This is a genomic window from Shinella pollutisoli (genome assembly GCF_024609765.1).
Taxonomy (GTDB): Bacteria; Pseudomonadota; Alphaproteobacteria; order Rhizobiales; family Rhizobiaceae; genus Shinella; species Shinella pollutisoli.
The window spans coordinates 56,559-111,941 of record NZ_JANFDG010000018.1; the positions used below are offsets into that span (position 1 = coordinate 56,559).

At 66.2% G+C, this 55,383-nt stretch carries 60 protein-coding genes (2 of these 60 running past the window's edge); 8 read left to right on the forward strand and 52 right to left on the reverse strand.

All coding sequences use genetic code 11. The features are described from left to right. The 4 genes from bglA to NNZ72_RS15550 form a co-directional block, all read right to left on the reverse strand. Positions 1-1,564: the 5' portion of a beta-galactosidase BglA gene (bglA, locus tag NNZ72_RS15535; protein ID WP_257316282.1), read on the reverse strand. 89 nt of this gene lie to the left of the window's left edge; only the first 1,564 of its 1,653 coding nucleotides appear in the window; its start codon is at positions 1,562-1,564; its stop codon lies beyond the left edge, outside the window. 29 nt (positions 1,565-1,593) lie between these two features. Then, entirely contained in the window at positions 1,594-2,739 is a 1,146-nt protein-coding gene (locus tag NNZ72_RS15540) for a carbohydrate ABC transporter permease (protein ID WP_257316283.1), read from the reverse strand. A gap of 1 nt (position 2,740) precedes the next feature. Further along, complete coding sequence (locus NNZ72_RS15545; RefSeq protein WP_257316284.1) at positions 2,741-3,751, reverse strand: carbohydrate ABC transporter permease; 1,011 nt, start codon at positions 3,749-3,751, stop codon at positions 2,741-2,743. A gap of 155 nt (positions 3,752-3,906) precedes the next feature. Then, positions 3,907-5,247: an ABC transporter substrate-binding protein gene (locus NNZ72_RS15550; protein ID WP_306766330.1), complete on the reverse strand. Its 1,341-nt coding sequence runs from the start codon at positions 5,245-5,247 to the stop codon at positions 3,907-3,909. A gap of 309 nt (positions 5,248-5,556) precedes the next feature. Between NNZ72_RS15550 and NNZ72_RS15555 the strand changes: the two genes are divergently transcribed. Further along, positions 5,557-6,591, forward strand: coding sequence for a LacI family DNA-binding transcriptional regulator (locus NNZ72_RS15555; RefSeq protein ID WP_257316286.1), 1,035 nt, complete (start codon positions 5,557-5,559; stop codon positions 6,589-6,591). A gap of 40 nt (positions 6,592-6,631) precedes the next feature. On the opposite strand, the gene folD is transcribed toward NNZ72_RS15555, so the two are convergent. Next, positions 6,632-7,519, reverse strand: coding sequence for a bifunctional methylenetetrahydrofolate dehydrogenase/methenyltetrahydrofolate cyclohydrolase FolD (gene folD, locus NNZ72_RS15560; RefSeq protein WP_257316288.1), 888 nt, complete (start codon positions 7,517-7,519; stop codon positions 6,632-6,634). Between the two features lie 526 nt (positions 7,520-8,045). Here folD and NNZ72_RS15565 point away from each other — a divergent pair. Then, the gene (locus NNZ72_RS15565) at positions 8,046-8,867 is read left to right on the forward strand and encodes a WecB/TagA/CpsF family glycosyltransferase (protein ID WP_257316289.1); all 822 of its coding nucleotides are present in this window, start codon (positions 8,046-8,048) and stop codon (positions 8,865-8,867) included. 19 nt (positions 8,868-8,886) lie between these two features. Here NNZ72_RS15565 and NNZ72_RS15570 read toward each other — a convergent pair whose 3' ends face one another. The 36 genes from NNZ72_RS15570 to NNZ72_RS15745 form a co-directional block, all read right to left on the reverse strand. Next, a complete protein-coding gene (locus NNZ72_RS15570) occupies positions 8,887-9,411 on the reverse strand; it encodes a hypothetical protein (protein WP_257316290.1) in 525 nt (174 codons plus the stop codon). Then, a complete protein-coding gene (locus tag NNZ72_RS15575) occupies positions 9,408-9,776 on the reverse strand; it encodes a hypothetical protein (RefSeq protein WP_257316292.1) in 369 nt (122 codons plus the stop codon). Before NNZ72_RS15575 ends, NNZ72_RS15570 begins: the two co-directional genes overlap by 4 nt. Positions 9,777-9,791: 15 nt before the next feature. Further along, positions 9,792-10,349, reverse strand: coding sequence for a rod-binding protein (locus tag NNZ72_RS15580; protein ID WP_257316293.1), 558 nt, complete (start codon positions 10,347-10,349; stop codon positions 9,792-9,794). 276 nt (positions 10,350-10,625) lie between these two features. Further along, on the reverse strand, positions 10,626-11,024 hold the full coding sequence (locus tag NNZ72_RS15585; RefSeq protein WP_257316294.1) for a hypothetical protein: 399 nt from the start codon (positions 11,022-11,024) through the stop codon (positions 10,626-10,628). Between the two features lie 4 nt (positions 11,025-11,028). After that, positions 11,029-11,781 (reverse strand): flagellar biosynthetic protein FliR, encoded by a 753-nt coding sequence (gene fliR, locus NNZ72_RS15590; RefSeq protein WP_257316296.1) that lies wholly within the window; start codon positions 11,779-11,781, stop codon positions 11,029-11,031. Then, positions 11,778-13,865: a flagellar biosynthesis protein FlhA gene (gene flhA / locus NNZ72_RS15595; protein ID WP_257316297.1), complete on the reverse strand. Its 2,088-nt coding sequence runs from the start codon at positions 13,863-13,865 to the stop codon at positions 11,778-11,780. The genes fliR and flhA overlap by 4 nt, the downstream gene beginning before the upstream one ends. Positions 13,866-13,973: 108 nt before the next feature. Beyond that, positions 13,974-14,240: a flagellar biosynthesis protein FliQ gene (gene fliQ, locus NNZ72_RS15600; protein ID WP_257316298.1), complete on the reverse strand. Its 267-nt coding sequence runs from the start codon at positions 14,238-14,240 to the stop codon at positions 13,974-13,976. Positions 14,241-14,246: 6 nt separating this feature from the next. Next, positions 14,247-14,663 carry a flagellar hook assembly protein FlgD gene (gene flgD, locus NNZ72_RS15605; protein WP_371747767.1) on the reverse strand — a complete coding sequence of 139 codons (417 nt, stop codon included), beginning with the start codon at positions 14,661-14,663 and terminating at the stop codon, positions 14,247-14,249. Continuing rightward, on the reverse strand, positions 14,660-15,106 hold the full coding sequence (flbT, locus tag NNZ72_RS15610) for a flagellar biosynthesis repressor FlbT (RefSeq protein WP_257316300.1): 447 nt from the start codon (positions 15,104-15,106) through the stop codon (positions 14,660-14,662). Before flbT ends, flgD begins: the two co-directional genes overlap by 4 nt. Then, a complete protein-coding gene (flaF, locus tag NNZ72_RS15615; RefSeq protein ID WP_257316302.1) occupies positions 15,103-15,456 on the reverse strand; it encodes a flagellar biosynthesis regulator FlaF in 354 nt (117 codons plus the stop codon). The genes flbT and flaF overlap by 4 nt, the downstream gene beginning before the upstream one ends. Positions 15,457-15,494: 38 nt before the next feature. After that, entirely contained in the window at positions 15,495-16,544 is a 1,050-nt protein-coding gene (locus tag NNZ72_RS15620) for a flagellar hook-associated family protein (RefSeq protein WP_257316303.1), read from the reverse strand. A 3-nt stretch (positions 16,545-16,547) separates the two neighbouring features. After that, a complete protein-coding gene (gene flgK / locus NNZ72_RS15625) occupies positions 16,548-17,993 on the reverse strand; it encodes a flagellar hook-associated protein FlgK (RefSeq protein WP_257316304.1) in 1,446 nt (481 codons plus the stop codon). Between the two features lie 40 nt (positions 17,994-18,033). After that, a complete protein-coding gene (locus NNZ72_RS15630) occupies positions 18,034-19,230 on the reverse strand; it encodes a flagellar hook protein FlgE (protein ID WP_257316305.1) in 1,197 nt (398 codons plus the stop codon). Between the two features lie 102 nt (positions 19,231-19,332). Beyond that, positions 19,333-20,007 carry a transcriptional activator Rem gene (rem, locus tag NNZ72_RS15635; RefSeq protein ID WP_257316306.1) on the reverse strand — a complete coding sequence of 225 codons (675 nt, stop codon included), beginning with the start codon at positions 20,005-20,007 and terminating at the stop codon, positions 19,333-19,335. Between the two features lie 282 nt (positions 20,008-20,289). Continuing rightward, positions 20,290-20,868, reverse strand: coding sequence for a transglycosylase SLT domain-containing protein (locus tag NNZ72_RS15640; RefSeq protein ID WP_371747765.1), 579 nt, complete (start codon positions 20,866-20,868; stop codon positions 20,290-20,292). Further along, a complete protein-coding gene (gene fliK, locus NNZ72_RS15645; RefSeq protein ID WP_257316307.1) occupies positions 20,792-22,165 on the reverse strand; it encodes a flagellar hook-length control protein FliK in 1,374 nt (457 codons plus the stop codon). The genes NNZ72_RS15640 and fliK overlap by 77 nt, the downstream gene beginning before the upstream one ends. Further along, positions 22,162-23,454: a chemotaxis protein MotC gene (motC, locus tag NNZ72_RS15650; protein WP_257316354.1), complete on the reverse strand. Its 1,293-nt coding sequence runs from the start codon at positions 23,452-23,454 to the stop codon at positions 22,162-22,164. The genes fliK and motC overlap by 4 nt, the downstream gene beginning before the upstream one ends. A gap of 11 nt (positions 23,455-23,465) precedes the next feature. Next, a complete protein-coding gene (locus NNZ72_RS15655) occupies positions 23,466-24,641 on the reverse strand; it encodes a flagellar motor protein MotB (RefSeq protein ID WP_257316308.1) in 1,176 nt (391 codons plus the stop codon). Then, the gene (locus tag NNZ72_RS15660) at positions 24,638-25,285 is read right to left on the reverse strand and encodes a hypothetical protein (RefSeq protein WP_257316309.1); all 648 of its coding nucleotides are present in this window, start codon (positions 25,283-25,285) and stop codon (positions 24,638-24,640) included. The genes NNZ72_RS15655 and NNZ72_RS15660 overlap by 4 nt, the downstream gene beginning before the upstream one ends. Before the next feature lie 296 nt (positions 25,286-25,581). Beyond that, complete coding sequence (locus tag NNZ72_RS15665) at positions 25,582-26,553, reverse strand: flagellin N-terminal helical domain-containing protein (protein ID WP_257316310.1); 972 nt, start codon at positions 26,551-26,553, stop codon at positions 25,582-25,584. A 330-nt stretch (positions 26,554-26,883) separates the two neighbouring features. Then, positions 26,884-28,098, reverse strand: a complete 1,215-nt coding sequence (locus NNZ72_RS15670) for a flagellin N-terminal helical domain-containing protein (protein ID WP_257316311.1) — start codon at positions 28,096-28,098, stop codon at positions 26,884-26,886. A gap of 324 nt (positions 28,099-28,422) precedes the next feature. After that, positions 28,423-29,637: a flagellin N-terminal helical domain-containing protein gene (locus NNZ72_RS15675; protein WP_257316313.1), complete on the reverse strand. Its 1,215-nt coding sequence runs from the start codon at positions 29,635-29,637 to the stop codon at positions 28,423-28,425. Between the two features lie 235 nt (positions 29,638-29,872). Then, on the reverse strand, positions 29,873-30,610 hold the full coding sequence (fliP, locus tag NNZ72_RS15680) for a flagellar type III secretion system pore protein FliP (protein WP_257316315.1): 738 nt from the start codon (positions 30,608-30,610) through the stop codon (positions 29,873-29,875). Beyond that, positions 30,607-31,128 carry a flagellar basal body-associated FliL family protein gene (locus tag NNZ72_RS15685; protein ID WP_257316316.1) on the reverse strand — a complete coding sequence of 174 codons (522 nt, stop codon included), beginning with the start codon at positions 31,126-31,128 and terminating at the stop codon, positions 30,607-30,609. The genes fliP and NNZ72_RS15685 overlap by 4 nt, the downstream gene beginning before the upstream one ends. Positions 31,129-31,154: 26 nt before the next feature. Then, the gene (flgH, locus tag NNZ72_RS15690; protein ID WP_257316317.1) at positions 31,155-31,853 is read right to left on the reverse strand and encodes a flagellar basal body L-ring protein FlgH; all 699 of its coding nucleotides are present in this window, start codon (positions 31,851-31,853) and stop codon (positions 31,155-31,157) included. Next, positions 31,850-32,371 carry a MotE family protein gene (locus tag NNZ72_RS15695; RefSeq protein ID WP_257316318.1) on the reverse strand — a complete coding sequence of 174 codons (522 nt, stop codon included), beginning with the start codon at positions 32,369-32,371 and terminating at the stop codon, positions 31,850-31,852. Before NNZ72_RS15695 ends, flgH begins: the two co-directional genes overlap by 4 nt. Then, a complete protein-coding gene (locus NNZ72_RS15700) occupies positions 32,368-33,435 on the reverse strand; it encodes a flagellar basal body P-ring protein FlgI (protein WP_257316355.1) in 1,068 nt (355 codons plus the stop codon). Before NNZ72_RS15700 ends, NNZ72_RS15695 begins: the two co-directional genes overlap by 4 nt. Positions 33,436-33,479: 44 nt before the next feature. Then, positions 33,480-33,956 (reverse strand): flagellar basal body P-ring formation chaperone FlgA, encoded by a 477-nt coding sequence (gene flgA, locus NNZ72_RS15705; RefSeq protein WP_257316320.1) that lies wholly within the window; start codon positions 33,954-33,956, stop codon positions 33,480-33,482. A gap of 33 nt (positions 33,957-33,989) precedes the next feature. Further along, positions 33,990-34,772 carry a flagellar basal-body rod protein FlgG gene (gene flgG, locus NNZ72_RS15710; RefSeq protein ID WP_257316321.1) on the reverse strand — a complete coding sequence of 261 codons (783 nt, stop codon included), beginning with the start codon at positions 34,770-34,772 and terminating at the stop codon, positions 33,990-33,992. Positions 34,773-34,781: 9 nt separating this feature from the next. Next, positions 34,782-35,114 (reverse strand): flagellar hook-basal body complex protein FliE, encoded by a 333-nt coding sequence (gene fliE, locus NNZ72_RS15715; protein ID WP_257316322.1) that lies wholly within the window; start codon positions 35,112-35,114, stop codon positions 34,782-34,784. After that, positions 35,111-35,530: a flagellar basal body rod protein FlgC gene (flgC, locus tag NNZ72_RS15720; RefSeq protein ID WP_257316323.1), complete on the reverse strand. Its 420-nt coding sequence runs from the start codon at positions 35,528-35,530 to the stop codon at positions 35,111-35,113. The genes fliE and flgC overlap by 4 nt, the downstream gene beginning before the upstream one ends. 3 nt (positions 35,531-35,533) lie before the next feature. Continuing rightward, positions 35,534-35,917 (reverse strand): flagellar basal body rod protein FlgB, encoded by a 384-nt coding sequence (gene flgB, locus NNZ72_RS15725; RefSeq protein WP_257316324.1) that lies wholly within the window; start codon positions 35,915-35,917, stop codon positions 35,534-35,536. 171 nt (positions 35,918-36,088) lie between these two features. Further along, a complete protein-coding gene (locus NNZ72_RS15730; protein ID WP_257316325.1) occupies positions 36,089-36,652 on the reverse strand; it encodes a flagellar protein in 564 nt (187 codons plus the stop codon). Beyond that, positions 36,649-38,061 carry a flagellar protein export ATPase FliI gene (gene fliI, locus NNZ72_RS15735; RefSeq protein ID WP_257316326.1) on the reverse strand — a complete coding sequence of 471 codons (1,413 nt, stop codon included), beginning with the start codon at positions 38,059-38,061 and terminating at the stop codon, positions 36,649-36,651. The genes NNZ72_RS15730 and fliI overlap by 4 nt, the downstream gene beginning before the upstream one ends. A 6-nt stretch (positions 38,062-38,067) precedes the next feature. Then, on the reverse strand, positions 38,068-38,793 hold the full coding sequence (gene flgF, locus NNZ72_RS15740; protein WP_257316327.1) for a flagellar basal-body rod protein FlgF: 726 nt from the start codon (positions 38,791-38,793) through the stop codon (positions 38,068-38,070). 1 nt (position 38,794) lies between these two features. Next, complete coding sequence (locus NNZ72_RS15745; RefSeq protein ID WP_257316328.1) at positions 38,795-39,574, reverse strand: DUF1217 domain-containing protein; 780 nt, start codon at positions 39,572-39,574, stop codon at positions 38,795-38,797. Between the two features lie 170 nt (positions 39,575-39,744). On the opposite strand from NNZ72_RS15745, the gene motA reads away from it, so the two are divergent. The 6 genes from motA to NNZ72_RS15775 all read left to right on the forward strand — a co-directional run bounded on the left by motA (position 39,745) and on the right by NNZ72_RS15775 (position 44,941). Continuing rightward, on the forward strand, positions 39,745-40,623 hold the full coding sequence (gene motA, locus NNZ72_RS15750) for a flagellar motor stator protein MotA (RefSeq protein WP_257316329.1): 879 nt from the start codon (positions 39,745-39,747) through the stop codon (positions 40,621-40,623). 4 nt (positions 40,624-40,627) lie between these two features. Then, a complete protein-coding gene (locus tag NNZ72_RS15755) occupies positions 40,628-41,572 on the forward strand; it encodes a FliM/FliN family flagellar motor switch protein (protein ID WP_257316330.1) in 945 nt (314 codons plus the stop codon). Between the two features lie 62 nt (positions 41,573-41,634). After that, positions 41,635-42,243 carry a flagellar motor switch protein FliN gene (fliN, locus tag NNZ72_RS15760; RefSeq protein WP_257316331.1) on the forward strand — a complete coding sequence of 203 codons (609 nt, stop codon included), beginning with the start codon at positions 41,635-41,637 and terminating at the stop codon, positions 42,241-42,243. A gap of 27 nt (positions 42,244-42,270) precedes the next feature. Continuing rightward, complete coding sequence (gene fliG, locus NNZ72_RS15765) at positions 42,271-43,308, forward strand: flagellar motor switch protein FliG (RefSeq protein ID WP_257316332.1); 1,038 nt, start codon at positions 42,271-42,273, stop codon at positions 43,306-43,308. A gap of 104 nt (positions 43,309-43,412) precedes the next feature. Then, positions 43,413-44,492 (forward strand): flagellar biosynthesis protein FlhB, encoded by a 1,080-nt coding sequence (gene flhB, locus NNZ72_RS15770; protein ID WP_257316333.1) that lies wholly within the window; start codon positions 43,413-43,415, stop codon positions 44,490-44,492. A gap of 5 nt (positions 44,493-44,497) precedes the next feature. Continuing rightward, positions 44,498-44,941 carry a BspJ family T4SS effector nucleomodulin gene (locus NNZ72_RS15775; RefSeq protein ID WP_257316334.1) on the forward strand — a complete coding sequence of 148 codons (444 nt, stop codon included), beginning with the start codon at positions 44,498-44,500 and terminating at the stop codon, positions 44,939-44,941. Positions 44,942-44,974: 33 nt separating this feature from the next. Here the strand turns inward: NNZ72_RS15775 and visR are convergent, their stop codons facing one another. The 11 genes from visR to cheY1 all read right to left on the reverse strand — a co-directional run. Next, positions 44,975-45,718, reverse strand: coding sequence for a transcriptional regulator VisR (visR, locus tag NNZ72_RS15780; RefSeq protein WP_371747766.1), 744 nt, complete (start codon positions 45,716-45,718; stop codon positions 44,975-44,977). A gap of 10 nt (positions 45,719-45,728) precedes the next feature. After that, positions 45,729-46,472: a transcriptional regulator VisN gene (gene visN, locus NNZ72_RS15785; RefSeq protein WP_257316335.1), complete on the reverse strand. Its 744-nt coding sequence runs from the start codon at positions 46,470-46,472 to the stop codon at positions 45,729-45,731. 593 nt (positions 46,473-47,065) lie between these two features. Continuing rightward, positions 47,066-48,757, reverse strand: coding sequence for a flagellar basal-body MS-ring/collar protein FliF (fliF, locus tag NNZ72_RS15790; RefSeq protein ID WP_257316336.1), 1,692 nt, complete (start codon positions 48,755-48,757; stop codon positions 47,066-47,068). Between the two features lie 262 nt (positions 48,758-49,019). Continuing rightward, entirely contained in the window at positions 49,020-49,409 is a 390-nt protein-coding gene (cheT, locus tag NNZ72_RS15795) for a chemotaxis protein CheT (protein WP_257316337.1), read from the reverse strand. Between the two features lie 72 nt (positions 49,410-49,481). Next, positions 49,482-50,036 (reverse strand): chemoreceptor glutamine deamidase CheD, encoded by a 555-nt coding sequence (gene cheD / locus NNZ72_RS15800; RefSeq protein ID WP_257316338.1) that lies wholly within the window; start codon positions 50,034-50,036, stop codon positions 49,482-49,484. Continuing rightward, a complete protein-coding gene (locus tag NNZ72_RS15805) occupies positions 50,033-50,422 on the reverse strand; it encodes a response regulator (RefSeq protein ID WP_257316339.1) in 390 nt (129 codons plus the stop codon). Before NNZ72_RS15805 ends, cheD begins: the two co-directional genes overlap by 4 nt. Continuing rightward, positions 50,422-51,480 carry a protein-glutamate O-methylesterase CheB gene (gene cheB / locus NNZ72_RS15810; protein ID WP_257316340.1) on the reverse strand — a complete coding sequence of 353 codons (1,059 nt, stop codon included), beginning with the start codon at positions 51,478-51,480 and terminating at the stop codon, positions 50,422-50,424. Before cheB ends, NNZ72_RS15805 begins: the two co-directional genes overlap by 1 nt. Continuing rightward, entirely contained in the window at positions 51,477-52,385 is a 909-nt protein-coding gene (locus NNZ72_RS15815) for a protein-glutamate O-methyltransferase (protein ID WP_257316341.1), read from the reverse strand. Before NNZ72_RS15815 ends, cheB begins: the two co-directional genes overlap by 4 nt. After that, on the reverse strand, positions 52,382-52,846 hold the full coding sequence (locus NNZ72_RS15820) for a chemotaxis protein CheW (RefSeq protein WP_257316342.1): 465 nt from the start codon (positions 52,844-52,846) through the stop codon (positions 52,382-52,384). Before NNZ72_RS15820 ends, NNZ72_RS15815 begins: the two co-directional genes overlap by 4 nt. A gap of 4 nt (positions 52,847-52,850) precedes the next feature. Then, a complete protein-coding gene (locus NNZ72_RS15825; protein ID WP_257316343.1) occupies positions 52,851-55,157 on the reverse strand; it encodes a chemotaxis protein CheA in 2,307 nt (768 codons plus the stop codon). A 16-nt stretch (positions 55,158-55,173) separates the two neighbouring features. Further along, a protein-coding gene (gene cheY1, locus NNZ72_RS15830; protein WP_257316344.1) for a chemotaxis response regulator CheY1 crosses the window boundary here: on the reverse strand, positions 55,174-55,383 show its 3' portion. 156 nt of this gene lie beyond the right edge of the window; the window shows 210 of its 366 coding nt (coding positions 157-366); the start codon falls outside the window, past its right edge — the gene reads right to left on this strand; it ends in the stop codon at positions 55,174-55,176.

The window sequence follows — 55,383 nt, forward strand, 5'->3', positions numbered from 1 at the left end:
CCTCCAGCGTGCCCGCCGGCAGATCGGCGGCGCGCGCCACCGGGCTCATGTTGAAGATGCAGACGAGCTTCTCGTTGCCATGCGTGCGCACGAAGGAGAGGACGGCCCCCTCGGCGGACAGGAACTCGATCTCGCCCTTCACGAGCGCGGGATGCTCCTTGCGGAAGGCGAGGAAGCGACGGTAGTGGGAAAGCACCGACGAGGGGTCGCCCTCCTGCACCGAAACGGCGCGCTCCAGATGCTCCGCCGGCACGGGCAGCCAGGGCCTTGCCGCTGAGAAGCCGGCGGAGGGCTCGCGCCCGTCCCAGACCATCGGCGTGCGGCAACCGTCGCGGCCCTTGAAGTCCGGCCAGAACTGGATGCCGTAGGGATCCTGCAGGTCCTCGTAGGCGAGCTCGGCCTCCGGCAGGGCCAGTTCCTCGCCCTGGTAGATGCAGACCGAGCCGCGCAGCGACATCAGCAGGCTGGCGAGCAGCTTGGCGTGCGCGTCGTGATCCGCCACCGCCTGGCCCCAGCGGCTGACATGGCGCATCACGTCGTGGTTCGAGAAGGCCCAGCAGACCCAGCCCTCGGGCGCGGCGCGCTCCAGCGCATGCTGCACGTCGGCGACGAAGCCGGGCGTCAGCGGGTCGGGCGCCAGGAACTCGAAGGCGTAGCACATGTGCATCTTGTCGCCGCCGGAGGTGTATTCGCCGGCGATCTCCAGACCGCGCTGGCTGTCGCCCACCTCGCCGACGGCGGCGATCGCCGGGAACTCGTCCATGACGGCGCGGAAGCGCTTCAGGAACTCGAGGTTCTCCGGCCGGTTCTTGTCGTAGATGTGCTCCTGGTAATTGTACGGGTTCACGGCGGGCGCCGTCTGGGCGTTGCGCCGCTCGGGCGCGAGCGAGGGATTGTCGCGCAGTTCCTTGTCGTGGAAATAGAAGTTGATCGTGTCGAGGCGGAAGCCGTCGACGCCGCGCTCCAGCCAGAAGCGCTCGACCGACAGCAGCGCGTCCTGCACTTCCGGATTGTGCAGGTTGAGGTCCGGCTGCGAGGACAGGAAATTGTGCATGTAATATTGCAGGCGCGTCGGGTCCCATTGCCAGGCCGAGCCGCCGAAGATCGACAGCCAGTTGGTCGGCGGCGTGCCGTCGGGCTTGGAATCGGCCCAGACGTACCAGTCGGCCTTGGGGTTGGAGCGGCTGGAACGGCTCTCGACGAACCAGGGATGCTTGTCCGAGGTGTGCGAGAGCACGAGGTCGATCATCACGCGCAGGCCGAGCCGGTGCGCCTCGGCGACCAGCGCATCGAAATCGGCGAGGTCGCCGAAGATCGGGTCGACGTCGCGGTAGTCGGAGACGTCGTAGCCGAAATCCTTCATCGGCGAGGTGAAGAAGGGCGAGATCCAGATCGCGTCGACGCCGAGGGAGGCGATGTGGGCGAGCCGTTCCGTGATGCCCCTGAGGTCGCCGATCCCGTCGCCGTTGGAATCCTGGTAGGAGCGCGGGTAGATCTGGTAGATCACCGCGCCGCGCCACCAGTCCTTGTCCGGCGGAGGGAGTGTCGAGGGCGAAGTCGTCATGCGGATGCGTCCTGTGATGAGGTCCTGCGTCAGCCGCCCTTGACCGACCCCGCCAGCAGGCCGCGCACGAGGTAGCGCTGCAGGCTGAAGAAGACGATGAGGGGGACGACGATGGTGATGAAGGCGGAGGCCGTGAGGATTTCCCAGTTGCCGCCGCGCGAGCCGAGCAGGTTGACGAGGCGCCCTGTCAGCACCAGCTCGTCATTGCCGGTGCCGAGGAAGACCATGGCGACGAGCAGGTCGTTCCACGTCCACAGGAACTGAAAGATGGCGAAGGAGGCGAGGGCCGGGAAGGAGAGCGGCAGGATGATCTTGACGAAGATGTCGAAATCGCTGGCGCCGTCGACGCGGGCCGATTCCATGATCTCGCGCGGCAGGCCGGCCATGTAGTTGCGCAGGAGATAGACAGCGAGCGGCAGGCCGAAGCCCATATGCGCAAGCCAGATGCCGACGTAGGTCTTGGCCGGCACGCCGAAGAAGGCGCCCACTCCGTTATAGAGCTTGAGCAGCGGGATCAGCGACATCTGCAGCGGCACGACGAGCAGGCCGACGACGACGGCGATGAGGATCGCCCGGCCCGGGAACGGCATCCAGGCGAGCGCGTAGGCGCAGAAGGCCGCGACCAGGATCGGGATGATCGTCGCGGGGATGGCGACCGTCAGCGAGTTGATGAAGGAGGCGCCGATGCCCTCGGCCGACAACACTTCACGATAGTTGTCGAGCGTGAAGCGCGGCGGCACGGCGGCGGTGTAGAAGATGCGCTGGCCGCGCGTGCCTTCCATGCGGGTGGGCGAGACAATCTCGTAGCTGCCGTCCTCGTTGACGGTGAGCGTCTGGCCGTCGCCGATGTCGGCGGTGGCGCCCGCCTCGAAGGCGGCCGGCTGCATCGGGCGGAAGCCGAAGGCCGAGACCTTGGCGTTGGCGCCGTCGAGCAGGTTGCCGGAGAGGACGAACCTGCCGTCCTTCTCCACCTGCTCCTCTGGCGAGGCGGCGCGGCCGGCGAGGTTCTGCGAGGAGGTGGAGAGCGCCGTCCACCAGCCGGAGACGGCGAGTTGGTCCTTGTCGCGCAGCGACGAGATCAGCAGGCCCGCCGTCGGCAGGGTCCAGAGCGCCACGAGCAGCAGCACGGAGAGATGGACGAGGAAGGTAAGCGGCGAACGGGACGAGGCGATCATCTCAGCGACCTTCCATTTCCTTGGTGGCGTTGCGGATGTTCCAGATCATGATCGGGATGACCAGGACCATGATGACGACGGCGATCGTCGCGCCGCGGCCGAAGTCGCCGCCGCCGCGGAACATCCAGTCGAACATCAGGTTGGCAAGAACCTGCGTCTGCCATTGCCCGTTGGTCATGGCGAGCACGATGTCGAAGACCTTGAGGACGAGGATGGTAATCGTCGTCCAGACGACGGCGATCGTGCCCCAGATCTGCGGCACCATGATCTTGAAGAAGATCTGGAAGCCGTTGGCGCCGTCGATGACGGCCGCCTCGATCGTCTCTTCCGGGATGCCGCGCAGCGCCGCCGAGAGGATCACCATGGCGAAGCCGGTCTGGATCCAGATCAGGATGACCATCAGGAAGAAGTTGTTCCAGAAGGGGATGGTCATCCAGGCTTCCGGCGTGCCGCCGAGCCAGACGACCAGCGCGTTGAGCAGGCCGATCTGCTCGTTGCCGGCCGCGCGGTAGTCGTAGACGAATTTCCAGATGACGGCCGCGCCGACGAAGGAGATCGCCATCGGCATGAAGATCAGCGTCTTGGCGATGTTGCCCCACCAGATGCGGTCGGTCAGCGCGGCGATGACGAGGCCGAAGAAGGTGGAGAGCGCGGGCACCACCAGCAGCCAGAGGAAATTGTTGAAGATCGACTGGCGGAACTCGCCGTCGCGGAGCATCCAGGCATAGTTGGATAGGCCGACGAAGGTGCGTCCCGTCCGGTCGTGGAAGGAGAGGCGGAAGGATTCGAAAACCGGGTAGACGAGGTAGATGCCGAGCGCCAGCAGGGCAGGCGCCATGAACAGCCAGGGGCGGATCGCATTGGTAATTCGGAGATTACGCGATGCCTCGGCGCCCATCCGCCCCTTGGACGGGAACAGCCGGTCGAGCAGCCAGTTCGTCCCGAAGAAATAGAGGACGCAGGCGAGCACGCCCCCGATCATCGTGAAGACGGCGAATAACAGTTGCTGCATGGCATTTCCTCCCCAGGAATGCGTTCCCCCTGCGCGCGGACGCCCGGAGCGCCCGCGGACATGCGGACCGTTCACGCGGTCCGCCCGGTGAGCGGCCGCATGCCGGCATGCGATGCGGGAACCGGCCGGCAGGACGCCGGCCGATCCGTCGTTTCTTATTTGATGGCGTCCCAGGCCTTCTGGACGTCGCCCGCGACGTCGGCCGCCGACTTGCCGCCGACGAAGTCGACCATGCCGGTCCAGAACGCGCCGGCGCCGATCTTGCCCGGCATCAGGTCCGAGCCGTCGAAGCGGAACGTCGTCGAGGACAAGAGGATCTCGCCCTGCTTCTTCATCGGGCCGTTGGCATAGGCGTCCTTGTTGGCGCTCTTGAACGGCGTGAGGAAGCTCGACTGCGCCATCCAGACCTCATGCGCGATCGGCGTCTTGAGGAACTCGATGAAGGCGCGCGAGGCCGGCGTGTCCTTGGTGATCATGGCGAGCGTGCCGGCGCCGAGGACCGGATTGCCGAGCTCCGGCTTGCTGGCGTAGGGCGGCATGTAGAAGAAGTCCGCATCCTCGCCGACGACCGTGCCCTCCGGGAAGAAGGACGGGATGAAGGAGGCCTGGTGATGCAGGTAGCACTTCGGCGGCGAGGCGAAGAGACCCTTCGGGCTGTCGCGGAAGTCGGTGGAGGCAACCGCGGCCGCGCCGCCGTCGACGAACTTGTCGTTCTTGGCAAACCAGCCGAACTCGTCGAGCGCGCCGACGACGGCGGCGTCGTTGAACGGGATCTCGTTCGTCACCCACTTGTCGTAGGTCTCGGGCGAGGCGGTGCGCAGCATCAGGTCCTCGACCCAGTCCGTCGCCGGCCAGCCGGTGGCCCCGCCGGAGCCGAGACCGATGCACCAGGGCGTGCCGCCGTCGGCGACGATCTTCTCGGTCAGCGCCTTGAGGTCCTCCATGGTCTCGGGCACTTCGTAGCCCGCGTCCTCGAAGTTCTCCGGCACGTACCAGACGAGCGACTTCACGTCGATCTTGTAGGGAAAGCCGTAGAGCTGCGCGTTGCCGTCCTTGTCCTTGTAGGTCGAGAGATCCACCCAGGACTGGCCGGCGGCATAGTTCTCGAGCAGCCACGCCTTCGTCTCGTCACCGAGCGGCGAGAGGTAGCCCTTCGAGGCGAGGTCGGCGATGAGGCCCGGCTGCGGCAGGATGGCGATGTCCGGCGGGCTGCCGGCCTGGGTGTCGATGACGATCTGCTGCTCGTAGTTTTCGGACGAGGAATATTTCACCTCGGCGCCCGTCGCCTCGCGGAAATAGTCGAGGACGGATTCGGCCAGCACCTGATCCTCGCCGCGCCACGGGCCGAAGATGGTGAGCGTCTGGCCCTTGAGGTCATGGCCCGCCTTGAAGTCCTCGAAGCTCTGCCAGTTGAACTTCGCGTCCTCGCCGGGCTTGAACTTCAGCTCGGCAGCCCCCGCCCCGCCCGCCATCAGCGCGACGATGGCGGCCGTCATCAGCAATGTCTTCTTCACCTCTTTGCCTCCCGTAGCAAACCCGCCCCTTGCGAGCGGAACCCTCCCAAAACAGGCCAAATTCAAAGCGCTTTGGATTTTCTTTCATCCCACTCCCCCTGCCCGCCGTCAAGTAGCTTCATCGCAAAGCGCCGCATTTGTCGCAATGCAGCGTAGTTTTGCGTCGCAAAAAGACGGAAACCGCTTTTCCTCGCCGACGGGCTGATGCTAGATGGCCGAAGCGCTTTGGAAAAGGCCACGGGAGGGCGGCCGGAACTCAAAGCGCTTCGAATACCCGAGAAGGCTAAGGGCGTGAATCTCAAGCAGTTATCGCAATTGCTGGGCCTTTCCCAGACGACCGTCAGCCGGGCGCTGAACGGCTATCCGGAGGTAAACGCCGAAACGCGCCGGCGCGTGCTCGAGGCCGTGCGCGAGACCGGATACCGGCCGAACCGGGCCGCCCAGCGGCTGGCGACGGGCCGCGCCGGCTCGATCGGCCTCGTCATGCCGACGGCCGACGGCATCTATTCGGACGTGCATTTCGGCGAGTTCCTGGCGGGCCTCGGCGACGAGGCCGTCAAGCACGACTTCCATTTCGTCATCAACCCGAGCCACCCGGACGACGAGGCCGCCACCTGCCGGAAGCTGGTGGCGAGCGGCAATGTCGACGCGATCTTCCTCGCCTACATGCGCGAGAAGGACCCGCGCATCCCCATGCTGAAATCGCTGAAGACGCCCTTCGTCGTGCACGGCCGCACGATCGGCGTTCCGACGGACTATCCCTTCCTCGACATCGACAATACCGGCGCCTTCTACGATGCGGCGCGCCTGCTCGCCCAGCTCGGCCACCGCCATTTCGCGCTGATCAACGGCCCCGACCACCTCGCCTTCGCCATGCGCCGCAAGAAGGGCGCGAAGCGGGCGCTCGCCGAGCACGGCCTGACCCTGCCGGAAGAATGCATCTATCACGCGCGCATGACCGACGAGCAGGGCTTCCAGGCCATGGAGCGCTTCCTGCGGCTCGACACGCCGCCGACGGCCATCCTGTGTTCGAGCACGGTGCTGGCGCTCGGCGCGGTGCGGGCGATCAATCAGGCGGGCCTGAAGCTCGGCCAGGACATCTCGCTGATCGCCCATGACGACGTGCTGCCGATGCTGCGGCCGGAGAATTTCAGCGTGCCGCTGACGACGACGCGCTCGTCGCTGCGCGCGGCCGGCCAGCGCATCGCCCAGCGGCTGATCGCCGGCATCCTCAACCTCGAGGTCCTGCCGCAGCAGGAGCTCTGGAAGACCGACCTCATCGTGCGCGCCTCGACCGGCCCGGCGCCGGCAGGCAAACCGGCTTAAATTTTCTCACCAGAGCCGCTGCGCGTTTGCCGGAACCGCCTCAGAATTTCGGCGGCGTGCGGCCGGCCTTGCGATAGGCGGCGATCACGGTGTTGGCCATCAGCATGGCGATGGTCATCGGGCCGACGCCGCCCGGAACCGGCGTGATGACGCCCGCCACCTTCGCGCATTCCTCGAAGGCGACGTCGCCGACGAGGCGCGACCTGCCTTCGGCGCTGATGCGGTTGATGCCGACGTCGATCACCGTCGCGCCGGGCTTCACCCAGTCGGCCTTGACCATTTCCGGCCGGCCGACGGCGGCGACCAGGATATCGGCGTTGCGGCAGACGGCGGGAAGGTCCTTCGTGCGCGAGTGCGCCGTCGTCACCGTGGCGTTGGCGGCGAGAAGCAGCGCCGACATCGGCTTGCCGAAGAGGTTCGAGCGGCCGATCACCACAGCGTTGAGGCCGGAGAGGTCGTCGCCATGGGTGCGGCGCACGAAGACCATGGCCCCGGCCGGCGTGCAGGAGACGAGACCGCCGTCGAGGTCGCCGGTCGCCACCTTGCCGGCGTTGACGACGTGCAGGCCGTCGACGTCCTTCTCCGGCCGGATCGACTGGATGATCGGTTCGGACTTCAGGTGCCCGGGCAGGGGGAGCTGGACGAGGATGCCATGGATGCTCTCGTCTTCGTTCAGCGTTTCGACGAGACGGGCGAGCTCTTCCTGCGTCGTCGCTTCCGGCAGCGTGTGCTGGATCGAGTTGAAGCCGCATTCCTTGGCCATCCTGCTCTTGGAGGAGACATAGGCGTGGCTTGCCGGATCGTCGCCGACGATGACGACGGCAAGACCGGGCTTCACGCCCGCTTCCTTCTCCAGCTGGACGGTCGCGGCCTTGACGGCGTCGATCACGGACGCGGCAACCTGCTTCCCATCGATAATGGTGGTCACATTTCTCTCCCTGATGAACTGCCCGCACTCTATCGGCGCATCCGGCCGGCGCGATAGCCTCTCCACGCCCTATGCTGTCCAAAACGGATAAATTCAAGCGCCGACGGCCGGCCGCATTCGTTAACGCGCGTTTTCCTTTTGCATGTGCGGAGAGCGCCGTCGCCTGCCGCCACGCCCCGGAACCGGCCCCATGCGTCCATTTATGACGCAGGCCGCCGCGGTTTTTTTGATCACCGGCAAAGGGAAACCGCGCTATGGCCCTGTCGGAAATCCCGGTTTTCCAGGGCGTCCAACCCTGCCCGGGCAATATGGTTAGCGAAACGTCAAGACGATCGCCGGCCTTCTAGGCTTTTCCTTAAACGGCCCTTCAGGCGGAGTTGGTAGACCGCTCCTGGAAGAAGAAGCATCGCGGAAACAGCATGAAGCCCTTTCCCAACCCATCCGCAGACTGCGCGGCGCCGAGGACGATGAGCGTCTCCGGCACCCTGCGACATGCGCCGCCGCCGCGTGGCGAGGACGTGCCCTCATGAACCTGATGTCCGGCAACACGATCAGTGCCTCCCAGCGCGACATCCTGGGCATGCCGGTCTGCGACCTGCGCTGGGAAGACGCCTTCGCCTTCGCCGAGGAGGTCGCGACGATGCCGTTCGGGCAGACCGTGATCGCCTTCCTCAACGCCAACAACGCCAACCTGATGATGCGCGACCCGCAGTACCGCGCGGTGCTCGAGCGCCAGGTCGTCTTTCCCGACGGGCACGGCATGGACATCGCCTCGCGGCTGTTCCACGGCCGGCAGTTCCCGGCGAACCTCAACGGCACCGACTTCGTGCCGGCGCTGCTCACCTATATCAGCCGGCCGATGCGCGTGGCGATGATCGGCACGCGCGAGGACACCCTGCAGCGGGCGACGGAGAATTTCCGGCGCCATGCGCCGTGGCACACCTTCTTCCCCATCGCCGACGGCTTCTTCGACAGGGCGCAATCCGACGAGGTGATGAAGCGGGTGCGGGAGGTCAACGCCGACATCCTGCTCGTCGCCATGGGCAGCCCGCAGCAGGAGAAGTGGATCGACCGGCACGTCGGCCCCGGCCATGCGCGCCTGGTGCTGAGCGTGGGCGCACTGTTCGACTTCGTCGCCGGCGACATGCCGCGCGCACCGGAGGGCGTTCGCCGGCTGCGGCTCGAATGGCTGCACAGGCTCGTGCACGAGCCGAAGCGCCTGTGGCGGCGCTACATCTTCGGCAACCCGCTGTTCCTCTGGCACATCCTGCGCTACCGGATGAGCGGCATGGCGGACGGGCGGACGGCGGTGCGCGAGCGCAAGCAGGCGGGGGCCGGCGCCCCCTGACCCCGCATGCCGCAGCCCGTCAGTGGCCTCCTTCGGCCGGCTTCTCGACGGGAACCTTGCCCTTGGCGATCGTGACGCCGCGCTTCGGCGCGGGGTCCTGCACGGCGGCGGTGGTGATGTAGTCAATCTGCTCGACGAAGACCTCGTCTATGACCTCCGCGCCGAAGCGCCTGTTCAGCCCTTCCTTGACTGTGGCGCGGAAGGCATCGAGGTCGAAGCTGCCGGCACTCGCCACGTCGATCATCTTCTTGCCGACCAGCAAGGTGTAGAGCTCGTCGGTGATCATCTGCGGCAGCGGCACGACCTGCTTGGCGGCGAGCTCCTTGTTCGCCTTGTAGGCGAGCTTCGTCAGGAGATAGCCGTTGACGCCGCCCTCGCCGATCACCGGCACCGTGGTGACGTAGCCGCTCACGAATTCGAGCGCCGCCTCCCGTTCGGCCGCCGTGGTGTCGACCTTCGGCGCGGAGGCCATCTTCAGCGCGAAGAAGACCGACGCGAGCGTGACGACGAGAATCCAGACGCCGGTGCCGATGAGCTTGATCATGGCTGGTAGCTCATGCGGAACTGCTCCTGCGAGTAGGTGCCGTCGGCCTCGAGGTCCTGCACGGCATTCTTCAGGATGGAGACGACCTCACGCACCGCCTCGAGATGCGCCGAGACGCGCTGCGCATTGGTGGCGAGCTTCTCGCGGACGCGGGAAAGCTGCTGGGAGAACGTGGCAGGGACCTCGTCCGGCCGCACGTCGCGCGTCAGCATCGCCAGCTCGTAGAGGCAGCGGCTCTTGTGCGCGTTGGAGGTCGGCAGGTCGAAATCGGGATCCTGGCCGATATTGCCGTTCTCGTTGTCGATGATGGTTTCGAGCCGCCCGAGGACGGAGCGGATCCGGAGTTCGTTGTTGGCCTGTTCCATTTTGTTGTTCTCCGCTTAGGACTTCTTGTCGTCTTGCTTGATGCCGGGCGTCAGCTCGGCGAAGGCTTCGCGCTGGAGCGACTGGACCATGCCGGTGGCGATGCGGTCCGTCGGCACTTCCCCGCCGCGCGAGGCGGCGCCTATGCCGCTGCTTTTCGCCAGGCTCTCGGCGATGCCGATGCCGCCGCCCTTGGCGATCGCCTCGCCGAGCTGCTCGGCCATCATGCCGCGCCAGATCTCGCCCGCGGTCCCCTTGCCGTAGATCTCCTCGCTGTCGGAAGGCAGCATCGACTTCACGAAGTTCTGCAGCACCATCGATTCGAACTTGCGCAGGTGCTCGGGAACCGCAACCTTGCCGCCGGCCGCGGAGACGCCCTGGGCGGCGCTGCCTGCGGCCGTGTCGCGGTTGAGGATGCCGACCGCGGCCTGGAAGCCGGCGCCGGCCTCGGCAAGGCTCGTCGCCTCGAAGGCCGCCCTGTTCGATTTCAGCTTCGCTTGCGCTTGCTGAACCTGGGCCGGGTCGGCGGCGCGCACGACATCGAGCACCAGGTCGCTGGGTGGGGAAATTGCCACGTCTCAAAGCCTCTCAGGTAAATCCTGTCGACCGGACCCGTCCTCATGGCGGTCCGCCGGCCTCATGACCATTCGGGACATCCCGGTCTGCTGCGCCGCGGCGCGGTTCGCTCGGCAGACACCGTCATCGTCTCGATGCGACTATCGCCGTTCAACCTTACGGGAGGCTGGTGGCGAAGGGCGGGGCTTCACATCGGCACCCGTCCGATCCATCGCGGCGCAAGCTTCGCGCCGCGGAGGGAATAGCCGTTATCTTCCAGTGCGTTGGAGTGCGCCTCAGTCGTCCGGCTGCTTGTAGGCGATATGCTGGTCGATCAGGTCGTAGATGGAGGTGTCGGCCGCCTCTCGGTCTTCCGCCTCGCGCGCCTCGCGCATGCGATCCTCCATGCGATCGCCCTTGGTGCGCTCGCGCACGACGCGCATCTCGTGCATCTGCTGGACGTTGGCCAGCATCTGGTCGGTCTGCTGCAGGCGGCTGAACTGGCCGGAATAGATGCGCGAGAAGCCGCGGTGCACCGGGTCGAGCGAATTGAGCGCGTCGACCACCGCGTCCATCGATTCGGCGACCTCCTGGCGCTGGCGCGTCGTGCCGGCAAGATCGATCTCCGCCATCTTCTCCAGATGGCGCTGGACGGTGACGAGGCGCTTGAGCTTCTGCGACCGGCTCTTCTCCATGCCCTCACTCTCCCCGGAAGACCGGCAGGAAGCCGTTGGCGAAGATTTCCAGCATCGACGATATCCCGAAATAGAGAAGGAAGAGGCCGCCGATGATGAGGAACGGCAGCGAGATGAAGTAGATCGGGATCTGCGGCGCGAGCTTGTTGATCAGGCCGATGGCAATGTTGAAGATCAGGCCGTAGAGGATGAAGGGGCTCGCCAGTCTGAGCATGATCATGAAGGTCTGCGCCAGCGTGTCGGTGAGCGTGATCAGCGCGCTCTGCGGATTGAAGCCCGCGCCGAGCGGCATGACGCTGTAGGAATCGACGAGCGCCCGCACGATGAAATGATGGAAATCCAGGAGGAACAGCAGTAGCAGGCCCGCGAAGGAGACGAGGTTGGTCAGCTGGTTCTCCGCCGCGTCCTCGAGCACGTCCTGCGTCGGCGGCGAGTTGAAGCCCATCATCATCGTCAGCGCCGTGCCGGCGAATTGCAGGCCGAGCACGTAGTAGCGCGCGATCAGGCCGATCACCGCGCCGGTCAGCGTCTCGAAGACGATGAGCGACACGTAGCTGGCGGCCGGACCCGAGACGCGCGGATGGATCGTGTCCCACATGATCGGCAGGACGGCCATCGAGACGGCGACCGCGAGGAACAGCCGTATCTGCATGGGCAGGCGCGCCGAGGAGAAGCCCGGCAGGAGCATGAAGCACCCGCCGACACGGCAGAAGGCGGCAAACAGCGCCAGCACCGTGCCCTGCGGGTCCTCGATCACGAGATCGACCCGAGGATCCGGATCTCGATGCCCTTGGCGAGCTCGACGTGCGAGAGGACCGGCAATGTGGCGAAGAGGCGCTCGATGATCATGCGCACATAAGTGCGCGATTCGGGCGACGTGACCAGCACAAACGGCGTGCCGCGGTCGAGAAACTCGCGGATGACCCGGGTCGCCTGCTCGGAGAACTCCTCCAGCTGGCGCGGATCGATGTCGAACTCGACGATCTCGCCCTTGGAGTCGCGCTTGAGGGCCTGGTGGAACACCATGTCCCACTTGTTGCCGAGGCGCAGCACCGGCAGCACGCCGTTCTCGGCAAGGTCGCCGCAGATCTGCTGGGCCATGCGGATGCGCACGTGCTCGACGATCTGCTCGGTCTTGCGCACATGGGGCGCGAGCTCGGCGACGGCTTCGAGGATGAGGTGCAGGTTGCGGATCGAGACGCGCTCGGCGAGCAGCAGCTTCAGCACCGCCTGCAGGCCGGAATAGGACATGTGCGAGGAGCAGATCTCGTCGGCGAGCTTGCGGTATTCCGGATCGAGGCGGTCGATCAGCACCTTCACGTCCTTGTAGGAGAGAAGCTGCGGCAGGTTGTTGCGGATCACCTCGGAAAGGTGCGTCAGCACCACCGAGACGTTGTCGATCGGGTGGAAGCCCTCGCGCCGGAGGTCGTCGGCGAAGGCCTCGAGGATCGACACGGCCGGCATGCCGAAGGCGGGCTCGCGGATGTCGTCGCCCGGCACGCTCGGCTTGCGCCCGCCGCCCGTCACCACCATCACCTCGCCGACGCGCACGACGTTCGAGGCGACCGTCGTGCCGTGGATGCGGATCTGGTAGGACTTGTCCGGGATGGCGATGTCGTCCGACACCTTGATCTCCGGCACGACGAAGCCGTACTGCATCGCGAACTTCTTGCGCATCTTGCCGACGCGGAAGGCGAGCTCCTGGTGGGCGCCGAGCAGGCGCGTGGAGACCTGCTTGCCGAGCAGAAGCTCGATCTCCGCGGTCTTCAGCACCGACTTGACCGAATCCTTCTCCTGCTCGCGGGTCTGCTGGACCTGCTTGGCCTCCTCCTCGCGGCGGGCGCGGATTTCCTCCTCGGCGCGGCGCGGGATGATCCAGGAGCCGAAGGCCATGACGCCGCCGAGCACCATGAAGGGCAGGAAGGGCAGGCCCGGCATCAGCGCCAGCAGGATCATCAGGGCGGCGGCGACCAGGAGCGCGCGCGGGTAGCCGGAGAGCTGGTTGACGACCGCCTGGTCGGTGGAGCCGGCGGTGCCGCCGCGCGAGACGATGAGGCCGGCGGCGAGCGACACGATCAGCGCCGGGATCTGCGAGACGAGGCCGTCGCCGACGGAGAGCTTGACGAAGACGTCGGCGGCTTCCGAGAGCTCCATGCCGTGGCGGAAGTAACCGATGATGATGCCGCCGAAGATGTTGATGGCGGTGATGATCAGGCCGGCGATGGCATCGCCGCGCACGAATTTCGAGGCACCGTCCATCGAGCCGAAGAAGGAGCTCTCCTCCTCCAGCTCGCGGCGGCGGTGCTGCGCCTGCTTCTCGTCGATGAGGCCGGCCGACAGGTCGGCGTCGATCGACATCTGCTTGCCGGGGATCGCATCGAGGGTGAAGCGCGCGCCGACCTCGGCGATACGCGTCGCACCCTTGGTGATGACGATGAAGTTCACCACGATGAGGATCATGAAGACGATGAGACCGATGACGAAGTCGCCGGACATGACGAGGCTCGCGAAGCCCGCGATCACGCCGCCCGCCGCATCGTGGCCCTCGTTGCCGTGCGAGAGGATCACGCGGGTCGTGGCGATGTTGAGCGCGAGCCGGATCATCGTCGCGATCAGCAGCACCGTCGGGAAGGACGAGAAGTCGAGCGGCCGCTGGATCCACAGCGAGACCATCAGGATGAGCACGGAGAACGCGATGGAGAAGGCGAGCCCGATGTCGATCATGAAGACCGGGATCGGCAGGAACAGGATCGACAGGATCGTCAGGATGCCAACGGCGAACGCGATGTCGCGGCCGCTGGGACTCACCTTCGGAAGATTGATTGCCGGTACCTGCGCCATCTGGATGTCTTCCCGTCTCGTCATGAGAGGCGGCGGGGCACCATGCGCCTCGCCCATTCGATCCGAAGCCTACAGGACGAAGCTTGCGCGAGGATGGGAGGACGACGGCTAGAAGCCGCTTTCGATGCGCGAGAAGACGATGTTGGTGAAGATCGAGATCTGGGCGCCGATGAAGGGCGCGGAAATGGCGATCGTCACCATGATCGCCAGGATTTTCGGGACGAAGGTGAGGGTCATCTCCTGCACCTGGGTCAGCGCCTGGATGAAGGCGATGGCGACGCCGACGACCATCGCCGCGAGCACGGCCGGCCCGGCGGCGACGATCACCGTCCAGATGGCCGCTTGGGCGATGTCGAGGGCGTCGGCCTCATTCACGGATGGTCAGCTCACCTTCACGCCCGGGCCGACGACGATCTTTTCGCCCGACTCAAGCGTTGCCACGATACCGTCCGTATATAGCGTCACTTCCTTGACGACGCCAGAAAGCTTGCCGTCCTCGCTGGTGATGGTGCGGCCGATCACGGAATTGGCTTCCTGGAGCGACGTGCGCTGCAGCAGGCTTTCGAGGTTCTTGTTGGTCTTGATGGTCTGCTCGACCTGCGAGAAGGTCGCAAGCTGCGCCATCTGCTGGGCCGCGTCCATCGGCTCGGTCGGGTCCTGGTTCTTCATCTGCGCCACGAGCAGCTTGAGGAAGCTCTCGTAGTTCAGCGTCGCCGACTTGGCGTCGCCGTCCGAATCGGTGGCCGAGACCGTCGGCGTGTAGGACGTGTTCTGGGTAGTGGCCGAGACGGGTGTCACCACGGGGCGATCTCCTTGCGAATCTGCTCGATGGTCGCCGGGGCGATCTCGTGGTTGTTGAGGATGCGGTCCTCGATCGGGTAGAGCGCGCGGATCGCCTTCAGCGCCTCGAAGGCGCGGCCCTGCGTCACCAGGCCGTCGACGCGCTTCAGCTCGGCCAGCACTTCCTCGTTCTTGAAGCAGGTGAGCAGCATCAGGATCGACTTGCGGAAGAGCGCGTTGGAATGCTCCGCCCCTTCCGGATTGATCAGCGACATCTGCGCGATGAAATAGAGCTGCCGCAGCGGCGTCGTCGCCTGCTCGGGCTGGAGAACGTGGTTTTCCAGCAGGAAGGTGACGTCGTTCAGGAATTCGATCGCGACCTTGCGGTCGACCCTCAGAACCGCGCCGTTGACGAAAATGCGCTCACCGGACTTCAGCGATATACGCAGCGTGCTTTTCATTTGATGCCATCCTTGATGATGGTGGTGATGTCGATGATGCCCTGGAAATTCGTGGATTCGCGCCTGCGGATCTTCTCGATTTCCTTGAGCACCCAGATCGCGATGGAGATGAGGTTGGCGCGCAGCTCCTCATCGAGCTGGTTTTCCGGATGTCCGAGATCCTCGATGAAACGTATCCAGACCCGGCGGGTGAAATAGACGGCCTCGACGGTATCCTTCCCGTAGGTGCCTTCCGGCTCGTTCATCGCCGCTTTCAGAAGCGCGATGGAGCGATCGAGAACCTGCCGCTCCCGATCCTTCGAGATCGCCGTGCCATCCTCCATGATCTCGGCATATGAAAACTGGTACATTCAGACATCCTTCATGTGTGTCCGTACCCTCTGGTTCATCAGAGGTAGTTCAGCAGGCTCAGGTTCTGGATCCGCGAGGTGAGCGTATAGGCGAGCGACAGCTGCGATTCGAGCGTGGTGACGCGCGTCGCCGCCTCGTAGGTGTCGATGGATTCCATGTCCTTGATGCTTTTCGACAGGATCGTGATCTGGGCATCGAGCGAGGTGTTGGCCTGCTTGACGCGCGCCTGCGAGATGCCGAGCTTGCTGCGCTCGGAATCGATGCCGGAAATCGCCTGGCCCATGTAGTCGATGGACGTATCGGTGACGACCTTGCGCGTGCTTTCGGTCAGGCCGAGCGTCAGCAGCTCGTAGCCGATCACCAGGCCGAGCGCCATCTTGCGCATGCCGGCCGTGTTCGCGTTGGTCGAGCTCTGCACGGTCTCGGACGCGCTGATCCGGCTCTGCATGTTCTCGTTGGAGGCGCTGGACCAGTCCGTTTCCCAGTCCGCCTCGAAGGCGGTGGAGAAGGAGGCGATGAAGCTCTCCATCCTGTCCGGCGTGATCTCCTCGGCGGACGTATAGCCCTCGGCCAGCATGAAGGCGTCGAAGGCATCCTGGAAGGCCTGGCGTCCGGCCGACAGCGGCGGTCCGGCAAGATAGTCGCTGATCGGCGTCACGTCCGAGTTGATGCCGGCGAACAGGTACTCGCCGGAGAACGACGTGTTCGCCGCCGCCGTGAAGGTCGAGAGCGCGTCGCCGATATTGTCGCGGGCGAGCGCAAGCTGGTCGCCGGAGGTCATGCCGGAAAGCGCGATCAGCACCTCCATCGCCGAATTGCCGGCTTCCGAGATCTGGTCGAGCGCCGCCTGGGAGGCCGCGAGGCGCTGCGTCGTCAGCGCGTTGGTGCTCTTCAGCGATTCCATGCGCTGCAGGTCGCGGTGCAGGTTCAGCGTGCGCGCCGTCTTGGCGCCGAGCACCGCGCCGACATCGGCATGGCGGCCGGTGACGGTCTCCTCCTGCAGCTTCAGCAGTTCGCCCTGCGCCTTCGCCACGGTGAGGCGCAGGGTATTCTGAAGGGACATGTTCGAAACGAATGAAGTCTTCATAACTTAGCTCGCTGCCGAGAGAAGGGCCGCGATCATCTCATCGACCGCCGCCACCAGTTTCGCCGACGCCTTGTAGGACTGCTCCAGGTCGAGGAGCAGTGCCAGCTCCTCGTCCAGGCTGACGGCGGTTACGTTCAGAAGGGCCTCCTGCGTGCGGCCGAGCAGCGCCGCCTTGTCGTCGCTGGCGGTCGTCGCCGCGCTGCGCAACTGCTCTACCCAGCCGATGGAGGCCGTGCTGAAGGCGAGGATGGACGTGCTCGTGTCGATCGCCGCGTCCGTGTCGAACGTGCGCGTCTGCTCGAAGCCGGCCGAATACTTGTTGAGGAGGACCGAGAAGCTGGCATCGTTCGCCGGATTGGCGTTGATGTAGATGCCGTCGCGCAGCTTCATCGGCTCGCCGCCCTGCGCGGTGATGACGGCCGGGTTGACCTTGATCACCGCGGCGAGGCCGGGATCGGTGAGCGCGGCCATGCCGTTGCGCACGAAGAGGCCGTCGGTGTCGACGAAGGTGCCGGATGCCGGCGGCGTCTCGACGCTTTCCGAGAACATGCCGATGATGCCGCGGGCGATCTCGTCGAGCTGGTTCTGGAAGGTGGGGGCGACGTTGTCGCGGATCTGGAGAAGCGCGGCGATCGACCCCTGGGCGCTGGTGTTGCCGCCCGCGCCGGCCTGGACGGCGACGCCGTCGATATAGACCTGGTTGCCGGTGACGGCGGCCGTGTAGGTGTTGGTCGGCACGAAGGTGACCGAGCGCGGCACGGTCTCGAACAGGACGGTGCCGTCGCTGGTATAGAGCGCCAGGTCGTTGTTCGGGCGCTTCAGCGCGCTGACGCCGACGAGCGCCGAGATCTGGGTGAGCAGCTTGTCGCGCTGGTCGAGCGCGTCGTTGACGTCGTTGCCGGCGGCCGTGCCGACCCGGACCTTGTCGTTGTAGGTCTGGAATTCCTGCAGCAGGCGGTTGAGCTCGTTGACCGAGGTGGCGATGTCGGCGTCGGCTTCCGCGCGCAGCTTCTGGACGGCGATCGACGTGGCGTTCAGCGAATTGGCGACGTCGACGGCGTCGGCCACGACCGTCTCGGCGAGCGAGACCTCGTTCGGCTTGTCGGCGAAGGTCTGGAGATTGTCGCGCAGCTTGGCGAGATAGGTGGCCGGGGCGAGCTCGTAGTCCTCGCCGCCGAGCATCATCTTGATCCGCGTCAGCCCGCCGAGCAGCGTGTCCTGCGCATGGGACTTGGAGATGGAGAGCAGGTTCTGCTTCAGCAGCGCCTCGTTCTGCGCGCGCTGGGTTTCCACGACCGTGGCGCCCGAGCCGGCGGTGATCAGGATCGCCGCGCGGCGCGCATAGGCGGTGTCGCTTGCGTTCGCAATGTTCTTCGACGCGACGGCCGTCTGCAGGCCCACGTTGGAGAAACTCGACTGAGCAGTCTTCATTGCTGCTGAAAGCGACATCGGATGTACCTAACTCTCGTATGCGCGGGTTCAGGCCGCCTTATCTCTTGAGGTTGACGAGGACTTCCATCAGTTCGGAACCCGTCTGGAAGACCTTCGAGTTGGCGGTGTAGTTGCGCTGCGACTCGATCATGCTCGTCAGCTCCTCGGCGATGTCGACGTTGGAGTCCTCGAGCGCGCCGGAGATGATCGTGCCGTAGCCGCTGGAGCCCGCGTAGCCCATGACGACGACGCCCGAATCGGCGCTCTGCGAATAGACGTTGCCCGGCAGCGGCTTGAGGTTGTCGGGGCTCTGCACCGAGGCCATGGCGATGCGGTACTTCGGCACCAGCTCGCTGTTGTCGTATTTCAGGTAGACGATGCCGTCGTCGCTGATCTCGTAGCCCGTCACCTTGCTCGCGGCGTTGCCGTTGATCTTGCCGTTGGAGACGTCGAAGGGCGAGCCGAGCTGAGTCGAGCCGCTCATGTCGATCGTCAGCGGCCCGAGGGTGGCGCCGTTGATGTTCTGAACCGGCAGGGTGACGCTCAGCGCCGAGGGCGTCAGCTTGCCGGCGGCGTTGAAGGTCATGGTGGTCGAGGGGCCGTAGGGGGTGCCGTTGTAGCTCGCCTGGACCGTCCAGACGTTGTCCGCCGTCTTGGTATAGGTGAACTCGATCAGGCGGGTGTTGCCCTGGCTGTCATAGGCGACGAGCGAGGTGGGCTTGGTGTAGCCGACGGCCTCGTTCGAGGGCAGGTTCACGTCGAGCGCGCCCGCGGTCGAGGCCGTGGCGTTCAGCGAGCCGGAGGAAAGGTTGATCTCCGTCAGGCCGTCGAAGCCGTTGACGACGATCGTCGGATCGTCGGTCGAGGAATATTCGTAGCCCATCAGGGTGAAGCCGGCCGAGTTGCGCAGCGCGCCCTCGTCCGTCTTGGTGAAGGCGCCGGCGCGGGTCATGTACTGCATGCCGTCCGAGCCCTGGACGATGAAGAACCCCTTGCCGTTGATCGCGAGGTCCGTCGCCGAGGTCGTGTAGGTGAAGGTGCCCTGGGAGGAGATGGAGTAGCGCACATCCGTGGTGACGCCGCCGGAATTGTAGGCGCCGCCCGTGGTCGGCAGGATCAGCGAGGAGAACTGGGTCGAAGCCTTCTTGTAGCCCGTCGTGTTCGCGTTGGCGATGTTGTCGGCCACGGTGCTCAGGCGGTTGGCCTGCGCGTTCATGCCGGAAACACCCGTTCTCATCGTTCCATAGAGGCTCATGTCGTTTCCCCGTTCGTCTCGTGACTTGGACCCTATGGGACGGGCCTTGCGTGAAGCTGGCTGCCGGGGTCCGCCTGCCGGCAGCCAGCTCCGTCTGCCGTCTCAGCCCTGCCAGTCGATGCAGTAGCCGAGGAAGCGCTTGGAATCGATCGGATCGAAGCCGAGCTTCTTGCGCAGCTTCTTGCGCAGCTTGCTGATGTGGCTTTCCACCACGTTCTCCTCGACGTCCTCGTCGAAGATGCCGTAGATCGCGTTGAAGATCTGGGTCTTGGAGAGGCGCCGGCCGCGGTTGGCGACCAGGTATTCCAGGATGCGGCGCTCGCGGCGCGGCAGGGGGAAGACCTCGCCCTCGATCTCCGGATCGCGGCCATCCGAGAAGACGCGGATCGGGCCGATGTCGGTGTGGTTGGCGAGCGCCTTCAGGCGCCGCCGGATGGCCGCCGCACGGGCCAGGATTTCGCGGGGGTGGACCGGCTTGCGGACCACGTCGTCGACGCCGCTGTCGAAGAAGGCGAGCGTCGTCTCCAGGGAAGGGGTGTCGCTGACCGCGATCACCGGGGCCTGCGACCGGTCGCGGATCGCGCGCGGCAGCTCCATGCTGAACTGGCCCTGGCCGATCAGGAACGCCTCGACCGCATCGATGTCCGAATCGGCGGCGGTATTCACCCACTCGCCGAATTCATGGGGATCGAACCCCGTCGAGGGCACGCCCTCGCGACCAAAAAGAGAAGTATAGCCGTCTTTCACGAGCTCGCGCTCATCAACCACTACGATCATTCGTCCGCCTCCGAATCAGTGTGGCGCCTCGTTGAACGAGAGGTACGAAGGGGGCGAATCACCAGCAACTAGAGAAAATAACTGGCTGAATTTAACAGTTGATTAAGGAATGTGTGCCGATTTGATCTATATATAGTAGGCATCCCGACCGATAGGCACAAATTTTCGGTGGAAAAGTTAATAATTATTAACGCTCTCGCTTGCCATGCCAAATCGGGACGCAATCCGGCCACATTGCGCAGCCGGGCTGAAGCATCCGTTGGAAAGCAATCTCAGATTGAATTATCGGCAGAACGCCTTGGCGTTCGCGGTCCAGTTCCCATAGCCCGTGGCGACGAGATTTGCGATCACGCGGCAGACGTAGCGCTTCTGCGCCGGGTCGTTGTTGGGACCTGCGTGATAGCGCGCGACGGCCATCGTCCATGTTTCATGTCGCGCATGGAGCCGGGCGAGGAAGGCCGCGGCGTATTCGACGTTCTTGCGGGGGTCCAGCATCTCGGCCGGCGAGGTGAACTGGTCGCCGTGGAAATGATGGTTGATCTGCATGCAGCCGAGGTCGATCAGCTTGGCGCCCCGCGCGCGCGCCGCCTGGAACACCTGCAGCGTCTCCTGCCGGTCGCGACCGAAGAAGGCCTTGCCCTCGATGTTCATGGCATAGGGCTGCAGCGACCCCTTCTTGCCGGTCTCGGTGAGGCCGACCGAATAGAGGATGCCGGCGGGCACGTTGTACTTCGCCGCCGCCGACAGGATTTCCCGCTCGCACACGCCTGTGCTGGCCCGCCCGTCAGAGATAGACGCCGCCAGTGCGCAGAGACTGGTTGCCAGAAGCGCCGGAAGCGCCGTCCGCCGTGCTGTCCTCATGGGTCGATCCTTCGCCTGCGAGATTATCGCCTCCCTGCCCCGCGCCGTCGCGGCGGCCGCCGTCGCCCTCACGGGCCTGCGGCTGGCTGGAGAACTGCTGCTGGAACTGTCCGTCGCCCTGCTGCTGCGACGAGGCGCTCCGGTCCACCGGAGCAAGCTGGACGCTCACCTGGTCGACCGCGAAGCCGTGCCCGCGCAGCGCCTTGACGATGGCGTCCTGGTCGTCGCTGAGCTGGCGATAGGCCTCGCCCGTCTCCACCTGCAGGGACACGACCAGCTCGTCGCCGTGGAGGCGCAGCGTCGCCGTCACCATGCCCAGCTCGACGGGGTTCATCTGGATCTTCAGCGTGTTGACGACGCCGCCCGTCGTGCCGGCGTGGGAGCGCATAAGATCGCCCGTGGCGCTCAGCGAGGACGCCCATTCCGGATCCTGCGCGATCGCCGCCGTCACGGCCCCCGAATTGCCGCTCTGGGCAAGACCGATATAGCGCCGGGCATCGACCACGGTCACCGTCTCGCCCTTCGGTCCGGTGGGATTGGCGTCCTTCAGCGCGGTGCGTTCGCCGTCGGCGGAAATCCGGATGTCGACATCCTTGCCCTTGCCGTCCGAACGGACGAGCCGGAAGAGCTGGTCGGCGTCGGACGGAGGCGTGTCCGTCTCGGGAAGATCCTGCGCCGCGGCCTGGCCGGCATTCTCCGGCCTCACACCGGCTTCCGCCCGCTTGCCGACGGCGTCGGCCTGCACGTCCTGGCGGCCGGATTTGCGGCCGCCGTCGCGCGCCGCCACGGGCGTGCCCGCATCCTGCGGCCCGCCGCGTGCAGCCAGCATCGCAAGCAGATTGCCGACATCCGTGTCCGCCGCCGCCTGCGGCGCCTCGCCGACCTCGGCGCCCTCGATCGGCACCTCCTCCTCGGCGGTCTCGTCCGTGCGGTCCTCGCGGCGGCCGACCCCGTGCGAGGTCGCTCCCTTCGCGCTCGCCGCGGCGGCGAGGCTCTTCGCATCCGGCGAAGCCTCCGCGACGCCGGGCTCGGGCTTGCGCACGGCGTCCGGTATCCGGGCGAGCTTGACGCGCGCCGCCGGGTTCGCAGCGTCGGCCGCAAACCGTTCGTCGCCGGCGATGTCGACGGGCAGGCTCTTGCGGCCGTGCCCGCCGCTGCGCGCCGAGACGCTGGCGATGGCGCTGGCGAAACCCTCGCCGTCCGACGATGCGCCGGCCATGCCGGCGACGCCGCCCTGTCCCTTGGCGGGTGCGGCCCTCTGGCCGAGGCCCGCGATGCCGCTTGCGATGTTGCTCAACTGCCTTCTCCTTTCAGAAGAGCGTCGATCTCGTCGAGCTTCGAGCGCCCGCCCGAGACGAACGTGTCGAAGGCCGGGTCGAGGGCGATCTTGCCCGCCTGCTCCTGCGTGTCCGTTTCCGCCCCGGCGGCGGCGGCGTCCTCCTCGACGCCGGCCGCCCGCGGGTCCATCATCCGCTCCTCGAGCGCCGCCCGGTCGTCCGCCGGCGTCAAGGCATCCTCGCCGCCGGGCGCCGCCTCCCCTGCCGTCGGAATGCGCAGCACTTCCTCCGCCACCGCCCGCGCGGCCGCCTTCAGCGCCCGGTCCTTGACCGACAGCTTGTCGTCGGGAATGGCGATGATCGCCTGCATCGCGTCGGCGACGTCGCCGGACGGTACCGACGCGAGGCCGGCATAGAGGTCGGCGAGCACCTTCGGCACGCTCTCACCGTCGCCGGCCAGCGCCTGCGCGCGGTCGGCGGCAAGCGCGGCGAGGCGGTTCTTGCCGGAGATCGCCGCAAGCCGGGCCATGCGCAGGTAGACCTCGCGCTGGCGCGGCACGTCCATGAAGGAGAGGACCTCCAGGATGTCGTCCTCGGCGATGGCGTCGAAATGGTCGACGGCGAGCTTGACGAAGAGGTCGGCAAACTGGCTGGCATAGGGCGAGCGCAGGTAGCGGCGCGCATAGCGGTTGGCATAGGCCATGCTCTTGTCGACCCAGCCCGCCTCGCTCGCGATATGGATGGAGCGGCGCAGCGCCGCCTCCTCGACGATCGTGCCGGGCGCCGTCAGCCGGGCCCAGTCGAAATAGCCGAGCGCCAGCGCCGGGTCCTTGCGCAGCACCGAATTGGCGGAGACGAGCGCGAGATAGGGACCGATGCGCGAGCGCTTGTATTCCGGGAAGATTTCGGCGAGCGACTTCACGCTCTGCGTGCCGCGGCCGCCGAGATAGCTGCGCAGGGCGTCGGTCAGGCGCGGGTCGAAATGGCCGTCGACGTCGTTGGCGATCAGCATCTCCAGCGTCTCCGGGTTGCCGCCGCTCATCGCATAGACCAGGGCCGCATCGACGTTGCGCGGATCGTCGAAGATCGACGGGTCGGCTGTGCGCAGGCGGTTGTCGATGGTCTCCAGCAGGAAGCGCTGCATCTCCATCGCCGAATGGTCGCCGATCGCCACCGTGTCCTGCACGTATTGCAGGGAGCGGATCATCTTGTAGGGGGCGAGATCGTCCATGTCCTGGGCGCAGGCCGGCGCCGCGACCGCGAGCACCGCCCAGGCCGCCGTACCCACCGAAAGAAGACGCCGGAGCAAGGCCATGGTCGTCAGCCGCCCTCGGACTGGATGAGGATCTCGATGCGGCGGTTCGCATCCGCCATCGGATCGCCCGGCACCTTGAGGAGGCGGTCGGCGAAGCCGCTCACCTGGCTGACGCGGGACTCGTCCAGCCCGCCGCGCACCAGCATGTAATAGGCGCTCTGGGCGCGATCCATCGACAGGCGCCAGTTGTCGTTCTTGCCGCCCGCGAAGGGGCGCCCGTCGGTATGGCCGCGGATGGCGACGGCGCCCGGCCGGCTCTCGAGGATGCGGCCGATCTTCTCCATGGCCAGCACCATCTCGCGCTTGGGCAGGGCCGAGCCGACGTTGAACATCGGCGTGTCGAGCTGGTCGGTGAGGCTGACGAGCAGGCCGCCCTCCGCCGGCGTGACGCTGAGCCCCTCGGCGAGCTTGCCGAGCGCGCCGATCTCCTTGGCGATCTGCTGCTTCAGCTCGTTCGCGTCCTTCTCCTCCCGGCTCTTGGCCGCCTCGGCGGCGGCCTGTTCCGTCGCAGCCTGCTGCGCTGCGGCCTTCTCGGCGTCCGCCTTCTCCTGCGCGGCCTTCTCGTCCCTCGCCTTCGCCTCGCTGCCGACGTCCGTCGCCTGGGAGATCTCGACCTGCTGGGTCCAGAAGTCCGGATCGAAGGGATCGCGATAGGCCTCGCCGCCGCTCGCGCCCGTCGCCGGGCCGGAATTGTCCGCGCCTCCCTCGCCCTTGGCGCTGACGTTCGCCTGCTGGCCGACCTCCTGCGCGATCTCGGAGAGGACGGAATAGGGGTTCTCGAAGAAATTGGCCTCGGAGTACTGCGTTTCCTCGCCCGCGGACGTGCTCTCGTCCCTGCCCTTCTCGGCGCCGTTGCCGCTCGCCTGCTGCTGGCCGGCCTCCTTCGACTTGTCCTGCGTCGCCTCGCCTTCGGCGCTGTTGGCCGGCTTCTTGACGGAGCGGTCGGCCGGCTTGTCGTCGGTCAGCTTGATCGGGTTGAAATAGGAGGCGACAGAGGCCTTGGTCTCCTCGTTCGCGGCGTTGACGAGCCACATCACGAGGAAGAACGCCATCATCGCCGTCATGAAGTCGGCATAGGCGATCTTCCAGGCGGCCGAATGGTGGTCGCCGTCGTGGTCGCCATGGCGCTTGACGATGATGATCTCGTTCTTGCCGTGATGGTGGTTTTCGCCTTCGCTCATGCAAGCACCTTGCGCACGGTGTCAGCCCAGGCCGCCATCCGTGTTACCAGGACGGTTTCGCCGAACTCCACCGTCAGATCGACATCCTGCATCTCGACGTGCCGTAAGACGGGCGCCGGCGCGGCGAAATGCGACTTCAACTGCTCGAAGAGGCTTGCGGGCCCCTTCACCGTGATCGTCATGGCCTCGCCCGCCTGCAGGCCCTCGGCGACCATCTTCGCGAGGTCGGCGACGGCGCGCGCCGTCAGCGCGTCGTTCAACAGCGGCGCCAGCACCGGCGCCACCTGCGCGGCGACGATATCGGCGGCCTCCGCCGCCATCGTGGAGAAGCGTTCGGCGAGCGCTCTCGCGTAGTCCGCCTCGAAGCGTTCCTTCAGCGCCGCAAGCTCGGCCGCATGCGCCTCGTCGCGCGCGGCGATCTCGGCCGCGTGGCGGGCCGCAAGCTCGGCCTCGGCCTCCGCACGTCCCTCGGCGAACGCCTCCGCGCGCTCCGCCGCCACGTCGACGGGCGGCGGCGCCGGCGGCATGGGCTCGGCGTCCCCGACGCCGGCCTCGTCCTCGGAGAAGGCGGGCTGCCGGAACAGCGGCGCCGCCCGCGGCGGCGCACCGAAATCCTTGAGGTAGCGGGCCAGTTGCACGCTCATGCCGGCTCTCTCCGCCCGGATGCAGACGCGGGCCGGCGCCGGGCGCACGGACCGATTCGATCTTCGCTCTGGGACATGCTGGAAACCGACACCACCGTTGACCTGCCTCCTGGAAACATCCGCCACCTGCCTTCGAGCGGCGCGCGATCGTCCTGATCGTGTTCCCGACCCTAGGCGGCCAAACTTGTGCGAGGGTGAAGATGAGGCGTCGGACCGCACCAGGGCAAATCGTGCGGTCCGACGCGCCTCGCCCGGCCGATGACCAACGGCCGGACGGGTTCGCAAAGCCCTCCGCCTTACTGGCGGAAGAGCTGAAGGATGTTCTCGGCGCTCGAGTTGGCGATCGAGAGCGACTGGATGCCGAGCTGCTGCTGGGTCTGCAGCGCCTTGAGGCGGGTCGATTCCTCGTTCATGTCGGCGTCCACGAGGCGGCCGATGCCCTTGTCGATCACGTCGTTGAGGGTCGCGACGAAGCTTTCCTGCATCTCGATCCGCTTGGTGATCGCGCCGAGCGTGGAGGCGGCGTTGGTGAGCTGCTTGGTGAGGTTGTCGACGACGCTGATCATGTCGTCGAGCGCCTCGTAGGTCGTGCTGCCGTCGATCACGATCTCGGTGCTGGAGGCCGGCGCGGTCGATCCGGGCGCCACGATGAGGTGGTAGTAGCGCGGCGTGGCCGTCGGCGTCTCCTGGAGCAGGTCGGCGTCGATGGCTTTCGTGAGATAGCCGCGGCTCGGATCCTTGATGTCGACCAGGACGGAATTCGCGGTGTTGAAGTCGAGCGTGGCGACCGAGACGTTGCCGTTGGCGCTGCGCACGAAGGAGGCGACCACGGACTTGGTGCCGAGCGGCGAGAGGTTCGAGTTGTAGAGCCAGTTCTCGCCCGAGAACGAGGCCGACTGGGCGGCCGAGAGAAGCTGGCTCTTGAGCTCCCGGAGCTCGTCGTTGATCTTGGTCTTGTCGACGCCCGGCTCGCGGGCCGCCACCAGCTTGGCCTTGATCTCGCTCATCACGTCGATGACGTTCTCGAGCGCGGTATAGGCCGTGTCCACCTTGGCCGCGCCGAGGCCGAGCGCATCGGCGACGGTGGAGAGCGCGCGGTTGTCGGAGCGCATGGTGGTGGCGATCGACCAGTAGGCGGCGTTGTCGGCGGCGGTTTCGACGCGCATGCCGGACGACACGCGCGCCTGCGTGGTTTCCAGCCCGTTATCGATGGCACGAAGTGTCTGGAGCGCCGCCATCGCGGCGGCGTTGGTCAGGATGCTGGTCATTGGCAATGGCCTTGATGGACGTGTCGAGGGCATGCCGGAGTGGAGAGACCGGTAACGACGGAGCGGCGTCATGCGCCTGGTGCCGCTCGTTTGCCCTGGGCACCAGACCATCGTTCTTAACAATTGGTTAAGGCCGAATGGTTAACAAATGGTTAACGCCGTCGGCGGCTCGTCAACAAATGTGAAGAAATCGCAAAGATCCGATGGCCAGATCTGGCCGTTCCGCCGGACCGGGCCGGCGAAAACGCGAAAGCCGCCGTCCCATGCGGAACGGCGGCTCTGTTGCCGGACGGAGGAAAGCGGGCGCCGGGCGCCCGCCCCGCCTGTCGATTAACGGAAGAGCGACAGGATGTTTTCCGAGGACGAATTGGCGATCGACAGCGACTGGATGGCGAGCTGCTGCTGGGTCTGCAGGGCCTTCAGGCGGGTCGATTCCTCGTTGAGGTCGGCATCCACGAGGCGGCCGACGCCCTTGTCGATGGCCGAACTCAGGTTCGAGACGAACTCGTCCTGCAGGTCGATGCGCATGCCGATCGAGCCGAGGTCGGCGGCCGCACTGGTCATGTCGCTCAGCGCCTTGTCGACGCCGGAGATCAGCGCGTCGAGCTGCGTGTTCGTCAGGCCGACGATGTTGATGTTGGCGACGGAGGTCGGCGCGGCGACGTTGGCGGCCGGAGCGGCAGTCGTGTCGACGCCGTAGTAGACGCCGCCCTCGTCGTGCAGGGCCTCCTGGCCCGTGCCCGTCACGTCCGTCGCACGAACCCAGGTGTCGGTGTTGACCTGCACGAAGAACTGGCCGGCCGTCACCTGGCCCGCCGTCGCGGTGGCTTCGGCGAGCTGCGTCGTGACGCCGCCGACCGTGTTGGTGGTGAAGTTCGCGCCGGCGGCGATCAGCTCGTCGATCGAGTAGGCCGCGACCGTCTGCTGGGAGGTCACGCCGTCGGTGTTGACCGCAACCGTGATGCTCTTCTGCGAGACGTTGTAGACCTTGTCGAGGATGCCGGTGTTGCCGACGGTGTCGAACAGGACGTTGCCGGTGTCGAGCGTGTAGTTGATCTTCTTGACCGAGACCGAGCCGCTGTCGCTGCGGACGAAGGAGCCGACGACGGACTTGTCGACCGAGCCGCCGCTGAGGTCGGCCTGCAGCCAGTTCTCGCCGGAGAAGGAGGCGGCCTGGGCTATGCTCGTCAGCTGGTCCTTGAGCTGGTTGATTTCTTCCTGGATCTTGTTCTTGTCGACGCCGTCTTCCGTGGCGGCGACGAGCTTGGCCTTGATCTCCTTGACCACCTCGATCGCGGAATTCATACCGGCATAGGCGGTGTCGACCTTGGCGGCACCGAGGCCGAGGGCGTCCTGGACGGCGGAAAGCGCCATGTTGTCGGAGCGCATCGTGGTGGCGATCGACCAGTAGGCGGCGTTGTCGGCGGCGCTACCGACGCGCAGGCCCGAGGAAACGTGCGCCTGGGTCTCTTCGAGGTTGGAGCCGATGGAGCGCAGGGTCTGAAGGGCGGCCATGGCCGCAACGTTGGTGAGAATGCTCGTCATTTATTGGGTGCCCCTTGATGGCTGATAGTGAAGGGACATTCCGGTCACACCGGGGAACAGCAGTCAGCATCATGCCTGCTAAACCACTGATTCCTCAGGGGTTAGCCCGCCGCTTCGATGGCTTTAGCTAACGCGATCATGGTTAACGAACTGCTAAACGGCGTTGGAAATTTCGCAGGCCGCATGTTTTCGGCCGGGCCTCGCGCGCCCGTGCGTGCCGCAGAAGCATTAAGAAAACGATAAAGCCGCGCCCTTGCGGGGCGCGGCTCGTAGAGGCCGGGCGTACGGTCAGCCCCCGTCCGCCCGGATTTCTGCCGATCCGGATTAGCGGAAGAGCGACAGAATGTTCTGCGACGAGGAGTTGGCGATCGACAGCGACTGGATGGCGAGCTGCTGCTGGGTCTGCAGGGCCTTCAGGCGGGTCGATTCCTCGTTGAGGTCGGCATCCACGAGGCGGCCGACGCCCTTGTCGATGGCCGAACTCAGGTTCGAGACGAACTCGTCCTGCAGGTCGATGCGCATGCCGATCGAGCCGAGGTCGGCGGCCGCACTGGTCATGTCGCTCAGCGCCTTGTCGACGCCGGAGATCAGCGCGTCGAGCTGCGTGTTCGTCAGGCCGACGATGTTGATGTTGGCGATGGAGGTCGGCGCGGCGACGTTGGCGGCCGGAGCGGCAGCCGTGTCGACGCCGTAGTAGACGCCGCCCTCGTTGTGCAGGGCTTCCTGGCCCGTGCCCGTCACGTCCGCCGCACGAACCCAGGTGTCGGCGTTGACCTGCACGAAGAACTGGCCGGCGGTCACCTGGCCCTGCGTCGCGGTGGCTTCGGCAAGCTGCGTCGTCACGCCACCGGTGGTGTTGGTGGTGAAGTTCGCGCCGGCGGCGATCAGCTCGTCGATCGAGTAGGCCGCGACCGTCTGCTGGGAGGTCACGCCGTCGGTGTTGACCGCAACCGTGATGCTCTTCTGCGAGACGTTGTAGACCTTGTCGAGGATGCCGGTGTTGCCGACGGTGTCGAACAGGACGCTGCCGGTGTCGAGCGAGTAGTTGACCTTCTTGACCGAGACCGCACCGTCTTCGCTGCGGACGAAGGAGGCGACGACCGACTTGGTGACGGCACCGCCGCTGAGGTCGGCCTGCAGCCAGTTCTCACCGGAGAAGGAGGCGGCCTGGGCGATGCCCGTCAGCTGGTCCTTGAGCTGGTTGATTTCTTCCTGGATCTTGTTCCTGTCGACGCCGTCTTCCGTGGCGGCGACGAGCTTGGCCTTGATCTCCTTGACCACCTCGATCGCGGAATTCATACCGGCATAGGCGGTGTCGACCTTGGCGGCACCGAGGCCGAGGGCGTCCTGGACGGCGGAAAGCGCCATGTTGTCGGAGCGCATCGTGGTGGCGATCGACCAGTAGGCGGCGTTGTCGGAGGCGCTGCCGACACGCAGGCCCGACGATACACGCGCCTGCGTGTCGTCCAGATTGGTGCCGATGGAGCGCAGGGTGGCGAGAGCGGCCTGGGCTGCGTTGTTCGTGAGAATGCTCGTCATGCTCGTTGTCCCTTTGAACGAAAAACTGGTGGGGGACATACCGGACTGAAAACTTAACCGGTCACGGCGGTTCGGCATCATGCCAACTCGGTTTCCCTGTCTGCCAGGGGGATACCAAACCCGTCGCGTGAGGAGAAATTCGCAGCCATTCCTTGCCAACTGCTTAAACGGGAATCGCGCATTCGAGGAACGCGCGAACATGGTTAACAGATGGTGTAGAAGAGCGGGCCGCCGGTCAGGCGAAGGAGCGCACGAGGCTTCCGACAAGCAGGTTCCAGCCGTCGATCAGCACGAAGAACAGGATCTTGAACGGCAGCGAGATCGAGGTCGGCGGCAGCATCATCATGCCCATGGCCATGGTGATGGTGGCGACGATGAGGTCGATGACGAGGAAGGGCAGCACGACGAGGAAGCCGATCTCGAAGCCGCGGCGGATCTCCGAGATCATGAAGGCCGGGACGACGACGCGCAGGTCGACGACGTTGTCGGTGACGACCGTCTGGCCCCGCTCCTCCGCCAGCGAGATGAAGAGCTCGATGTCCTTGTCGCGGGTGTTCGCCGTCATGAAGGCGCGGAAGGGCTCGGCGATGCGCCGGGCCGCCTCCGTCTCGTCGATCTGGTTGTCCATCAGCGGCGCGACGCCGTCCTGCCAGGCTTTGTCGAAGGTCGGCGCCATGACGTAGAAGGTCATGAAGAGGGCGAGCGAGACCAGGATCATGTTGGAGGGCGTGGTGGCGAGCCCCATCCCCGAGCGCAGGATCGCGAAGGCGATGACGAAGCGCGGGAAGCTCGTGACCATGATCAGGATGCCGGGCGCGACCGACAGGACGGTCAGCAGGCCGAAGGTGCGGATGATCCAGGACGCTACGGACCCGTCGACGGGCGTGTTGAAGAGATCGCCCGGCAGTTGCTGGGCGGCGGCCACACCGGTCATCGCCATCATGGCGACGAAGGTCAGGAAGGCTCGAATCATTCGATCACAAAGGTCCGGAACATGACGTTGGTTACGCGCCCTTCCGACCTGAGGTCAACCCGCTCCTCAAGGTCTTCCCTGAGATATTGGAAGCCGCGCGGACCCTGCACCTGCTGCAGCGAGACCGTGCGCATGTAGGCGAGGATGTCCTGATGGATCTCCTCGGCGAGCACCACGTCCGGCGGCCCATTGAACATCAGCGCGACCTCGAGGCGCACGCGGTTCTCCGACGGATAGGCGAGGTTGCTGGTGATCGGGTCGAGCAGGACGACGCCGTTCGCCTCGGTCGAGATGTGCGGGATGCCGCCGTCCTCGCCCTCCTTGGCCGCCCCGCCGTGGCCGTCCGCCGCCGGCTGGGCGGCGGTTTCCTCGGCAGGCTTCTCGGCGGGCGGCGGCGCCAGCATGGTGCCGACCAGCCAGCCGCCGCCGCCGGCCGCGAGCGTCAGCCCGGCCACGATCCCGACGAGGATCAGGGGCGACTGTTTCTTCTCCGCGACGTTCTGCTCTTCGTCCGCCATGTCCCGTGTTCCCGCTATGCCCGTCGTCAGATCGGCGAAAAGAGGTCGACGACCTGCTGGCCCCACGGCGGCTGCTGGACCTCGGTCAGGCGGCCGCGGCCGCCGTAGGAGATGCGCGCCTCGGCGATGCGCTCGTAGGAGATCATGTTGTTGGCGTCGACGTCCTGCGGCCGCACGATGCCGGCGACGTTGAGGATGCGCAGCTCGTGGTTCACGCGCACCTCCTGCGAGCCGCTGATCAGCAGGTTGCCGTTCTCGATGACGCCGGTGACGACCGCCGCGACCAGGAGGTTCAGCTTCTCCGACCGCTCCGTCGAGCCGTCGCCCTTCGTGCTGGTGGACGAGCCGTAGGTGAGGTCGCCTTCCGAATCCGCGCCGAAGGCGCCGATGCCGAAGTTCATGCCGCTCTTGTTGGCGCGCGAGCGGTCGGTCTTGTTGTCGAAGCTCGCCTTGTCGTTGACTCGGATGTCCACGGTCAGGATGTCGCCGACCTTGAAGGCGCGCGAATCCTTGAACAGCGCGGCCTGCTGGTCGCTCCAGATCGAGTAGCCCGCGGCCGCGGTGCGCGGCTGCTTGGGATAGCTCGCCATCTGCGGCGTCTCGGCATAGTTGAGGCCGCTGCCGATCGGACTCATCGCCGGCGCGCGGCCGACCTCGTTCAGCGCCTGGCTGGCGCAGCCCGACAGGGCAAGGCTGACGGCAAGAGCGGAAGCGATCTTCTTCATGACGGGTCCTTTGACGTGTTCGGATCGCCCGCTTTGGCGATGATGCGGGTGAGAAGGGCCGCCTTGTCGGCCGGCATTTCGCCGAGGATGACGCTCGACTGGCGCGGCGGCAGCTTCATGACGATGGCAGACGCGATCTCCGGATCGATCTCGGCGAGCTGGCCCGCGGCCGCGTCCGGCTTCATCTTGCGGTAGATCTCGACGAGCCCGGCTTCGGCGGATTTCAGGAAGGCGTTGCGCCGCTCCAGCCAGTCCTGGTACTCGGCGCGCCGCTTCTCCAGCGTCTGGATGCGCTCGTCCACGTCCTTCTGCAGAGCTTCCAGCTCCTGCTTCTGCAGGAGATAGCGCTGGTCGCGCGCCGCGTCGGCGATGTTGGTGCAGAACTCGCGGATCTCGTCGGCGGTGGCCTTGGTCGTCGTGATGACCGGCCGCTCCTCGGCGAAGGCGCCGGGAATGGCCATCAGCACCAGGCCGGCGGCCGCGAGAGAGAGGCGACGGAGGAGCGGGGCGGAGGTCATTGCAGCACCAGTTCTGCCTGGAGAGCACCGGCCGTCTTGATGCTCTGGAGGATGGAGATGATCCCGTCGGGCTTGATGCCGATGCTGTTCAGCCCCGAGACCAGCGAGCGCAGGCTGGAGCCGTCGAGGATGGCGACCTGTCCGCCGTCCTGCTGGGCGACGATGTCGGTGTTCGGCTCGATCGCCGTCACGCCGTCGGAGAAGGGTTCCGGCTGGACGACCTTCGGCATCTCGTTCACCTGCACCGTCAGCGTGCCGTAGCTCACGGCGACCGGGGAGATGCGCACGTCCTGGCCGATGACGATGGTGCCGGTGCGCTCGTTGACGACGACGCGGGCCGGCGCGTCGGTCTCGATGACCAGGTTCTCGATATCGGCCATCAGCCGGGCGAGGTCGGCCGTCTTCGGCTTGGCGACATAGACCGCCTGCGAATCGCGCGTCTCGGCGATCGGCGCGCCGTACTGGGCGGCCGCATAGCGGTTGATCGCATCCGCCATGCCCACGGCGGTCGAGAAGTCGGGGTTGCGCAGCTGCAGCACGAGGTCGGAGGCATCCTTGAAGCGCGAGGGCAGCTCGCGCTCGATGATCGCGCCGTTCGGCACGCGGCCGGCCGTCGTGACGCCCTGCTGGACGCTCGCCGCATCGCCCGAGGCGTTGAAGCCGGTGACGACGACGGAGCCCTGCGCCACCGCATAGATCTGGCCGTCGGCGCCCGACAGCGAGGTCATGACGAGCGTGCCGCCGCGCAGCGAGGTGGCGTCACCGAGCGAGCCAACGGTGACGTCGATCCGGCTGCCGGGGCTGGCGAAGGGCGGCAGCGTCGCGGTGACGAGCACGGCGGCGATGTTCTTCGCACGCGACTGGGTGCCCTGCGTCGAGATGCCGAGGTTCTGCAGCATGGCGCGCATCGACTGCTCGGTGAAGGGCGAGGAGCGCAGGCTGTCGCCCGTTCCCTGCAGGCCGACGACGAGGCCGTAGCCGATGAGCTGGTTGTCGCGGCCGGCCTGGAGCGAGGCGACGTCCTTGATGCGAGCCGCCGGCAGCGCCGGCCCCGCGGCCATCATCAGGCAGGCGACGAGCGCGAGCGCGCGCGGTAGGAGGTTTCGCATCATTTCGCCACCACGTGCACGGTTCCGTCGGCCATGACCGTGCCGGAGACGATCACGCCCGAATCCTTGTTGCGGACCTTGATGAGCTCGCCGACCGCGGCATCCTGGAGGGGCGTGCCAGCGGCGCGGATGACGAGCACGCCGTTATCGAAGACGAGCTGGACCGTCGAGCCGCGGGAGACGGCGAAGGGTTCGCGCAGCACCGAGACGAGGATGACCCGTCCCGGCAGGAGCGTCTTCCTGGTGACGAGGCCCGTGACGGCGGAGATCCGTTCGGCGTAGCCCTTGACGAGGTTGGGGTTCGTGACCTCGACCTCCTCGAGCTGGCCCGGCTGCAGCTCCTCGCCGGGATAGATGATCCGCTTCGGCACCACGGCCATCCTGATATCGGCGAGCGCCGAACCGGCCGCAAGCAGGCCGGCGAGCGCCGCGAGGACGGCAGGCATCGGGCGAAGGGCTGTGATCAGGCGAAACATCATGTTCCCCGCATGTCCGGAGGGTTGGTCGGGTTATCTCAGGTTCTTGCTGACGATGGCCGCCATCTCGTCCGCCGCCTGGATGATCTTCGAGTTCATCTCGTAGGCGCGCTGCGCCGAGATGAGGTCGGTGATCTCCTTGACCGGGTCGACGTTCGAGGATTCCAGGTAATTCTGCTGGATGTAGGCGAAGCCCTCCTCGTCCGGCGTGCCGACATTGGCGGGGCCGGAGGCGGCCGTCTCGCGGAAGAGGTTCTCGCCGAGCGGCTCGAGGCCCGCCTCGTTGACGAACTTCGCCAGCGTGATCTGGCCGAGCTCCTGCTGCTCTGCGCCGACGGTGGCGAAGACCTGACCGGAGCGGCTGACGGTGATGTCCGTCGCCTCCGGCGGAACGGTGATGCCGGGCACGACCGTATAGCCGTCGAGGGTCACGAGCTGGCCCTCGGCATTGGTGTTGAAGGCGCCGGAACGGGTGTAGAGCGTCGAGCCGTCCGCCGCCTCGATCTGGAACCAGCCGCGGCCGATCAGCGCCATGTCGAAGGCGTTGCCGGTGCTGGTAAGGCCGCCCTGGAGGTGCAGGTTGCGCACGGCCGCCGTCTTCACGCCGAGGCCGACGATGGCACCTTCCGGCACGACCGCCTGGTTGGCGCGGTTCGGCACGCCGGCGGCGCGCTCGGTCTGGTAGAGCAGGTCGGAGAACTCGGCGCGGGCGCGCTTGTAGCCGGTCGTGTTGATGTTCGCGATGTTGTTCGCGATCACCTCAAGGTTGGTCTGCTGCGCGTTCATGCCGGTGGCGGCGATGGCAAGGGCTTTCATGTCCGGTCCTCAGATCTGCATTCTTGCGACTTCGAGATAGGCGGTGACGACCTTGTCGCGGATGGCGATGGCGGTCTGCAGCGCCTGCTCGGCGTTCATGACGGCGTCGACCACCTCGCGGGTGGTCGCCTTGCCCTGGATGGCCTCGAAGGACTTGGTCTCGCTGAGCTTCAGGCTGTCGGTCATGTCGGTCGCCATGTCGCCGAGAACCTGGGCGAAGCTCATCTGCCCGCCCGCGCCTTGCGCCGCGGCGGCGGAGACGGCGTTCGTGCCCTCGGTGGAGACGCCGGAAAGCGCGTTGGTGGAGAAGAGCGAGCCGACGCCCTTTACGGTTTCGATCATTGCGATGCCCTCAGAAGGTCTATGGTGGCGCTGATCAGGTCGCGCGACTGCTTGATGCTCTGCAGGTTGGCCTCGTAGGAGCGGTTGGCCTCGCGCATGTCGGCCATCTCCACCAGCACGTTGACGTTCGGCAGCTTGACGATGCCCTTCTCGTCGGCCGCCGGATTGCCGGGATCGAACTCGGTCGAGAACTCGCCCTCGTCCTCGCCGAGCCGCGCGACCTCGACGAGCGCCGCGCCTGTCGCCCGGTCGAGCTCGGCAGCGAAGGAGACGGTCTTGCGGCGGAAGGGATCGGCGCCGGGCGTGTCACCCGTCGAGCGGGCGTTGGCGAGGTTTTCCGAAACGATCCGGATGCGGGTCGACTGCGCCTCGAGCCCCGAGGCCGCCACTTTCATTGAAGCGATAAGCGGATCCATTGTTTACCTTCTGACTGTCATCAGCATCATGCGATGAAAGGCCTTCACCAGACCGGCGTTTAGCTCGAACTCGCGCTTGATCTGGCCTTGCTTCATCATTTCCTCGGCGAGCCCGACGGTGTTGCCGGATTCCTGCACACCGATCTCCTCGGTCGGCCTCGTCTCGATGACGCGGCTTGCCATTTCCGTCTCGGTGAAATGGCCGGGCTGCGTCGCCGCCATGCGGATGCCCGTCGTCTCGAGCACCGACTGGAAGGGCGTCACATCCTTCGCCCGGAAGCTGGGGGTATTGGCGTTGGCGATGTTGCCTGCGATCACGCTCTGGCGAACGGAAAGCCATTCGGCCTGCCGGGAGGCCAGTTCGAAGAGTTGGATCGGTGTCGTCATGACGGGCTCCATCCTTGGTCGTCCCGAACCTATGGAGCCAATCTTGCGTGGGACTTGCCCGTCCGGCGTTCTCTTCCAACCGCCTGAAATCGAACGGAAATAACCGGCACCGGCGCGCCGCCGGCGGCAGGCGCGCCGGCGAATCGGCGTCTTGCGGCTCGAGGGCGGCCGTCAGTAGCGCTTGATGACGTCGCCGTTCGAGGTGACGATGACCCAGACGCCGTCGCGCTGCTCGAGCGTCGCAAGCCGGCTGTTGTCGGGCAGGATCGATCCGACGCGCACGATGTACATGCCGCGTGCGTCCTCGATCAGCGCCCGGCCGTTGGCCACATGCATCAGGCGGAAGCCGGTGGCGACCGGCAGCGGCTGGTCGAGGCCGGTCTCGACCGGGACGCCGAGCGTCTTCTCCCTGCCGAGGCCGGGCGTCGTCGCCGTCGCGATCGGGTCGGCATCGCCGAGCGCGGGATCGTCGTCGTCGTCCACCATCGCCGCGGGCGACACGCTCATGACCTCCTTGGCGGCGGTCTCCGGCAGGTCGCGCGTGCGTCCTTCCCAGAGGGCCGGAACGGAGAACTTGTCGGGGTTCAGGAACACGTACCAGGGGAAGAAGGCCGCAAGCGCGGCGAGGAGCACGCCGGTGCCGGCGATCATCTTGTCGGACAGGCTGTAGCGGCTTCTCTGCGGCCGCTTGAGCGGCTGCACGGTCTGGTCGGCGTCGAAGTCCGTCACTGTCATCCCCTTCTCACGCTCGCGGGCGCCCCGCCCAGGCCCGCGGCATTCTTCAGCGCGACCGCGAGGTCGGCGAAGGCGTCGGCGGCCGGCCGTTCGCCCGGTGTCTGCTTCAGGACCTCGTAGATGATCGGCACCTGCTTGATCGCCATGTCGAGATCGGGATCGGCCCCGGGCCGGTAGCCGCCGATGAGGCGCAGGTCACGGGTCTCCTCGAAGCGATGGATCAATGCCTTCAGCCGGCCCACGAGCTTCTCCTGGTCAGGCGTCCAGGCCTTGCGGGCGAGGCGCGAGATGGAGGCGAGCGGGTTGATCGGCGGATAGCGGCCCTCCTCGGCGAGGCTGCGCTCCATGACGATGTGGCCGTCGAGGATGCCGCGCGTGGAGTCGGCGATCGGGTCGTTGTGGTTGTCGCCGTCGACGAGGATCGAGATGATCGCCGTGATCGTGCCCGCCCCTTCCGCGCCGGGGCCGGCGCGCTCGAGCAGGCGCGGCAGCTCGGTGAAGACGGAGGCCGGATAGCCGCGGGCGATCGGCGGCTCGCCGGAAGCGGTCGCCACCTCGCGGATCGCATGCGCGAAGCGCGTCACGCTGTCGATGATGAGCAGCACGTTGTCGCCCTGGTCGCGATAGTGCTCGGCGATCGTCACGGCGGTGAGCGGCGCCATCTTGCGCAGCATCGGGCTCTCGTCGCTGGTGGCGACGACCGCGACGGATTTCCGCAGGTTCTCGCCGAGCGTGTCCTCTATGAACTCGCGCACCTCGCGGCCGCGCTCGCCGACGAGCGCGATCACCACCCGGTCGAAGGCATCGGCGCGGGCGAGCATCGACAGCAGCGTCGACTTGCCGACACCGGAACCGGCGAAGATGCCGAGGCGCTGGCCGAGGCAGAGCGGCGCGAAGATGTCGATGGCGCGCACGCCGGTCGAAAAGCCCGTCTCGACGCGGCGGCGCGTCATCGAGGGCGGCGCGGAGTTGGAGATGGAGCGGCGCTCGCTGCCCTGGACGATCGGGCCGAGCCCGTCGATCGGCTCGCCGAGCGCGTTGATCGTGCGGCCGCACCAGTCCGGCGTCGGCGCCACGCGGAAGGCGCCCTTGCGGATCACGGTATCGTGGATGCCGATCGGCTCGCCGGGCTCGATCGGGCAGACGACGACGCTGTCCGGCTCGACGCGCACCACCTCTCCGAGGTGGATGCCGGTCGCGCTCTTGTGGGCGACGAACTCGCCGAGGCGCACGTGCCGCGACAGGCCGGAGACGGTGTAGTTGCCGGCGGCGATGGTCTGGACGTGGCCGCCGTGGGCGATGGAGAATTCCGGCGAGGCGTAGCGGTCGACGAGGCCCGCGAGCGCGGAGAGCCTGCGGCCGCCGGCACCGGCCTTTAGATCGTTTGCGGGGCTGCTGTGGAGCGCCATGACCGGTTACTTGCTGCCGCCGAGGACGCGTACGGCCTCGTTCATGGATTCCTCGCTGTCGCGCATGATCGCGGCGATGCCCTCGAAGGCCCGCGTGACCTGGATGAGCTGCGTCATCTCGCTGATGGCGTTGACGTTCGATTCCTCGACATAGCCCTGGATCACGCCGGCATCGACGCGGTCGACGACCGGCTCCGGCGGGATCGTGGTGATCACGCCGCTGTTGCCGGCGCGCACGAAGCCGCCCGACAGGTCCGCGGAGAAGAGGCCGAGGGCGGCGACGGGCTGGCCGTTCTGGTTGAGCTGGCCGTCGGCACTGAGCGCGATCGGGCCGTTCTCGCCGTCGAGCTGGATCGGCGCGCCGCCCGGATCGAGCACCGGATAGCCGTTGAGCGTCACCAGCTCGCCCGCATCCGTCAGCGTGAAGCGGCCGTCGCGGGTGAGCGTCGGGCCGGACGGGGTCTCGACCTGGAACCAGGCGTCGCCCTTGATGGCGAAGTCGAGCAGGCCGCCGGTCTCCGTCAGGCCGCCGCTGCGCGTCGTCAGGAACTCCTGTCCCTCCGAGACGAAGGCGACGTCGGCGATCCTCTGGTTGCTGATGACCTCGTTGAACTTGATCTCCGTGGCACGGAAGCCGACCGTCGTGGAATTGGCGACATTGTCGGCGAGCGTGGTCAGGCGCCGGTCGAGCGCAAGCTGGGACGAAAGCGAGACGGACAGCCCGGTCTGCATGTCAGCGACCTCCGAGTTTCAGGTTGTTGATCGAGATGAGCAGGTCGGTGGAGATGCCCGTGAGGCTCGACGGCTGGAAGGCGGTGAGCGGGTCGTAGCTGCCGGTCGGGTTCTCGAGCTCCCATATGCTGGTGAAGCGCTCGAGGAATTTTCCGACCTTCGCCGGATCCTGGAAGTCGGCGAGCGTGAGGGCCTTCTCGTAATAGGCCGCCTGCCGGTCGATGTCGGTGGCGGCGAACTCGTCGGGAAGCTGGAGCGCGGTGCGCACCACTTGCGACAGCGCGTCGTCGGCGATGATCGAGTAGCCGGAGGTGATGGAGGAGGCCATACGCTCGAAATAGAGCGCGAGCCGCACGCCGGTATTGTCCTCGCCGGCGCTCACCTCCAGCGTCTGGCGGGCATATTTCTCGACGACGCCCTTCTGCGCGCGCTCGAACGTGGTCGCGAGCTCGCCGTGGCGGGCGAAGTTCAGCGACTCGGCCAGTTCCTTGTAGCGGTTGTCGGTGAGCTTGTTGGCGAAGGCGTCCTCGCTGTCGACGCCCTCCGTCAGCACCTTGCGCATGAAGGCCTTGGCATAGGCCATGTCGTCCAGCCCGTGCGCCTTCATCGCATAGTTATAGAGACGGCTGTCGGCGAAGAACGCGTCGATCGTCTTTATGCTGCCGATCCGCGAGAGATAGTACTCGGTCTCGCGCTTGACGTCCGGCTGCTCGGCCACGCGGCTCAGCGAGGTCTGCAGGTCGGAGGAGATCAGCTTGTAGCTCGTATAGGTGGTCGTCACGATGGGTCCGCCATAGGATCGCGAGGGCAGGAAGCCCCTTCATGGTGCCGGAATCTGGCGGCTCTTGCTTGTGCGAACCTGAACGGGGAAACAGCCTTGCGGAACAGCCTCACGCAAGGCTGGCCCCGTATTCCCCCAAGGGTCAGAATTGTGTCGGGACACCAGCGCTCATGAACATCATCATCGGTCTCATCGTCACTTTCGGCTGCGTGCTCGGCGGCTACATGGCCATGGGCGGGCATCTGGAGGTGCTGAACCAGCCCTTCGAGCTCATGATCATCGGCGGTGCCGGCATCGGCGGCTTCATCGTCGCCAACACGATGAAGGTCGTGAAGGAGACCGGCAAGGCGCTCGGCGAGGCCTTCAAGCACAAGGTTCCCAAGGAGCGGCACTATCTCGACACGCTCGGCGTGCTCTACAGCCTGATGCGGGACCTGCGCACCAAGTCGCGCAACGAGATCGAGGCCCATATCGACAATCCGGAGGAATCGCCGATCTTCCAGTCCGCGCCGACGGTGCTGGCGAACAAGGAACTGACCGCCTTCATCTGCGACTACGTCCGTCTCATCATCATCGGCAATGCCCGCAGCCACGAGATCGAGGCGCTGATGGACGAGGAGATCCAGACGATCACCCGCGACAAGATGAAGCCCTACAATGCGCTGAACACAATGGGCGACGCCTTCCCGGCGATCGGCATCGTCGCGGCCGTTCTCGGCGTCATCAAGGCGATGGGCGCCATCAACGAGAGCCCGGAAATCCTCGGCGGCAAGATCGCCGCGGCGCTGGTCGGCACGCTGCTCGGCGTGTTCCTCTCCTATTCGGTCGTCACGCCGATCACCGCGAACATCAAGGTCGTGCGCGAGAAGCAGAACCGGCTCTACATCATCGTCAAGCAGACCCTTCTCGCCTACATGAACGGCTCGGTGCCGCAGGTGGCGCTCGAATACGGCCGCAAGACCATCTCCTCCTACGAGCGCCCGTCGATCGACGCGGTCGAGCAGGAGATGATGAACCCGGGCGGCGGCGGCGATTCGAAGGCGGCCTGACCCCATGAAGGAAGAGACCGTGACCCAGGTATCCCGGATGGACCCGATCGTACTCGCCCGGCTGACCGGCGATCTCGGCGACCAGGCGACCGTCTCCAGGCTCTGCGCGAGCCTCGGCGAGGTCTTCGCGGAATTCCTGCCGGACATGCTGGAGAGCGAGCTCGGCTTCGAGGTCGCCGTCTCCTATGCGGGCTTCGAGACGGGCCGATACGCGGCCGTGCTGGAAAGGCTCGGCGGCGCGATGGCGCTGTGCGACGCGTCGCTGCGCGACTGGTGCGAGCGCTTCACCCTCGTCTGCGACAGCCCGATGATCATCACGCTCGTCGAGAACATGCTGGGGGCCGTCAGCGATTCGATCGAGGAGCCGGAGCCCAGGGCGCTGTCGAAGATCGAGCTCGACGTGGCCGCGATGATGTTCGACCGCATCTCCGGCGTGCTGGCCTCGGCCGTCGGCAACACCAAGGGCTACGAGCCGCAGCTCGGCCCGGCCCACAATGCCGAGAACCGCAAGCCCGCCGAGGACGGCTCGGACGAGGCCTTCGTCGCCGTCGTCAACATGTCCGTCGGCATCGGCCCGGTGCTATCGTCCTTCTCCGTCGTCATCCCGCAGAACGTGCTCCTGAAATCCGCGATCACCGCGCCGAAGCCGGCGAACGCGCCGAAGACGCGCGTGGAATGGAGCGAGCGGCTCGGCGAGCAGGTGCGCCGCTCCAAGGTGACGCTGGAGGCGCGCATCCGCCTCGAATCCCAGACGCTCGACACGGTGAGCCGGCTGCAGGCGGGCGACATCATCCCGTTCCACGACGCCGGCGACGTGCGCGTGGAGGTGAATGCCAACGGCCGCAACCTCTATGTCTGCGAGTTCGGCCGCTCGGGGGCCCGTTACACGGTCCGCGTCAAGGACACCTACGGCTCGGAGGACGACCTCCTCCAGCACATCATCGGATAGTTCATCGATGAAACTTGCGCTTTGACACGCCTCAGGCAAGTTTCGACTGGAATAGTGGTCTCATGGCACCGAAGAAAACACCCATCGCTGACGACATCATGTCTTCCATCAACGCGGACGACCAGGAACTGGAGCAGGCGATCGACGACCTGCGCGGCGTCCTCGAGAAGGATGCGTCCGGCGGCCTCGGCGACGGCCTGCCGGTGGCGGCGGCCGCCGATCCGCTTGCCGCGTTCGGCGGCGACTTCGGCTCCGATTTCGACGCGGGCGCCGCGGCCGAGCCGAGCTTCGGCGGCTCCGACTTCGGCACCTCCGGCTTCGACGGCGGCGCGAGCTTCTCGGATACCGGCGCCATGGAGGACTTCGGCGCCGGCATGGCCGACCCCGCCGACACGCCGCGCCCCGGCAGCGCGATGCAGTCCAATCTCGACCTCATCATGGACATCCCGATCGATCTGCAGATCGTGCTCGGCTCGTCGCAGATGCAGGTCTCCGGTCTGATGAACCTCACCGAGGGCGCCACCATCGCCCTCGACCGGCGCATCGGCGAGCCCGTCGAGGTCATGGTCAACGGCCGCGTCATCGGCCGCGGCGAGATCACCGTCCTCGAAAACGACGACACCCGCTTCGGGGTGAAACTGATCGAAGTGAAAAGTACACGCAAGGTCTGATACCGTTCAGGTCTCAGGAGGCAATCCATGATGGATTTCGAAAATTTCGGCAGCACGGCCGTCGCAGCCCCCCTCTCCCCCGTGGAGAAGGCTGCCGCCGTGCTTCTTGCCATGGGCAAGGGCGTGGCCGGCAAGCTCTTGAAGTACTTCACCCAAAGCGAGCTCCAGGCGATCATCGCCGCCGCGCAGAACCTGCGCGCCATCCCGCCGCACGAGCTGATCGATCTCGTCAACGAGTTCGAGGACCTCTTCACCGAGGGCGCCGGGCTGATGGACAATGCCAAGATGATGGAAGGCATCCTCGAGGAGGGCCTGACGCCCGACGAGGTCGACGGCCTGCTCGGCCGCCGCGCGGCGTTCCAGGCCTACGAGACAACCATCTGGGACCGCCTGCAGGATTCCGATCCGATCGCCGTCAGCCGCTTCCTGCTCAACGAGCATCCGCAGACCGTCGCCTACATCCTCTCCATGATGCCCTCGTCCTTCGGCGCCAAGGTGCTGCTGGAAATTCCCGAGGAGATGCGCGCCGACATCATCAACCGCACCGTGAACCTCAAGGACGCGAGCCCCAAGGCGACCGCGATCGTCGAGGCGCGCGTCATCGAGATGATCGACGCGCTCAACGCTGAACGCAATTCGATCGGCTCGAACAAGGTCGCCGACCTGATGAACGAGCTGGAGAAGTCGCAGGTCGACGAGATGCTCGCCTCGCTGGAGACGGTCTCGACCGAATCGGTCAAGAAGGTGCGCCCGAAGATCTTCCTCTTCGAGGACGTGCTCTACATGCCGCAGCGCAGCCGCGTCTCGCTCTTCAACGACGTCTCGGGCGACATCATCACGGCGGCGCTGCGCGGCGCCTCGATGGAGCTGCGCGAGGCCGTCCTCTCGGCGATCGGCGCACGCCAGCGCCGCATGATCGAATCGGACCTCGCCGCCGGCGACCAGGGCGTGAACCAGCGCGAGGTGGCGATCGCCCGCCGCTCGATCACGCAGGAGGCCATCCGGCTCGCCGCCGCCGGCCAGATCCAGTTGCGGGAGAAGGAGCAGGAGCAGGAAGCGGCCTGATCCTGCTTGACACACTGCCGCCACGGGCGGACCGTATCGACGGCCCGAATCTCTCGCCGAGGGGTTCGGGCCGCGCGCATTTGCGGCCGGCATAGGAGCCCGACGTGTCGGACGACGACAAGGACAGCAAGACAGAGGCCCCGACCGAGAAGAAGATCCATGACGCGGTGGAGAAGGGCAACACGCCGTTCTCGCGCGAGGTGCCGGTCTTCGCCTCGACGATCGCGATCTATCTCTTCCTCGTCTTCTTCCTGCCGGACGGCGTGGCGCGGATGAACGAGACGCTGCGCGACCTGTTCGAGAAGCCGGAGGCCTGGCGGCTCGACACAGGAAGCGACGTGCTGTCGCTGTTCCGCCATCTCGGCTGGGAGGCCGGCGCGCTGCTGCTTCCCGTGCTCGTCATGATGATGCTGTTCGGCATCGCCTCCTCGGTGCTGCAGAACCTGCCGAGCCCGGTGCTCGAGCGCGTGCGGCCGCAGATCTCGCGCCTCAACCCGATGAAGGGCTTCACCCGCATCTTCGGCAAGCAGGGCCTGGTCGAGTTCGGCAAGTCGCTGATCAAGATCCTCGTCGTGTCGCTCGTCGTCGCGCTCGTCATGCGCCGCGACTATTTCGCAGCCCTCGACACGATGTTCTCCGAGCCGGCGACGCTCGTCTACATGCTGATCGGCGACGTGAGCAAGGTGCTGCTGGTCATCCTCTTCGCCACCTTCTTCGTGGCGGCGATCGACGTCACCTGGACGCGCTATCACTGGTTCACCGAACTGCGCATGACCAAGCAGGAGATCAAGGAGGAGATGAAGCAGGCGCAGGGCGACCCGATCGTCAAGGCCCGCATGCGCTCGATCCAGCGCGACCGCGCCCGCCGCCGCATGATGACGGCCGTGCCGCGCGCCACGCTCGTCATCGCCAACCCGACCCACTTCGCCGTGGCGTTGCGCTACGTGCGCGAGGAGGGCGACGCGCCCGTCGTCGTCGCCAAGGGGCAGGACCTCGTCGCGCTGAAGATCCGCGAGATCGCCGAGCAGAACGGAATCCCCGTCTTCGAGGATCCGCCGCTCGCACGCTCAATGTTTGCGCAAGTCTCGGTGGATAGTGTCATTCCGCCGGTGTTCTACAAGGCCGTGGCGGAGCTGATTCACCGGGTTTACGCAGCTTCGCCCCAGACCAGACGGGTGAACTAGATCCCATGAGAAAATGCACCTATTCCGCCGAGCGCGAGAAGATTGTCGCCGAAGCAATCTGCCCGGTGGCCACGGAGCTGAGAATGCTCGACGCCGCCGATCTCGTCTCGCTGTTGCGTTTCGAGTGCTACGGCAATCTCGCCGACCTGGTCTCGTCGGCCGCCGAACTCTATTTCCTGCCGGGCACGATCAATTTCGGCGCCGGCGGCGACTACCGCCTCGACTGGGGCATCGAGCCCGAGGTGACGCTCGACATGGAAATCCGCCCGCCGGGCGTGACGGTCTATGCCAAGCTGCTGCTGCAGAAGGACAAGGCGGGCGTGGAGGTGACGCATGTCGCCTTCAACGAGCCGCTGGCCGATCCGGACGACAACACGGCCTTCCTGCGCAAGAGCCTCGACGAGGCACGCTACGTCAAGCCCGGCTCGGCGAACGCCCAGGCCCATTGAGACGGGCGGCCGCGGGCCGCCCTCCCCTTCCCGTCAGGTGATGTAGCCGAGGCGGATCGCCTTGGCGATCGCCTGGATGCGGTTGACGGCGTCGAGCTTGGTCGTCGCCGTGCCGAGATAGGCGTTGACGGTGTGGACGGACAGGCCCATCTTCTCGGCGATCGCCTCGGAGATGCAGCCGTCGCCGGCCATCTGCAGGCAGGCGAGCTCGCGCTCGCTCAGGGCCTCCGCCGGCGCCAGCCGCTTTTCCTCGCCCGCCAGCATGTCCGCCAGCATCTGGCAGCTCTTCAGGTGCATGTCGATGACGATGTCGCTCGACAGGCCGATGAAGCTGCCGGTGAAGAGGACATAGCCGTTGCCGTGGGCGCCGAGGCGCACCGGGAAGGCGACGCCGGAGGCGGCGAGCAGGCGCGCCGGCAGGCGGCAGACGAAGGGATCGGCGCCCGATTCGACGAACTGCCCCTCGCCCGCGCCTTCCCAGACGAGCGGCAGCATGGAGGCTTCCAGATGCGACAGCATCGGCGCGCCATAGGCGTCGAAGAGCGTGCGCGCCGTCTCGTCGGCCTCCGTGCCCCAGTTGTTGAGGGAGGCGACCAGCTTGCGCGCCGAGAGCAGCCCGTGGCCCGTGACGCGCAGCACCGCGAAGTGGCGCGCGCCGATCAGCGCCTGCATCGTCTGGAGGCGGGAAACGAAGTCGGCCGCCCGCATGGCCTTCGGCGGCCGCGCGAGCTTGATCTCCGTCTCCATGGCCGAAGCGCCGGAAAGCCGGATGTCCATCGCCGACCTCCTAGACCAGGCCGTTGCGCACCGCCCAGGCGATCGCCTCGGAGCGCGTCTTGGTGGCCGTCTTGCGCATGACGCTGGTGATGTAGTTGTTGATCGTGTTGCGGGAGATGCCGAGGATGACGGCGATCTCGTCGCTCGTCTTGCCCTCGGCGATCCAGTAGAGGCACTCGATCTCCCGTTCCGTCAGCTCTAGCTCCCGGTCCTGCCGCAGGATCGCGCCCGCGCAGCAGACGCTGGCGAAGTAGCCCGCCATGACGCCGACGTCGCGCAGCTTGCTCTGCGAGAGGATGAAATATTCCGGGAAGAGCAGCATCAGCGACATGCGCACCCGGCCGACCTGGAAGGCGACCACGCAATATTCGCGGCTGATGCCCGCCGGCACGGCGATCCGGTCGTCGAGATGGGCGAAGGACGGCTTGAGAAGGCTCAGGCACTTCTCGATCTCGCTCATGCGCGACTGGGCGCCGTTGACGGCGGCGGAGATGCTGCGGACCATGTCGAAGGGCCAATCGGAGGCCACGACGAAGTCCAGGTTGCTGTCCAGCAGCGCGTCGTGCCGGACGAGGAGATAATGCGAGGCGCTGACGTAACCGGTCAGGGCCTTGAGACCGGCGGAAAGGCTGACGTCCTCCGCGCAATGTCCGAGCTGTTGAACCAGAAGTTCACGCGTACTCTTACGCTCACCCGACTCGGCGGAGAATCCATAGGACTCCCAGGCCGCGACATCCGACCGGATCGTTTCCATATTAAGCCCCCTGTGCCGAATTCGCCGCGCTCGATCCCGTCTCCCTTCCATCGAGAGAGCCGGACAATCCGGCGCCCCGACGGTCAAGCCGCATCGACGGGAATCACGAAGCGAATCAGTGTCTAAAGTGTACATCGGACGCCTGTGAAAACTACCGCCTTCTTCTTGGGATTTACTTTTCGGCGCTTCTATGGGCCGATCCGCACACACTGATTTGCACCTTAAAGTACATATGCCGCCACATGAGCGACCATCGTTAACTGACTGTTAACCATGATTTATTCCCCGCGACCACGGATATGAATCCGCACCCGGGAAGGCCTGCACAGCTCTGAATTGCAGGCCTCGATCCCTTCCGGGCGTGTCCGGAGGACGAACTTTTTTCACGCGCCTCGCGACCTGCATGGGACAGACCCGGAACATGCATCGAGAGGCGAAAAATTTGTCGTTCGAGCCGGTTTCGATCGTTGCAAATGAGCCACAGGCGAATCAAAAAATGGCCTGCCCACAGCTTTGCGCGCCAACGACAAAGGGCGCGGCCATGGCGGCCGCGCCCCTTTCTACCCGATCCGTCCCTGCCCCGCGGGCAGGCGTCAGGCAGCTTCCTTGTCGACCGCCCACTTGCGCAGGATCTTGGCGGCGCGCTCCTCGCTGATCTCGACCATGCGGCTGAGGCGGCGCTCCGGCCCTTCCTTGACGCGGCGGTTGAAGGCGCCCTCGCCGTCGTCGCCGGCATTGAGCAGATCGTCGGTGCTGTCGAAGCCGAAGTCGGCGCCGAAGCCGTCCATGAGCGTGGCGCCCGGGCCGCCGACGCCGGCCGCCGGCGAGAAGTCGGGCAACTCGAGGCCCGCCGCATCGCTTTCCAATGCATTGCCGCCGGCGCCGCCCGCGACCGTCCTGACGACGGGGCGCAGGCCGAACCAGACCACCACGAAGGCGACGCCGAGGAAGGCCAGGGCATTGATGATGCCGCCGAGATTGCGCGTCAGCACCTCCATGATGCCGGGGCCGGGCACGGCCTCGTCGAGCAGCTGGTGGTCGAGGAATTCCATCGCCGTCAGCGTGATCACGTCGCCGCGGCCGTCGTTGAGGCCGGCGGCGGACGTGACGATCTTCTGCATCTCGGCGAGATAGGCGTCGATCTTCGCCTGGTCCGCCGGCTCGCCGACCATGGCGGCGATACGGGACCGGTTGACCACGACGGCGACCGACAGCTTCTCGACCTCGTAGCTGTTGCGCACGGTCGCGACGGTCTTGCTGTTGATCTCGTAGTTGGTCTGCTCTTCCTTCTTGTCGGCCTCGTCGCTCGACTGTGGCCCGGCGCCGTCGCCCTCGGGCCCGCCCTGCGGGATGTTCTGCTCGACGGTCGTCGCCTTCTGGCCCTGCTTCTGGCTGGACTTCTGGCTTTCGCGCGTCACGCGCACGGAGCGCTCCACGCGCGATTCCGGGTCGTAGACCGTCTCCTGGATCTGCTGGCTGTCCATGTTCAGCGTGGCGGTGACGCTGGCGCGGAAATTGTCCATGCCGAGGAAGGGTGCCAGCGCCTTCTCGATGTTGCGCTCGATCTCGCCCTGGACCGTCTGGACGGCGGTGAGCGAGCGGTTGATCGTGCCGTTCTCGGCGTCGTCGCCGGAGGCCAGCAGCTGGCCGGCGGAGTCGAGGATCGTCACGCCATTGACCTCGAGCCCGGGAACGGAGGCGGCGACGAGGTGGCGGATGGCGGCGGCCGATTCGCGGCCGGCCTGGGCGCTCGCGCGAATCATGACGGAGGCCGTCGGCACCTGGTCGGCCTTGCGGAAGTTGCCGCGCTCCGGCATCACGATATGGACGCGGGCGGCGGCGATGCCGGAAATCTGCTGGATGGTGCGGGCGATCTCGCCCTCGAGCGCACGGACGCGCGTCACCTCCTGCATGAAGGAAGTGAGGCCGAGCGAGCCGACCTTGTCGAAGAGTTCGTAGCCGGCGTTGGTGCTGCTCGGCAGGCCGCGCTCGGCAAGATAGAGGCGGGCCTTGCCGGTCTGGCCGACCGGAACCTCGATGCTGCCGCCGTCCGACCCCGTGTTGAAGTCGATGTTGGCTTCGGCAAGCGCGATGCTGATCTGGTTCACATCGGCCTTCTCCAGACCGACATAGAGCGTCTCGTAGGCGGGCTTGTTCACGAGAATCCCGGCGGCAAGCACGAGGCCGATCGAAACAACCGCGGCGCCGGCCAGCATCGCGAGCTTCGTCCGGCCTAACGAGGCCAGGTTGTTGTAGACATTCGTCAACTGTTCCGACAGATTCATTCTGTTCCCGCACGGACTTGGCATCTGGAAACCGGCTCGACATGCCGGCAGGGGCAGATGCAATTTCGATCTCGTGAGACGGAACGGCACTCTTGCCGCACGCGCTGCCCCGCCCCATGAAGTACGCGGATCTACCTGACCCGATCGCGAGACTAGCCGGCGAAACTTGCGCGAGCGTTTCGTTCCGCCGGCGCACGCAAACGCGAAACGGCGCCCCTCGGGCGCCGTCCTGGACATATGATAAGAAGAGAGGGGAAGCGGCTCAGAAGGCCTCGAAGTCGCCGGCGACCTTGCCGAGCGGCTGGGAATGGCCGTGGCGCAGGCCGTCGGCGAGCGCCTTGCGCATGTCCGCGAGCTTGACCAGGTTGAGCGCGGTCGTCACGTCGACCATCCAGGTCTCCGGGATGCTTCCGGTCACGGTGTCGATGAACTCGGCAAGCCCGCGCGTCTTCTGCACCGCGAGGTCGATGCCCTGCAGCACCATGATCCGCTCGGCCGAATCCGCCTCGGACACCGTGTGGAGATGGCCGAGCTGCGGCTCGATGCGCTCGATGAGATAGGCGACGTCGTGCAGTTCGGAGACGATGCGCATCAGCACGTCCGGAAGGGATTCCTCCAAGGCAGGCGCTGCACTCAGATACTCGGCTTGCATGGATGATCCTCTTTCCTGCATGCGGCGGGCGCGAGCCCGGCCTTGATGGTCCTTCCGGAGCGGGCCATCCGCTCAGAAGAATTCGATGGCGTTCTCCACCGGCTTGACGACGGGCGCCGGGCGCTGCTCCATCGCCACGGTGCGCTGCGTCTCCACGCCGGTCAGCGCGTACTGGCGCGCCCGGCCCGTGGAGGGCCAATATTCCAGCTTGCGCCCGTGGTCGCCCCCGGTGCTCTCGCCGACGATGCGGATGCCCTCGTCGAGCAGGAACTGCCGGGCGAAGCGCGCGTTCTGCTCGCCGACGTTGGAGAAGCGGGCGATCGTCCTGGCGCCCCCGAAGATCTTCGCCTCCAGCCGGTCGCGGCGCGCGCCCTGCTTCAGGAGACCGTTGATCAGGAGCTCCATCAGGTGCACGCCGTAGCGCGTGGCATCGCCGCCCGCGGCGAGTGCGTCGGCGGACCCCGGCAGCAGGAAATGGTTCATCCCGCCGACGCCCACGACCGGGTCGCGCATGCAGGCAGCCACGCAGGAGCCGAGGATGGTCGTCAACACCACGTCGGGATCGTTGACCACCTTATACTCGCCCTGAATGACATGGACGCGGCGCGCCCCGGCTTCGAATGTCATTTCAACGCCCCGAACACGGCTTCGATCGCCGCCTTCATCTTCTCGATGGTGAACGGCTTGGCGAGCACGTTGTTCGCACCGAGGGCCGCCGCCTTCTGCACCAGAGCACGGTCGCCCTGCGCCGTCAGGATGATGAAGGCCGCCTTCTTCGTCGCCGGGTTCGCCCGGACCGCCTGGAGGAAGCCGAGGCCGTCCATCTTCGGCATGTTGAAGTCGGAGATGACGAGATGGTGCGGCTGCTGGGCCATGATCTTCATGCCCTGCTCCCCGTCACCGGCCGCCGTGATCTGCTTGAAGCCGAGCTGCTGGAGGGCGTCGCCCAGAAGCAGACGGCTCGTCACCTGATCGTCGACGATGAGAACTTTGATTTTTTCGGCGATAGACATTATTCGCTCCCTTCTCTACGGGCCGCAGTGATCTTCAAGATTTCCTCCCCTATGGAGGAGAGCGGATACTGGTGCTCGACGGCCCCCAGCTCATAGGCCACTCTCGGCATTCCATATACGACGCAGGTTTTTTCATTCTGACCGATGGTCCGCGCCCCTGCGTGACGCATTTTCAACAGGCCGGCGGCCCCGTCCCGGCCCATGCCGGTGAGGATGACGCCGACGGCGTTCCGGCCGGCGAGCTCGGCCACGGAATCGAACAGCACGTCCACCGACGGGCGGTGGCCGTTCACCGGATCGCGCTCGACGAGGCGGCAGCAGGGCGCGCTCGCATTGGCGATCTGCAGGTGACGCTCGCCGCCGGGGGCGAGATAGATCTTGCCGATCTCCAGCCGCGCCCCGTCCGTCGCCTCCTCGACCACGGGCGCGCAGAGCCGGTTCAGCCGCTCGGCGAAGCTCTTGGTGAAGGTCGGGGGCATGTGCTGGGTGATGACGGTCGGCGGGCAGTTGACCGGGAACTTCTGCAGGACCGCGATCAGCGCCTCCACGCCGCCGGTCGATGCGCCGATGGCGACGACCTTGCGGCCCGAACGGTAGTTGACGGCGGAATTGACGTTGGCCGCACTCGGCGCCAGCGGCGGAGCCTCGGTGCGGATGTAGCGGTGCTGCGAGCGGGCGGCCGCCTTCACCTTCTCGGCGAGGTCGCCGAAGGGACGCACATCGCCGGGCTGCGGCTTTCCGACGCAATCGAAGGCGCCGATCTCCAGCGCCATCAGCGAGGCGTCCGCGCCGCGATGGGTGAGCGTCGAGACCATGATGACCGGCATCGGCCTCAGCTTCATGATCTTGTCGAGGAATTCGAGGCCGTTCATGTTCGGCATCTCGATGTCCAGCGTCACGACGTCCGGATTGAGCTGCTTGATGGCATTGCGGGCCTCCATGGCGTCGCCCGCCTGCCCGATCACGCTGACCTCCGGGTCGGCGCTCAGCACGGCCGTGATCAGCCCGCGCATGGTGGGCGAGTCGTCGACGACAAGTACGCGTGCGGGTGCTGTCATGCGCCTCTCCCCCGGTGTCTGCCGGTATAGCGGTAGGTGGTGATGCCGATATTGTCGAACTGCCCCTTGGCCTCGCCGGAGACGCGCTCGGAATGGCCGATATAGAGATGGCCGTTCTCCGCCAGCATGCCGGCGAAGCGCGACCAGATCTTCATCTGCGTCGGCTCGTCGAAATAGATGACGACGTTGCGGCAGAAGATCACGTCGAACGGCCCCTTGAAGGGCCATTGCGCGAGCAGGTTCAGCTCGTTGAAGGTGACGAGCCGCTTCACGCGGTCGTCGACCTGGAATTTCTGCCGCCCGCCGGTCTCGACCTCGCGGAAGAACTGCTTGCGCATGGCGGGGCTCACCGTCTCCAGCGCCGTCGCGTCATAGGCTCCGGCCCGCGCGGTGGCGAGGATCTTCGGATCGATGTCGGTCGCCAGAATCCGGAAGTCGTAGTCCATGACGTTCGGCATCAGCGACAGGACGGTGAGCGCGATCGAATAGGGTTCCTGCCCGTCCGAGCAGGCCGCCGACCAGATGCGCACCCGGCCGCCCGAGCGCGCGCGGTCGAGAAGCGCCGGCAGGACCTCGGTCCGCAGATGGTCGAAATGGTGGTTCTCGCGGAAGAAGCGCGTGAAGTTGGTCGTCAGATGCGACAGCATCTCCTTGCGCGCGGCCGCACCCTCCGGCGAGGACACGAGCTGGCAATAGTCGCGGAAGCCCTTGAGGCCGAGCGCACGGATATGCTTCGACAGGCGCGAATAGACGAGCGAGGCCTTCGTCTCGTTGAGATAGATGCCCGCGTCCGCGTAGATCATGGCGGCGATCTCGGAGAGGTCGCGGCGCGTCAGCGGATATTCGCCGCTCGCCAGGCACTCGTCCGGGGATTGTCGCAGGTCTCTTGCCGGTACTGACGTCATGCGGCTTCGCTTTCGGTGTGCGGGAACAGGGCGTCGAGCTCGATCAGGCAGATCATGCGGCCCTCGATGGCGAGGATGCCGCGCGCATAGGCCTTCTCAGCCTCGTTGGCGATGTCGGGCGTCGGCTGGATATTGTCGTCGGTCACGGTCAGGATGTCGGACACGGCATCGACCAGGAGCCCCACCACCTTCGGCCCGACCTGGGCGACGATGATGACGTGGCGCACCGTCGGCTCGGCGGGCTTCATGCCGAGGCGCAGCGACAGGTCGACGATCGGCAGCACCGCGCCGCGCAGGTTGATCACGCCCAGCACGTAAGGCGGCGCGTGCGGCATGGCGGTGGCAGGAGTCCATCCGCGGATCTCCCTGACCGACATGATGTTCACGCAAAACTCCTGATCGCCGATCCTGAAGGCGATCAGCTCGCGTCCTTGAGTGAGATTCTTGACCGCGTACGTCATGTCCTCAACCGGTTGCAGCAAGAGAGGTTTCGGGTTTCAGGGACTGGCCGCGCGATGCGGCGACGACCGCATCGACGTCCAGGATGAGGGCCACGCGGCCGTCGCCGAGGATGGTCGCGGCGGCGATGCCGGGAACGTGGGTATAGTTGGCCTCCAGGCTCTTGATGACGACCTGGCGCTGGCCCTGGATCGCATCGACCATCAGCGCGCGCTGGCCGCCGCCTTCCGATTCGACCAGCAGCGCCACGCCCTCGATGGGATTGGCCTGCATGGCGCGGAAATTGAGGATGCGGCCGACGTCCACCAGCGGGCAGAAGGAGTTGCGGATCGAGATCAGCCGCTGGCTGGCGCCGAAGGAATGGATGGCGGAGGCCTCCGGCTGCAGCGTCTCGACGATGGCCGTCAGCGGCACGACGAGCGTCTGTCCGGCGACCGTCACCACCATGCCGTCGAGGACGGCGAGCGTCAGCGGCAGGCTCATGGTGAAGACGGAGCCCTGGCCGGGCTTCGAGGAGATCGAGATGCGGCCGCCGAGCGCCTGGATCGAGCGCTTGACGACGTCCATGCCGACGCCGCGGCCGGAGATGTCGGAGATCTTGTCGGCCGTCGAGAAGCCGGCGTGGAAGATCAGGTTGTCGATCTCCTCGTCCGACAGGTTGGCGTCGGCGGCGATCAGGTCATTGTCGATCGCCTTCTGGCGCACCTTCTCGCGGTTGATGCCCGCACCGTCGTCGGCAAGCTCGATGACGATGCGGCCGGAACGGTGTTTCGCCGTGAGCCGGACGGTGCCTTCCGGGTTCTTGCCGAGCGCCTCGCGCTTCTCGGGCGATTCCAGGCCGTGGTCGACGGCGTTGCGGATCATGTGGGTCAGCGGCTCGGCCAGCTTGTCGATGACCGTCTTGTCGACCTCGGTGTTCTCGCCCTCGGTGATGAGGCGCACCGACTTGCCGGTGACGTCGGCGATCTCGCGGACGATGCGCGACATGCGCTGGAACACCGGCTTCACCGGCTGCGCACGGATCGCCATCACAGAATCCTGGATCTCGCGGGTGAGCTGCTGCAGCTCCTCGAGGCCCATGTTGATCGACGATGTGCCGTTGTTGTCGTTCTCGACGACGCTCTGGGAGAGCATCGCCTGGTTGATGACCAGCTCGCCGACGAGGTTGATCAGGCGGTCGACGCGGTCGAGGTCGACGCGGATCGTCTGCCCGGCGGCCTGGTTGTTGGCCGCGGCGGCATTGGCGGCGGCCGCGGCGGCACGATCCGCCTTGGCGGTCTCGGCGGCGGCGCGGCTGGCGTTGCTCGCGGCCTGGGCGATCCTGGTCGCCGTCTCGGCGGCGGCGACAGCGGCGGCCGCATCGCCGTCGGCGACGGCGGGCTCCTCGTCCTCGGCCGCGGCGGGCGCTTCCTCGTCGAGGATCGACAGATCGAAGGGCACCGGCTGCATCGGCAGTTCCTCGTCCTCGGCAGGGGCCTCGCCGACGGTCTCTTCCTCGACGGTGCGGATGTCGAGCTCGCAGTCCCATTCGGCAAATTCGAAGACCGAGCGTACGCCGTCCTCGCCCTTGTCGGACGTCACCGAGATCTTCCAGGAGAAATAGGCTTCCTCCGGGTTCATCTCGGCGAGCGACGGCAGGCGGTCCATGTCGCAATAGATGCTCATCTCGCCGAGGCGGGAGAGATCGCGCAGGAGCAGCGTCGCCTCGTTGCCCTTGGCGTAGAGCTCCTTCTTCGGCCGGAAGACGATCTCGCAGGTGGGAACGTAGGGCTCGATGGGCGGCTCGTCGCCAAAGTCGTCGAAGGAGAACGGGATCGGCTGGAAGCCCTCGTCGTTGACGGGCGGCGTCTCGACCGCCGGTGCCGGGGCGGCCGCCTGGTGTGCGGGGGCCGCGGGCTTGGTGGCGGGCGCCTCGCTTGCCACCGGCGTCTCGCCGCGGGCGAGCGCTTCAAGCTCGCCGATGAGGGCGCGCGAGCGGGTCTCGTCCACGCCGCCGCCGTCGCGGGCCGCATTGGTCAGGTCCGCCAGCACGTCGGCGGACTTCAGCATGACCTTGAGGACATCCTGGGTCGGTTCCAGCCTGTTGGATCGAACGCAATCGAGGGTCGTCTCGAAGACATGGGCGAAGGAGACGAGATCGTCGAGGCCGAACGCACCGGCGCCGCCCTTGATCGAATGCACGGCGCGGAACACGGCGTTCACCGTCTCCGGGTCGCGATCCCCGTCGTTCAGCCGCAGGAGACCCGATTCCAGCTCGGCGAGCTGCTCCTCGCACTCCTGGAAGAAGATCTCCTTGATTTCGTTCATATCCATAGGGAGGAATCCTGGATTAGGCGGTTACACGCTCGATTGCATCGATCAGCTTGGTCGGGTCGAAGGGTTTGACGATCCAGCCCGTGGCGCCGGCCTGGCGGGCGCGGTTCTTCTTCTCGGCATCGCTCTCGGTCGTCAGCACGAGGATCGGGATCGCCCGGTACTTCTCGTTGCGGCGAACGCCCTCGATGAAGCCGAAGCCGTCGAGGCGCGGCATGTTGATGTC

Bases quoted from the DNA above. Each gene is read 5' to 3' on its own strand.
- NNZ72_RS15540 (WP_257316283.1), bottom strand. From the start codon at position 2,739: ATGATCGCCTCGTCCCGTTCGCCGCTTACCTTCCTCGTCCATCTCTCC.
- NNZ72_RS15545 (WP_257316284.1), bottom strand. From the start codon at position 3,751: ATGCAGCAACTGTTATTCGCCGTCTTCACGATGATCGGGGGCGTGCTC.
- NNZ72_RS15550 (WP_306766330.1), bottom strand. From the start codon at position 5,247: ATGACGGCCGCCATCGTCGCGCTGATGGCGGGCGGGGCGGGGGCTGCC.
- NNZ72_RS15565 (WP_257316289.1), top strand. From the start codon at position 8,046: ATGAACCTGATGTCCGGCAACACGATCAGTGCCTCCCAGCGCGACATC.
- NNZ72_RS15570 (WP_257316290.1), bottom strand. From the start codon at position 9,411: ATGATCAAGCTCATCGGCACCGGCGTCTGGATTCTCGTCGTCACGCTC.
- NNZ72_RS15575 (WP_257316292.1), bottom strand. From the start codon at position 9,776: ATGGAACAGGCCAACAACGAACTCCGGATCCGCTCCGTCCTCGGGCGG.
- NNZ72_RS15585 (WP_257316294.1), bottom strand. From the start codon at position 11,024: ATGGAGAAGAGCCGGTCGCAGAAGCTCAAGCGCCTCGTCACCGTCCAG.
- flhA (WP_257316297.1), bottom strand. From the start codon at position 13,865: ATGGCGCAGGTACCGGCAATCAATCTTCCGAAGGTGAGTCCCAGCGGC.
- flbT (WP_257316300.1), bottom strand. From the start codon at position 15,106: ATGAAAAGCACGCTGCGTATATCGCTGAAGTCCGGTGAGCGCATTTTC.
- flaF (WP_257316302.1), bottom strand. From the start codon at position 15,456: ATGTACCAGTTTTCATATGCCGAGATCATGGAGGATGGCACGGCGATC.
- NNZ72_RS15620 (WP_257316303.1), bottom strand. From the start codon at position 16,544: ATGAAGACTTCATTCGTTTCGAACATGTCCCTTCAGAATACCCTGCGC.
- flgK (WP_257316304.1), bottom strand. From the start codon at position 17,993: ATGTCGCTTTCAGCAGCAATGAAGACTGCTCAGTCGAGTTTCTCCAAC.
- NNZ72_RS15630 (WP_257316305.1), bottom strand. From the start codon at position 19,230: ATGAGCCTCTATGGAACGATGAGAACGGGTGTTTCCGGCATGAACGCG.
- rem (WP_257316306.1), bottom strand. From the start codon at position 20,007: ATGATCGTAGTGGTTGATGAGCGCGAGCTCGTGAAAGACGGCTATACT.
- NNZ72_RS15640 (WP_371747765.1), bottom strand. From the start codon at position 20,868: ATGAGGACAGCACGGCGGACGGCGCTTCCGGCGCTTCTGGCAACCAGT.
- NNZ72_RS15655 (WP_257316308.1), bottom strand. From the start codon at position 24,641: ATGAGCGAAGGCGAAAACCACCATCACGGCAAGAACGAGATCATCATC.
- NNZ72_RS15660 (WP_257316309.1), bottom strand. From the start codon at position 25,285: ATGAGCGTGCAACTGGCCCGCTACCTCAAGGATTTCGGTGCGCCGCCG.
- NNZ72_RS15665 (WP_257316310.1), bottom strand. From the start codon at position 26,553: ATGACCAGCATCCTGACCAACGCCGCCGCGATGGCGGCGCTCCAGACA.
- NNZ72_RS15670 (WP_257316311.1), bottom strand. From the start codon at position 28,098: ATGACGAGCATTCTCACCAACGTTGCGGCCATGGCCGCCCTTCAGACC.
- NNZ72_RS15675 (WP_257316313.1), bottom strand. From the start codon at position 29,637: ATGACGAGCATTCTCACGAACAACGCAGCCCAGGCCGCTCTCGCCACC.
- fliP (WP_257316315.1), bottom strand. From the start codon at position 30,610: ATGATTCGAGCCTTCCTGACCTTCGTCGCCATGATGGCGATGACCGGT.
- NNZ72_RS15685 (WP_257316316.1), bottom strand. From the start codon at position 31,128: ATGGCGGACGAAGAGCAGAACGTCGCGGAGAAGAAACAGTCGCCCCTG.
- flgH (WP_257316317.1), bottom strand. From the start codon at position 31,853: ATGAAGAAGATCGCTTCCGCTCTTGCCGTCAGCCTTGCCCTGTCGGGC.
- NNZ72_RS15695 (WP_257316318.1), bottom strand. From the start codon at position 32,371: ATGACCTCCGCCCCGCTCCTCCGTCGCCTCTCTCTCGCGGCCGCCGGC.
- NNZ72_RS15700 (WP_257316355.1), bottom strand. From the start codon at position 33,435: ATGATGGCCGCGGGGCCGGCGCTGCCGGCGGCTCGCATCAAGGACGTC.
- flgA (WP_257316320.1), bottom strand. From the start codon at position 33,956: ATGTTTCGCCTGATCACAGCCCTTCGCCCGATGCCTGCCGTCCTCGCG.
- flgG (WP_257316321.1), bottom strand. From the start codon at position 34,772: ATGAAAGCCCTTGCCATCGCCGCCACCGGCATGAACGCGCAGCAGACC.
- fliE (WP_257316322.1), bottom strand. From the start codon at position 35,114: ATGATCGAAACCGTAAAGGGCGTCGGCTCGCTCTTCTCCACCAACGCG.
- flgC (WP_257316323.1), bottom strand. From the start codon at position 35,530: ATGGATCCGCTTATCGCTTCAATGAAAGTGGCGGCCTCGGGGCTCGAG.
- flgB (WP_257316324.1), bottom strand. From the start codon at position 35,917: ATGACGACACCGATCCAACTCTTCGAACTGGCCTCCCGGCAGGCCGAA.
- NNZ72_RS15730 (WP_257316325.1), bottom strand. From the start codon at position 36,652: ATGACAGTGACGGACTTCGACGCCGACCAGACCGTGCAGCCGCTCAAG.
- fliI (WP_257316326.1), bottom strand. From the start codon at position 38,061: ATGGCGCTCCACAGCAGCCCCGCAAACGATCTAAAGGCCGGTGCCGGC.
- flgF (WP_257316327.1), bottom strand. From the start codon at position 38,793: ATGCAGACCGGGCTGTCCGTCTCGCTTTCGTCCCAGCTTGCGCTCGAC.
- motA (WP_257316329.1), top strand. From the start codon at position 39,745: ATGAACATCATCATCGGTCTCATCGTCACTTTCGGCTGCGTGCTCGGC.
- NNZ72_RS15755 (WP_257316330.1), top strand. From the start codon at position 40,628: ATGAAGGAAGAGACCGTGACCCAGGTATCCCGGATGGACCCGATCGTA.
- fliN (WP_257316331.1), top strand. From the start codon at position 41,635: ATGGCACCGAAGAAAACACCCATCGCTGACGACATCATGTCTTCCATC.
- fliG (WP_257316332.1), top strand. From the start codon at position 42,271: ATGATGGATTTCGAAAATTTCGGCAGCACGGCCGTCGCAGCCCCCCTC.
- NNZ72_RS15775 (WP_257316334.1), top strand. From the start codon at position 44,498: ATGAGAAAATGCACCTATTCCGCCGAGCGCGAGAAGATTGTCGCCGAA.
- visR (WP_371747766.1), bottom strand. From the start codon at position 45,718: ATGGACATCCGGCTTTCCGGCGCTTCGGCCATGGAGACGGAGATCAAG.
- visN (WP_257316335.1), bottom strand. From the start codon at position 46,472: ATGGAAACGATCCGGTCGGATGTCGCGGCCTGGGAGTCCTATGGATTC.
- fliF (WP_257316336.1), bottom strand. From the start codon at position 48,757: ATGAATCTGTCGGAACAGTTGACGAATGTCTACAACAACCTGGCCTCG.
- cheT (WP_257316337.1), bottom strand. From the start codon at position 49,409: ATGCAAGCCGAGTATCTGAGTGCAGCGCCTGCCTTGGAGGAATCCCTT.
- cheD (WP_257316338.1), bottom strand. From the start codon at position 50,036: ATGACATTCGAAGCCGGGGCGCGCCGCGTCCATGTCATTCAGGGCGAG.
- NNZ72_RS15805 (WP_257316339.1), bottom strand. From the start codon at position 50,422: ATGTCTATCGCCGAAAAAATCAAAGTTCTCATCGTCGACGATCAGGTG.
- cheB (WP_257316340.1), bottom strand. From the start codon at position 51,480: ATGACAGCACCCGCACGCGTACTTGTCGTCGACGACTCGCCCACCATG.
- NNZ72_RS15815 (WP_257316341.1), bottom strand. From the start codon at position 52,385: ATGACGTCAGTACCGGCAAGAGACCTGCGACAATCCCCGGACGAGTGC.
- NNZ72_RS15820 (WP_257316342.1), bottom strand. From the start codon at position 52,846: ATGACGTACGCGGTCAAGAATCTCACTCAAGGACGCGAGCTGATCGCC.
- NNZ72_RS15825 (WP_257316343.1), bottom strand. From the start codon at position 55,157: ATGGATATGAACGAAATCAAGGAGATCTTCTTCCAGGAGTGCGAGGAG.